At 34.7% G+C, this 57,671-nt stretch carries 65 protein-coding genes (2 of these 65 cut by a window edge); 12 read left to right on the top strand and 53 right to left on the bottom strand.

Going from position 1 to position 57,671, the window contains the following annotated elements; genetic code table 11:
• Positions 1-512: the 5' portion of a YitT family protein gene (locus tag MHB61_RS00655; protein ID WP_003130894.1), read on the bottom strand. 184 nt of this gene lie to the left of the window's left edge; the window shows 512 of its 696 coding nt (coding positions 1-512); it begins with the start codon at positions 510-512; its stop codon lies off the left edge, out of view.
• Between the two features lie 161 nt (positions 513-673).
• Between MHB61_RS00655 and MHB61_RS00650 the strand changes: the two genes are divergently transcribed.
• The 4 genes from MHB61_RS00650 to MHB61_RS00635 all read left to right on the top strand — a co-directional run bounded on the left by MHB61_RS00650 (position 674) and on the right by MHB61_RS00635 (position 4,393).
• On the top strand, positions 674-1,033 hold the full coding sequence (locus MHB61_RS00650) for a DUF956 family protein (protein WP_021722151.1): 360 nt from the start codon (positions 674-676) through the stop codon (positions 1,031-1,033).
• 383 nt (positions 1,034-1,416) lie between these two features.
• A complete protein-coding gene (gene serS / locus MHB61_RS00645) occupies positions 1,417-2,688 on the top strand; it encodes a serine--tRNA ligase (protein WP_003130891.1) in 1,272 nt (423 codons plus the stop codon).
• Positions 2,689-2,827: 139 nt separating this feature from the next.
• Complete coding sequence (locus tag MHB61_RS00640; RefSeq protein ID WP_003130890.1) at positions 2,828-3,802, top strand: S66 family peptidase; 975 nt, start codon at positions 2,828-2,830, stop codon at positions 3,800-3,802.
• Positions 3,803-3,925: 123 nt separating this feature from the next.
• Complete coding sequence (locus MHB61_RS00635; RefSeq protein WP_003130888.1) at positions 3,926-4,393, top strand: histidine phosphatase family protein; 468 nt, start codon at positions 3,926-3,928, stop codon at positions 4,391-4,393.
• A 94-nt stretch (positions 4,394-4,487) separates the two neighbouring features.
• Here MHB61_RS00635 and phoU read toward each other — a convergent pair whose 3' ends face one another.
• From phoU to MHB61_RS00550, 17 genes are all read right to left on the bottom strand, one after another.
• Positions 4,488-5,141 carry a phosphate signaling complex protein PhoU gene (gene phoU / locus MHB61_RS00630; protein ID WP_003130887.1) on the bottom strand — a complete coding sequence of 218 codons (654 nt, stop codon included), beginning with the start codon at positions 5,139-5,141 and terminating at the stop codon, positions 4,488-4,490.
• Between the two features lie 161 nt (positions 5,142-5,302).
• Entirely contained in the window at positions 5,303-6,064 is a 762-nt protein-coding gene (gene pstB, locus MHB61_RS00625) for a phosphate ABC transporter ATP-binding protein PstB (protein ID WP_003130886.1), read from the bottom strand.
• Between the two features lie 164 nt (positions 6,065-6,228).
• Positions 6,229-7,038: a phosphate ABC transporter ATP-binding protein PstB gene (gene pstB, locus MHB61_RS00620; RefSeq protein WP_003130885.1), complete on the bottom strand. Its 810-nt coding sequence runs from the start codon at positions 7,036-7,038 to the stop codon at positions 6,229-6,231.
• Between the two features lie 33 nt (positions 7,039-7,071).
• Positions 7,072-7,965: a phosphate ABC transporter permease PstA gene (gene pstA, locus MHB61_RS00615; RefSeq protein WP_003130884.1), complete on the bottom strand. Its 894-nt coding sequence runs from the start codon at positions 7,963-7,965 to the stop codon at positions 7,072-7,074.
• A complete protein-coding gene (gene pstC / locus MHB61_RS00610) occupies positions 7,965-8,888 on the bottom strand; it encodes a phosphate ABC transporter permease subunit PstC (RefSeq protein WP_003130883.1) in 924 nt (307 codons plus the stop codon). The genes pstA and pstC overlap by 1 nt, the downstream gene beginning before the upstream one ends.
• Positions 8,889-9,008: 120 nt before the next feature.
• Positions 9,009-9,860 (bottom strand): phosphate ABC transporter substrate-binding protein PstS family protein, encoded by an 852-nt coding sequence (locus MHB61_RS00605; protein WP_003130881.1) that lies wholly within the window; start codon positions 9,858-9,860, stop codon positions 9,009-9,011.
• A 346-nt stretch (positions 9,861-10,206) separates the two neighbouring features.
• Positions 10,207-11,103 carry a phosphate ABC transporter substrate-binding protein gene (locus MHB61_RS00600; RefSeq protein WP_003130880.1) on the bottom strand — a complete coding sequence of 299 codons (897 nt, stop codon included), beginning with the start codon at positions 11,101-11,103 and terminating at the stop codon, positions 10,207-10,209.
• A 277-nt stretch (positions 11,104-11,380) separates the two neighbouring features.
• Positions 11,381-11,848 (bottom strand): SsrA-binding protein SmpB, encoded by a 468-nt coding sequence (gene smpB / locus MHB61_RS00595; protein WP_003130878.1) that lies wholly within the window; start codon positions 11,846-11,848, stop codon positions 11,381-11,383.
• Positions 11,849-11,879: 31 nt separating this feature from the next.
• Positions 11,880-12,437 carry an SGNH/GDSL hydrolase family protein gene (locus MHB61_RS00590; RefSeq protein ID WP_031296345.1) on the bottom strand — a complete coding sequence of 186 codons (558 nt, stop codon included), beginning with the start codon at positions 12,435-12,437 and terminating at the stop codon, positions 11,880-11,882.
• A 104-nt stretch (positions 12,438-12,541) separates the two neighbouring features.
• On the bottom strand, positions 12,542-15,160 hold the full coding sequence (gene alaS, locus MHB61_RS00585; protein ID WP_137016659.1) for an alanine--tRNA ligase: 2,619 nt from the start codon (positions 15,158-15,160) through the stop codon (positions 12,542-12,544).
• A 265-nt stretch (positions 15,161-15,425) separates the two neighbouring features.
• Entirely contained in the window at positions 15,426-16,352 is a 927-nt protein-coding gene (locus MHB61_RS00580; protein ID WP_010906107.1) for a peptidyl-prolyl cis-trans isomerase, read from the bottom strand.
• A 153-nt stretch (positions 16,353-16,505) separates the two neighbouring features.
• Positions 16,506-17,189: an O-methyltransferase gene (locus MHB61_RS00575; RefSeq protein WP_010906108.1), complete on the bottom strand. Its 684-nt coding sequence runs from the start codon at positions 17,187-17,189 to the stop codon at positions 16,506-16,508.
• Between the two features lie 2 nt (positions 17,190-17,191).
• Positions 17,192-18,997: an oligoendopeptidase F gene (gene pepF, locus MHB61_RS00570; protein WP_032398794.1), complete on the bottom strand. Its 1,806-nt coding sequence runs from the start codon at positions 18,995-18,997 to the stop codon at positions 17,192-17,194.
• A gap of 62 nt (positions 18,998-19,059) precedes the next feature.
• Positions 19,060-20,049 (bottom strand): competence protein CoiA, encoded by a 990-nt coding sequence (locus MHB61_RS00565; RefSeq protein ID WP_014570680.1) that lies wholly within the window; start codon positions 20,047-20,049, stop codon positions 19,060-19,062.
• A gap of 73 nt (positions 20,050-20,122) precedes the next feature.
• Entirely contained in the window at positions 20,123-21,208 is a 1,086-nt protein-coding gene (locus MHB61_RS00560) for a YdcF family protein (RefSeq protein WP_003130405.1), read from the bottom strand.
• 161 nt (positions 21,209-21,369) lie between these two features.
• Positions 21,370-22,194, bottom strand: a complete 825-nt coding sequence (locus tag MHB61_RS00555; RefSeq protein ID WP_023164441.1) for an alpha/beta hydrolase — start codon at positions 22,192-22,194, stop codon at positions 21,370-21,372.
• A 214-nt stretch (positions 22,195-22,408) separates the two neighbouring features.
• Positions 22,409-23,830: an NCS2 family permease gene (locus MHB61_RS00550; RefSeq protein ID WP_003130403.1), complete on the bottom strand. Its 1,422-nt coding sequence runs from the start codon at positions 23,828-23,830 to the stop codon at positions 22,409-22,411.
• 306 nt (positions 23,831-24,136) lie between these two features.
• Between MHB61_RS00550 and MHB61_RS00545 the strand changes: the two genes are divergently transcribed.
• From MHB61_RS00545 to MHB61_RS00530, 4 genes are all read left to right on the top strand, one after another.
• Entirely contained in the window at positions 24,137-24,973 is an 837-nt protein-coding gene (locus MHB61_RS00545) for a Cof-type HAD-IIB family hydrolase (protein WP_003130402.1), read from the top strand.
• 180 nt (positions 24,974-25,153) lie between these two features.
• Positions 25,154-25,924 carry a (Fe-S)-binding protein gene (locus MHB61_RS00540; RefSeq protein ID WP_010906112.1) on the top strand — a complete coding sequence of 257 codons (771 nt, stop codon included), beginning with the start codon at positions 25,154-25,156 and terminating at the stop codon, positions 25,922-25,924.
• 9 nt (positions 25,925-25,933) lie between these two features.
• Complete coding sequence (locus MHB61_RS00535) at positions 25,934-27,406, top strand: LutB/LldF family L-lactate oxidation iron-sulfur protein (protein WP_003130400.1); 1,473 nt, start codon at positions 25,934-25,936, stop codon at positions 27,404-27,406.
• Between the two features lie 2 nt (positions 27,407-27,408).
• Positions 27,409-28,092 (top strand): LutC/YkgG family protein, encoded by a 684-nt coding sequence (locus MHB61_RS00530; RefSeq protein ID WP_003130398.1) that lies wholly within the window; start codon positions 27,409-27,411, stop codon positions 28,090-28,092.
• A gap of 74 nt (positions 28,093-28,166) precedes the next feature.
• Here the strand turns inward: MHB61_RS00530 and MHB61_RS00525 are convergent, their stop codons facing one another.
• The 6 genes from MHB61_RS00525 to MHB61_RS00500 form a co-directional block, all read right to left on the bottom strand.
• Positions 28,167-28,880: a Bax inhibitor-1/YccA family protein gene (locus MHB61_RS00525; RefSeq protein WP_003130397.1), complete on the bottom strand. Its 714-nt coding sequence runs from the start codon at positions 28,878-28,880 to the stop codon at positions 28,167-28,169.
• 701 nt (positions 28,881-29,581) lie between these two features.
• The gene (locus tag MHB61_RS00520; RefSeq protein ID WP_014570681.1) at positions 29,582-29,782 is read right to left on the bottom strand and encodes a cold-shock protein; all 201 of its coding nucleotides are present in this window, start codon (positions 29,780-29,782) and stop codon (positions 29,582-29,584) included.
• A 1,119-nt stretch (positions 29,783-30,901) separates the two neighbouring features.
• Positions 30,902-31,312 carry a protein-export chaperone SecB gene (locus MHB61_RS00515; RefSeq protein WP_003132877.1) on the bottom strand — a complete coding sequence of 137 codons (411 nt, stop codon included), beginning with the start codon at positions 31,310-31,312 and terminating at the stop codon, positions 30,902-30,904.
• A 26-nt stretch (positions 31,313-31,338) separates the two neighbouring features.
• Positions 31,339-31,605 (bottom strand): hypothetical protein, encoded by a 267-nt coding sequence (locus MHB61_RS00510; protein ID WP_014570682.1) that lies wholly within the window; start codon positions 31,603-31,605, stop codon positions 31,339-31,341.
• Positions 31,605-32,126, bottom strand: coding sequence for a hypothetical protein (locus MHB61_RS00505; protein ID WP_003132879.1), 522 nt, complete (start codon positions 32,124-32,126; stop codon positions 31,605-31,607). The genes MHB61_RS00510 and MHB61_RS00505 overlap by 1 nt, the downstream gene beginning before the upstream one ends.
• Positions 32,127-32,185: 59 nt before the next feature.
• Positions 32,186-32,365 carry a hypothetical protein gene (locus tag MHB61_RS00500; RefSeq protein ID WP_003132880.1) on the bottom strand — a complete coding sequence of 60 codons (180 nt, stop codon included), beginning with the start codon at positions 32,363-32,365 and terminating at the stop codon, positions 32,186-32,188.
• Between the two features lie 157 nt (positions 32,366-32,522).
• Here MHB61_RS00500 and MHB61_RS00495 point away from each other — a divergent pair, with 157 nt between their 5' ends.
• Positions 32,523-32,795, top strand: a complete 273-nt coding sequence (locus MHB61_RS00495; RefSeq protein ID WP_043991155.1) for a hypothetical protein — start codon at positions 32,523-32,525, stop codon at positions 32,793-32,795.
• A gap of 64 nt (positions 32,796-32,859) precedes the next feature.
• Here the strand turns inward: MHB61_RS00495 and MHB61_RS00490 are convergent, their stop codons facing one another.
• The 13 genes from MHB61_RS00490 to MHB61_RS00430 form a co-directional block, all read right to left on the bottom strand.
• Positions 32,860-33,366 carry a GNAT family N-acetyltransferase gene (locus MHB61_RS00490; RefSeq protein ID WP_010906208.1) on the bottom strand — a complete coding sequence of 169 codons (507 nt, stop codon included), beginning with the start codon at positions 33,364-33,366 and terminating at the stop codon, positions 32,860-32,862.
• 160 nt (positions 33,367-33,526) lie between these two features.
• On the bottom strand, positions 33,527-33,697 hold the full coding sequence (locus tag MHB61_RS00485; RefSeq protein WP_012898380.1) for a hypothetical protein: 171 nt from the start codon (positions 33,695-33,697) through the stop codon (positions 33,527-33,529).
• Between the two features lie 183 nt (positions 33,698-33,880).
• Positions 33,881-34,243 carry a hypothetical protein gene (locus MHB61_RS00480; RefSeq protein ID WP_003132811.1) on the bottom strand — a complete coding sequence of 121 codons (363 nt, stop codon included), beginning with the start codon at positions 34,241-34,243 and terminating at the stop codon, positions 33,881-33,883.
• A gap of 17 nt (positions 34,244-34,260) precedes the next feature.
• Positions 34,261-34,833, bottom strand: coding sequence for a hypothetical protein (locus MHB61_RS00475; RefSeq protein WP_003132810.1), 573 nt, complete (start codon positions 34,831-34,833; stop codon positions 34,261-34,263).
• A 100-nt stretch (positions 34,834-34,933) separates the two neighbouring features.
• Entirely contained in the window at positions 34,934-35,200 is a 267-nt protein-coding gene (locus MHB61_RS00470; RefSeq protein WP_249351721.1) for a hypothetical protein, read from the bottom strand.
• An 18-nt stretch (positions 35,201-35,218) separates the two neighbouring features.
• Positions 35,219-35,401 carry a hypothetical protein gene (locus tag MHB61_RS00465; protein WP_003132807.1) on the bottom strand — a complete coding sequence of 61 codons (183 nt, stop codon included), beginning with the start codon at positions 35,399-35,401 and terminating at the stop codon, positions 35,219-35,221.
• 369 nt (positions 35,402-35,770) lie between these two features.
• Positions 35,771-37,468, bottom strand: coding sequence for a hypothetical protein (locus tag MHB61_RS00460; RefSeq protein ID WP_170959142.1), 1,698 nt, complete (start codon positions 37,466-37,468; stop codon positions 35,771-35,773).
• A 9-nt stretch (positions 37,469-37,477) separates the two neighbouring features.
• A complete protein-coding gene (locus MHB61_RS00455; protein ID WP_003132804.1) occupies positions 37,478-37,747 on the bottom strand; it encodes a hypothetical protein in 270 nt (89 codons plus the stop codon).
• Positions 37,744-37,881: a hypothetical protein gene (locus MHB61_RS00450; RefSeq protein WP_162467663.1), complete on the bottom strand. Its 138-nt coding sequence runs from the start codon at positions 37,879-37,881 to the stop codon at positions 37,744-37,746. The genes MHB61_RS00455 and MHB61_RS00450 overlap by 4 nt, the downstream gene beginning before the upstream one ends.
• Before the next feature lie 25 nt (positions 37,882-37,906).
• Positions 37,907-38,074: a hypothetical protein gene (locus MHB61_RS00445; RefSeq protein ID WP_153951771.1), complete on the bottom strand. Its 168-nt coding sequence runs from the start codon at positions 38,072-38,074 to the stop codon at positions 37,907-37,909.
• 74 nt (positions 38,075-38,148) lie between these two features.
• Positions 38,149-38,841 (bottom strand): BRO-N domain-containing protein, encoded by a 693-nt coding sequence (locus tag MHB61_RS00440; protein ID WP_003132801.1) that lies wholly within the window; start codon positions 38,839-38,841, stop codon positions 38,149-38,151.
• Between the two features lie 2 nt (positions 38,842-38,843).
• Positions 38,844-39,068 carry a hypothetical protein gene (locus MHB61_RS00435; protein WP_003132799.1) on the bottom strand — a complete coding sequence of 75 codons (225 nt, stop codon included), beginning with the start codon at positions 39,066-39,068 and terminating at the stop codon, positions 38,844-38,846.
• Between the two features lie 216 nt (positions 39,069-39,284).
• Positions 39,285-39,515 (bottom strand): helix-turn-helix domain-containing protein, encoded by a 231-nt coding sequence (locus MHB61_RS00430; protein ID WP_014570685.1) that lies wholly within the window; start codon positions 39,513-39,515, stop codon positions 39,285-39,287.
• 157 nt (positions 39,516-39,672) lie between these two features.
• On the opposite strand from MHB61_RS00430, the gene MHB61_RS00425 reads away from it, so the two are divergent.
• Together MHB61_RS00425 and MHB61_RS00420 are read left to right on the top strand one after the other, a co-directional pair.
• Positions 39,673-40,350 carry a helix-turn-helix domain-containing protein gene (locus tag MHB61_RS00425; RefSeq protein WP_014570686.1) on the top strand — a complete coding sequence of 226 codons (678 nt, stop codon included), beginning with the start codon at positions 39,673-39,675 and terminating at the stop codon, positions 40,348-40,350.
• A 92-nt stretch (positions 40,351-40,442) separates the two neighbouring features.
• Entirely contained in the window at positions 40,443-41,654 is a 1,212-nt protein-coding gene (locus tag MHB61_RS00420) for a tyrosine-type recombinase/integrase (RefSeq protein ID WP_014570687.1), read from the top strand.
• 120 nt (positions 41,655-41,774) lie between these two features.
• Here MHB61_RS00420 and MHB61_RS00415 read toward each other — a convergent pair whose 3' ends face one another.
• Both MHB61_RS00415 and MHB61_RS00410 read right to left on the bottom strand, forming a co-directional pair.
• A complete protein-coding gene (locus MHB61_RS00415) occupies positions 41,775-42,689 on the bottom strand; it encodes a diacylglycerol/lipid kinase family protein (protein ID WP_003132796.1) in 915 nt (304 codons plus the stop codon).
• A gap of 156 nt (positions 42,690-42,845) precedes the next feature.
• On the bottom strand, positions 42,846-43,358 hold the full coding sequence (locus tag MHB61_RS00410) for an HD domain-containing protein (protein ID WP_003132795.1): 513 nt from the start codon (positions 43,356-43,358) through the stop codon (positions 42,846-42,848).
• A 332-nt stretch (positions 43,359-43,690) separates the two neighbouring features.
• Here MHB61_RS00410 and rpsT point away from each other — a divergent pair, with 332 nt between their 5' ends.
• A complete protein-coding gene (rpsT, locus tag MHB61_RS00405) occupies positions 43,691-43,924 on the top strand; it encodes a 30S ribosomal protein S20 (protein WP_010906113.1) in 234 nt (77 codons plus the stop codon).
• A gap of 93 nt (positions 43,925-44,017) precedes the next feature.
• Here rpsT and recD2 read toward each other — a convergent pair whose 3' ends face one another.
• The 14 genes from recD2 to aroC all read right to left on the bottom strand — a co-directional run.
• Complete coding sequence (gene recD2 / locus MHB61_RS00400) at positions 44,018-46,522, bottom strand: SF1B family DNA helicase RecD2 (protein ID WP_137016085.1); 2,505 nt, start codon at positions 46,520-46,522, stop codon at positions 44,018-44,020.
• Positions 46,519-47,112 carry a histidine phosphatase family protein gene (locus MHB61_RS00395; RefSeq protein ID WP_032398911.1) on the bottom strand — a complete coding sequence of 198 codons (594 nt, stop codon included), beginning with the start codon at positions 47,110-47,112 and terminating at the stop codon, positions 46,519-46,521. Before MHB61_RS00395 ends, recD2 begins: the two co-directional genes overlap by 4 nt.
• A 2-nt stretch (positions 47,113-47,114) precedes the next feature.
• The gene (gene pheA / locus MHB61_RS00390; RefSeq protein ID WP_014570689.1) at positions 47,115-47,954 is read right to left on the bottom strand and encodes a prephenate dehydratase; all 840 of its coding nucleotides are present in this window, start codon (positions 47,952-47,954) and stop codon (positions 47,115-47,117) included.
• Between the two features lies 1 nt (position 47,955).
• Positions 47,956-48,444 (bottom strand): shikimate kinase, encoded by a 489-nt coding sequence (locus tag MHB61_RS00385; protein ID WP_003132788.1) that lies wholly within the window; start codon positions 48,442-48,444, stop codon positions 47,956-47,958.
• A gap of 23 nt (positions 48,445-48,467) precedes the next feature.
• Positions 48,468-49,760 carry a 3-phosphoshikimate 1-carboxyvinyltransferase gene (gene aroA / locus MHB61_RS00380; RefSeq protein ID WP_137016083.1) on the bottom strand — a complete coding sequence of 431 codons (1,293 nt, stop codon included), beginning with the start codon at positions 49,758-49,760 and terminating at the stop codon, positions 48,468-48,470.
• A 120-nt stretch (positions 49,761-49,880) separates the two neighbouring features.
• A complete protein-coding gene (locus tag MHB61_RS00375; protein WP_003132785.1) occupies positions 49,881-50,945 on the bottom strand; it encodes a prephenate dehydrogenase in 1,065 nt (354 codons plus the stop codon).
• Positions 50,946-50,947: 2 nt separating this feature from the next.
• A complete protein-coding gene (locus tag MHB61_RS00370) occupies positions 50,948-51,823 on the bottom strand; it encodes a sensor histidine kinase (protein WP_003132784.1) in 876 nt (291 codons plus the stop codon).
• Positions 51,810-52,481: a response regulator transcription factor gene (locus MHB61_RS00365; protein WP_003132782.1), complete on the bottom strand. Its 672-nt coding sequence runs from the start codon at positions 52,479-52,481 to the stop codon at positions 51,810-51,812. Before MHB61_RS00365 ends, MHB61_RS00370 begins: the two co-directional genes overlap by 14 nt.
• A 2-nt stretch (positions 52,482-52,483) precedes the next feature.
• Positions 52,484-53,548, bottom strand: coding sequence for a VanZ family protein (locus MHB61_RS00360; protein WP_003132781.1), 1,065 nt, complete (start codon positions 53,546-53,548; stop codon positions 52,484-52,486).
• Positions 53,549-53,728: 180 nt separating this feature from the next.
• Positions 53,729-55,732, bottom strand: coding sequence for an ABC transporter permease (locus MHB61_RS00355; protein ID WP_003132779.1), 2,004 nt, complete (start codon positions 55,730-55,732; stop codon positions 53,729-53,731).
• Positions 55,725-56,504 (bottom strand): ABC transporter ATP-binding protein, encoded by a 780-nt coding sequence (locus tag MHB61_RS00350; RefSeq protein ID WP_003132777.1) that lies wholly within the window; start codon positions 56,502-56,504, stop codon positions 55,725-55,727. The genes MHB61_RS00355 and MHB61_RS00350 overlap by 8 nt, the downstream gene beginning before the upstream one ends.
• A gap of 14 nt (positions 56,505-56,518) precedes the next feature.
• Entirely contained in the window at positions 56,519-56,662 is a 144-nt protein-coding gene (locus tag MHB61_RS00345) for a hypothetical protein (RefSeq protein WP_014570691.1), read from the bottom strand.
• Between the two features lie 30 nt (positions 56,663-56,692).
• Positions 56,693-57,052, bottom strand: coding sequence for a YxeA family protein (locus tag MHB61_RS00340; RefSeq protein WP_010906119.1), 360 nt, complete (start codon positions 57,050-57,052; stop codon positions 56,693-56,695).
• 118 nt (positions 57,053-57,170) lie between these two features.
• A protein-coding gene (aroC, locus tag MHB61_RS00335; protein ID WP_003132775.1) for a chorismate synthase crosses the window boundary here: on the bottom strand, positions 57,171-57,671 show its end. 666 nt of this gene lie beyond the right edge of the window; only the last 501 of its 1,167 coding nucleotides appear in the window; the start codon falls outside the window, past its right edge; its stop codon occupies positions 57,171-57,173.

The raw sequence follows: 57,671 nt of genomic DNA, 5'->3' as shown, positions 1-57,671 counted from the left end.
GCTAATAGCATAACTATAATATCAATGCCAAAGAGCGTTTTATCTATTTGCACTTTCCACTTGTTTTCAAAAAGTCGCGCAAGTAGAATAGAGCCTCCAAATGTTCCTTGTGATAGAACAACTAAACCTGCACCAATTCCTGAGAGGATTCCGTCTATAATTCCCACAGTAATCAATGAGTCCATTTGAAAGCCAGTAATTCCTATGGCTTCATAAATCATCATCCATCCGCTCATGGCCAACGCTCCAGGAATGGTCAGTAACAATTCCCGCTGCTCAAGTAGTTTCCAACTCAAAAGAAAGAGTGGAATATTGACTGCAAAAAAAGTCAAAGCTGGATTTATTCCGAAAACAAAGTGAATAAATACTGAAAATCCTGCGATTCCATTGCTAGCCATCGCGTTAGGAACGACAAAAAGTTGAATAGAGAGAATATAAAGGCCTACACCAACTAATAGTATGAATAGATCTCTGAGAAATAGTCTATCAATTTTTACTCCGATTAAAGTCATTTTACCTCCTTTATTAGTTTTTTCTTATAATCTAATGATAACATTTTTATATTTATTCTTTAAACCATATCCCTCGTTGGGCCTATTTTTATTATCTTCTTTAGTTCTTGATATAATATAGATATGTTATAATACAGGTATAAACGGAAATGAGGACGATTTTGGCAACTAATAATTCTGAAATTTTTTATGAAACAAAAGGAACAGCCTATTTAGGTGTGGTTGAAAATGGAAAAATTATCTTGGGTGATGCTGGTTTTGAATTTGAATATAAAAATCCACGTCGAGGACAAAATATTTTCTTTACTTGGTCAAGTATTAAAAGCGCCGAAGTTGATGTTTCGATCAGTGGAAAACTTGGTCAGCAGTTTTCTTTGATTTTAGACACTCAAGCTAAGGTACGATTTTCTTCTAAGGATTCCGGATCTATTTTGAAAAAAGTTGCTGAATATGTGGGTAAAGAAAATATTGTCAGAGCACCTAGTTTGCTTGACCCTTTCCGTCGCGCTTTCAAAAAGTAATGATTGATTTTAAAATGATGATTTTAAAAATTTTTGACAAAGTAATTCACAAAATGGTAAAATAAATCTAGAAATGGGTCTTATTAAATTTTTTTAGAGAGCTTGTGGTGCTGAAAACAAGTAAAATGAAATAATGACTTTCTACTTCTGTTAATTTTCTCATGAAAATGAGAACGTCTGCTTACGTTACAAGTGACTTGAGTTCTATTTTTACTGACAGCTTGAATATCAGTTTTCGTCAGTAAATAAATAGATAATTTAGGTGGAACCGTGCGATTACCGCGCCCTAATTCTTTTTGAATTTGGGCGCTTTTTTTCTACTGACAGAACTTTTTCTAAAATATTCTTGTCAGTAAGTTTTATATAAAAATAAAGGAGAGCTTATGCTTGATATTAAAAAAATTCGTGCTGATTTTGACGGTGTTGCTGCAAAATTAGCCACTCGTGGTGTTGAAAAAGAGAAACTTGAAAAACTTCATGACTTAGACATTAAACGTCGTGAACTCATTGTAAAATCTGAGGCTTTGAAAGCTGAACGTAATAGTGTTTCTGATGAAATTTCTCAAGTAAAACGTGCAAAAGGCGATGCCAGCGCACAAATTGCTGCAATGCAAAAAGTTTCTGCTGAAATCAAAGCCATTGATGCTGAACTTGCTGAAATCGAAGAAAACTTGAATGAAATCATTATCATGTTGCCAAATCTTCCTCATGAAAGTACACCAATTGGTGCTGATGAAGATGATAATGTTGAGGTTCGTCGTGTTGGTCAAACTCCAACTTTCAATTTTGAACCTAAAGCTCACTGGGATTTGGGTGAAGATTTAGGAATTTTGGATTGGGAACGTGGTGGTAAAGTCACTGGTTCACGCTTCCTTTTTTACAAAGGTGCTGGCGCAAGACTTGAACGTGCACTTTATAACTTCATGCTTGATGAGCACGGTAAAGAAGGTTATACTGAAATGATTACTCCTTATATGGTTAATCAAGAGTCAATGTTTGGAACGGGTCAATATCCTAAATTTAAAGAAGATACTTTTGAATTGAAAGATGACCGTGGTTTTGTTTTAATTCCAACTGCTGAAGTTCCTTTGACTAACTACTATCGTGGGGAAATTTTGGATGGCGCAGAATTGCCAATCAAATTCACAGCAATGAGTCCTTCTTTCCGTTCTGAAGCTGGTTCTGCTGGTCGTGATACTCGTGGTTTGATTCGTTTGCACCAATTCCATAAAGTTGAAATGGTTAAATTTGCTAAACCCGACCAATCTTATGATGAACTTGAAAAAATGACAGCAAACGCTGAAAATATTCTGCAAAAATTGGGTCTTGCATACCGTGTCGTGGCTTTGTCAACTGGTGACATGGGATTCTCTGCTGCTAAAACTTATGATTTAGAAGTTTGGATTCCTGCACAAAATACTTACCGTGAAATTTCTTCATGTTCAAACTGTGAAGATTTCCAAGCCCGTCGTGCCCAAATTCGTTATCGTGACGAAGAGGGTAAAGTTCAACTCCTTCACACTTTGAATGGTTCTGGACTTGCTGTTGGACGTACTGTGGCTGCTATTCTTGAAAATTATCAAAATGAAGATGGCTCAATCACTGTTCCTGAAGTCCTTCGTCCTTATATGGGTGGACTTGAAGTAATTAAATAATTAAAAAATCTACTGACAGAAATTTCTGTCAGTAACTTTCAAAATATAATCCTAAATTAAAATCTTTAAATATTTTTGATGACAATGCTGTCAGTAAATGCTATAATTAATTCAATTTACTGACGGAGGGCTTTGATAAATGAATAAAATATTTCCTAAAAAATTACAAGAAGGGGATGAAATCCGTGTGATTTCACCTAGTTCTTCTTTGACTCGGACTGGAAAATTTGAAGATAAATTAAAAGCAAAAGCTCGTCTTGAAGCACTTGGTTATCAAGTTACTTTTGGTCAGCATATTTTAGAAAATGATTTGCTTGAATCAAGTTCGATTAATTCACGACTTTCAGATTTCCATGCAGCATTTTCAGACCCTAATGTTAAAGCTGTTTTATGTACCATTGGTGGCTTTAACTCTAATGAACTTCTTCCTTATATTGATTGGAACATTGTAAAAAATAATCCTAAAATTTTCTGTGGATTTTCTGATATCACTGTTCTTCACCAAGCGATTTTCGCTAAAACTGGCTTGATCACTTACTATGGTCCAGGTTATATTGCCTTTTTAATGGATGAATTACAAGACTTTCAAACTAATTCTTGGCAAAATGCAGTCGCTGGTCAGTCAACTTATTCTTTAAATGCCAGCGATTTTTACACGAGTGATGCTTGGTATGACCCCACTCAAGCTCGTCATCTTCTGCCTGCTGCTTGGAAAATATATAACCATGGCAAAGCGAAAGGGGAAATTATTGGCGGAAATCTAAATACCTTGATGCTTGTGACAGGAACCAGTGCTCAGGTCAAATCCAATCAGCCAATTGCTTTTTTAGAAAATGCGGAGCAGGAAGATTTCTATGATTGGGACCGAGAATTAGCTCATTTTTTACAAGTTTATCCTAACATTTCTGCTTTAGTCATTGGTCGTTTTCCTAAGGAAGAGGGGATGACTGAGGAAATTTTACACTTTATTTTAGATAAATATCCCCACTTAAAAACAATTCCAGTCGTCTATGATGTCGATTTTGGACATACTCAACCTATTTTTACTTTTCCTCTGGGAGGGCAAGCAGAAATTTCCACACAGCCTTTAAGAATTGAAATCTTAGAAGGCTAGAACATCAAAAAGGAGAGTCACATGACTGAAGTTTATTTTATTCGACATTCTCTTAGAGATAATGCAGCCTATGACGATATGGATGTTCCGCTGACTGCCGAGGGTTAAAAACGCGCACTTATCTTGGCTGATGCTTTTGCAAATGTATCAATCGAGCAAATTTTTTCCAGTCCATTTCAACGTTCTGTTCGTACCCTGAATCCTCTTGCTCACTCTAAAAATCTTGAAATTCAACTCATTTCTGATTTTAGAGAAAGAAATGTTGGCCATGAAATAGCTGATTTTTGGCCCTTTGCTAAGCAACAATGGAATGATTTTGATTATAAATTTGCTGACGGAGAATCCTTACGTGAAGTTCAAAATCGTAATATTTCAGCCCTTGAACAGATTTTAACAACTTCTAAAAATCAAAAAGTTGCAATCGGAACACATGGTACTTCTCTTTCTACCATTTTAAATTTTTATCAACCAGACTTTCAGTTTCAAGATTTTCAATCTTTAGCTGGAAAGATGCCCTATGTCATCAAAATGGACTTTGCTGAAAATAAATATCTGACCCACCAAGTCATTGAAATTGATTATGAGCAATAAAAAAAGTTACTGACAGAACTGCCAGGATATTCGTAATGTACTAAAGTACAAACGACTATCCTATGACAGCAATTCTTGTCAGTAACTTTTTATTTTATAGTTCAATAATGTTTCCAGAATTCAAGTAAACAATCCACTCACAGAGATTGACCGCATAACCGGTAATTCGTTCTAAGTAAACCAGTGTCAACAAGTATTCTTTACCTGTTGTTACTGTTTCAGAGTTTTCTTTCATTCCGTCAAGAATTTTTTCTTGAATTTCATGACTCATACTTTTGATGACATATTGTTGTTCAGCAATTTCATGAGCCCGTTTATCATTGCCTTGAATATAAGCATTGAGTGAAGCATCAACGATAGATTTAACTTTTTCACCGAGTAAGCTAATATCTTCTTCAACCACGTGAATTCTTTCTTCACCTTTAAGTGAAATGGTTGCCTTAGCAATAGATGCAACGTGGTCACCCATTCTCTCAAGGTCAGATGATGCTTTTAGAACGGTGATGATTGTTCTTAAATCGCTAGAAACCGGTTGTTGAAGTGCAATCATTTCTAATGATTGATTTTCAAGACTTTTTTCTTGGTCATTAATGGCATGGTCGCCTTCAATGACTTGTTCAGCCAAATCACGATCATGGCTAACAAAGGCACGAACGGCCTTATTCAATTGAGCAGAAACTTGCGTGCCCATTGAGTAAAATTGATTATGAAGTTTATTAAGATCTTCTTCAAATTGTGTACGCAACATAATTACCCCTCTTTGTTTTTATAGTAATGTTATTATGATACATTCATTTAAATCAACGCTATTTCGCTTTCTTTAATGAATGCTAATGAAATATCTCGCTTCGCCTTTGGCTAGACGGTCCATTCCATTTTAAAGTCAGCATCAAAGGCTGTCAGTAAAATTTATCCAAATTTACCAGAAATATAATCAGAAGTTTCTTGTTTTTCTGGATTTAAGAAAATACTTTTCGTATCATTATACTCAATCAGATTTCCGTCTAACATAAAGGCGGTACGGTCTGAAATTCGTGATGCTTGTTGCATACTATGTGTAACAATCGCGATTGTATAATCTTTTTTAAGTTCAAGCATGGTTTCTTCGACACGAGCCGCTGAAATTGGGTCAAGGGCTGATGTTGGTTCATCCATTAGGATAATTTCGGGATTGACAGCAAGGACACGTGCGATACAAACCCTTTGTTGTTGCCCACCTGAAAGTCCAAGTGCTGAACTGTGCAAAATATCCTTAACTTCATCCCAAATATTTGCTGCTTTGAGTGAATTTTCCACCACTTCATCAAGAAGTGCCTTATCTTTCACTCCTTTTAAACGCAATCCATAAACCACATTTTCATAAATTGAAAATGGAAAAGGATTGGGTTGTTGGAAAACCATGCCAATTTCTTTACGTAAATCAACAGTATCAACTTTAGGACTGTAAATATTTTTACCTTTATAATCAATGGCTCCAGTAATTGTTACTGTTGGAATCAAATCATTCATTCGATTGATTGAACGTAAAAGCGTTGATTTTCCACATCCTGAGGGACCAATGAGCGCTGTAATTTCATTCTTATAGAATGTCATGTTTATCGTATTCAACGCTTTTTTCTTGCTGTAATAAAGCGATAAGTCGCTGACGGTTAAAACTGCTTCTTTTTCCATATTTTACCTTTTTATAAGTTACTGATACAACTACTAGCACATTCGTAATGTACTAAAGTACAAACGACTGTCCTATGACGGACAAGTTTTTCGACAAATCAAGAATCCGTCAGTAGTTTTTTACTAACGAAAATTCCGTCAGTAATTTTAAACTTTATTTTCTCTTAACCAAAGTGACCAGAAACATAATCTTCTGTTGATTGCAAACTAGGTTGAGTAAAAATTGTGCTTGTTTTATCATACTCAATCAAATCTCCTGAATAGAAGAAAGCTGTATTGTCAGAGGCCCGAGAAGCCTGAGCCATATTGTGAGTCACAATGATAATCGTATAATTTTCTTTAAGTTCCATCATTGTTTCTTCAATTTGCATTGTTGAAATTGGGTCAAGAGCTGACGCTGGTTCATCCATCAAAATAATTTCTGGTTTTACTGACAATGCTCTTGCAATACATAAGCGCTGTGCTTGTCCACCGGACATGGCAAGTGCGGATTGATTAAGATTATCTTTTACTTGATCCCACAAAGCAGCTTGCTTTAATGAAGTTTCAACAATCTCATCCAGTTTTTTCCTGTCTCTCACGCCATCACGACGATGAATGAAGGCAATATTTTCATAAATTGATTTTGGAAATGGATTAGGTCTTTGGAAAACCATCCCAATTTGCTTACGAACTTCAAAAACATTCACTTTATTTTCGTTAATATTGACCCCTTCATAATTGATTTCGCCAGTCACCCGAGCGCCATCAATCGTGTCATTCATGCGATTCAAAGCACGTAAATAGGTTGATTTACCAGAACCTGAAGGACCAATAAGTGCTGTGATTTCATTTTTAGGAAAAGACATTGTCACGCCATGGATTGCTTCTTTTGTTCCGTTATAGAAAACACGCAAATCATTTGTTGATAATGCAATTTCTTCTTTCTCAGGCACCATAATTTTGCGCTGAGACCAGTCATATGTTGTTGCCATAATTATTCTTTCTCTATAAAATCTTTGATTTTCTTAGTTAGAAGATGTTAACTTCTTGTGAATTCTATTTCCAAGGAAACGTGCCCCCAAGTTAAAGAGGAGAACAAAGATAATCAATACTGCTGAAGCTCCTGCAGAAATTTGTTGTGCTGTTGAAATCGTTCCTTCGGTATTAAGTGCCCAGATATGAACAGCCAAAGTTTCAGCTGGTCTGAAAAGTGAGAGTGGCGAAGTCAAGCTCATCGGATTCCAGTTTGCCCAGTTAATTGGTAAGTTCGTTTGTCCAGCAGTGTAAATCAAAGCCGCAGCTTCACCAAAAACGCGTCCTGAAGATAAGATAACCCCAGTAATGATTCCGGGCACAGCAGCTGGTAAAATGACTTGTGTTGCCGTTTCCCAACGTGACATTCCGAGTGCCAAACCACCCTCACGTTGTGAAGTTGGAATTGCTCGAAGTGATTCTTCAACATTCCGAGTCATCAATGGTAAGTTGAACACAGTTAGTGCCAAGGCACCTGATAGAACTGAGAAACCAAGACCAAATTGTAATACGAAAATTAACATCCCGAAAAGTCCAACAACGATTGAAGGAAGTGAAGATAAAACTTCAATAGCTGAGCGAACAACACCAGTTAACCAATGTTTTTGATTCGCATACTCAGACAGATAAATTCCTGCGCCAAGTGATAAAGGAACAGAAATAATCAAAGTGACTATCAAAAGATAAACAGAGTTAAAAAGTTGGACTGCAATCCCACCACCTGTCAATGGATTTGACGCGGTGATGATAAATTTAGGATCTTTAAAGATAACTGGCAAACCTTTAATTAAAATATAAGCCAGTAAAAAAGCGAGGATAAGAACAATGATGCCAGAAAGGACGTAAAGGACACCAGTGGCAATCTTGTCAGAGCGTTTAGCGTTCATTATTTAAGACTTCCTTTCTTAGCAATAGCACGCATTGCGAGGTTGAAAAAGAGTGACATAATCAAAAGGAGTAAGGCAAGTGACCAAAGTGCATTCAATTGAATACCAGGTGTTGCATTTGGAATTCCTGATGTCAAGATTGAAGTCAAGGTTGAAGCTGGTGAAATCAAATCTTTTGGCATCATTACAGCATTACCTACCACCATTTGAATAGCAAGAGCTTCACCAAAAGCACGCGCCATTCCAAAGATAACAGCGGTCAAAATCCCTGGTGTTGCGGCTCTTAGAAGAACACGCCAAATTGTTTGCCAACGCGTTGCACCAAGTCCGAGTGACGCTTCTTTATAATAAGAAGGGACAGCTTTCATAGCATCCACAGTCATTGAGGTTACAGTTGGTAAAATCATGACAAAGAGTACAAACACACCTGACAAGAGACCCAAACCAGTTCCACCAAAAACATTACGAATGGCTGGAACAACAACAGTCAAACCAATGAAGCCATAAACAACTGAAGGAATACCAACAAGAAGTTCAATGACAGGTTGCAAAATTTTCTTACCATATTTTGGTGAAATTTCTGTCATATAAATTCCCGCACCAATCGCAAATGGAGTGGCAACAAGGGCTGAAAGTACAGTAACAATCAATGACCCCGTAAACATCGGCAATGCGCCAACTGCGGGTTTACCGTCAGGGCCAAGATTACCTGGTGACCAATTTGTTCCAAAAAGGAAACGGAAAGGATTAACACCATCTGAATAGAAAGTTGACAGACCTTTTTGAGCAACAAAGACAAGAATTGCACCTACAACGAAGACAATAAGGGCAATACATAAGAAAGTTAAACTCTTACCAAATTTTTCAAGTCTTGAATTTTTATTGCTTGAAAGCAATTTTTCTTTGATTTTTGAATTTTCCATAGGGACCTAACTATTTTTGTTAATTTGCATCTATCTGATTAATGCAAATGAAGTTATTGATTAAACTTATTTTGACTAATTTTTTTACTGACGGAGGATAAGTTTAATTTCCATCAGTAATTATTTAATTTTTTCAACATTTCCTTTAGCATCACGGTCAACCTTCATTTCAGAAACACGGATATAACCAAGCTGCTCTAGGGTTTTCTTATCATTTTGAACGTATTCGATAAATTTATTTTCGATTGTGTTCTTACGAGATTTGTTGGTGTACATATGCTCATATGACCAAATTTTCCATGCATTAGTTTTTACATTGTCATAAGTTGGCTCAACACCATCAACATTAACCGCCTTTACACCGGGTTTGTTGGTGTAACTGAAAGCAACATATGAAATAGCCCCTGGCGTTTGCCCAACTAATTGGACAACAGAACCTGAAGCATCTTGAGTTGGACCATTCACTTCTGTGGCACCATTCAAAGCATATTTATCAAAATTTACTCGCGTTCCTGAACCAGCAGTACGACCAATGACCGTAATTTTTTGGTCTTGACCTCCTACTTCTTTCCAGTTGGTAATTTTACCAGTGAAAATATCAATCAGTTCTTGTTGAGTCAAATTTGAAACTTTTAACTTTTTGTTGATAATTGGTGCAAAACCAATGACAGCAACTTTATGGTCAATAATTTTATCAACTGCTATTCCTGATTTTTCTTCAGCGAAAATATCAGAATTCCCAATCTGGAAAGAACCAGCCGCAACTTGAGCCAATCCGACACCAGAACCACCACCTTGAACCATAATAATTTCATCAGGATTTTGCTTCATATATGCCATAGAAGCATGTTCAACCATGGGTTGCAAGGCAGTTGAGCCACCTGCTGTGACCTGTTTATTTCCAGAACCACAAGCTGCCAATGCAAATAAACTCACACTGGCCATCAAAGCAATAAAAATTTTCTTCTTCATAGCTTAATTATACCATAATGGCCTATCAATGAGCGGTTGATGATAGCGTTCTTATGTAAATGTTTTGTAAATAATACGGGAAAATGCCCAACTCTGAAAAAGAGTGAGCAATTTCCTGTCTTTTAGGGAAAGAATTATGAAGAAAAATTTAAAGATAGTCTCTCATCAGTTCATCCTGTTTATGTTCACTGATAAAATTTTTATAAAAAAGGAGTCAAACTTTTAAATTTTAATTTATGAAGAAGAAAATTTTTATTGCTTTGAATCCTATGGTTATAAACTAATTTATTAATTGTTAAATTTACTGACAGACTTAAATTATTTTGAAATTGACTTACTGTCAGTATTATTTTTTAGTGATATTTCCGTCAGCGTCACGTTCAACTTTCATGTCACTGATTGGAATGTATCCCAATTTTTTGATGTCCTTGTTGTTTTCTGCCACATATTTAATGAAAGCTTTATCTGCTGCAGTTTCTTTCTTAGTATTGGTGTACATATGTTCGTAAGACCAAACTTTGTAGTCATTAGTTACAACATTTGCTTCTGTTGGCTCAACACCATCAATCGAAATATCTTTGATGTCTTTACTTGTATCAACATAAGAAAGTGCCACATATGAAATCGCTCCTGGTGTTTGACCTACCATTTGAACAACTGAACCTGAAGCATCTTGTGTTGGGCCTTTAACCTCTGTTGCTCCACCAAGTGCGAATTTATCAAAGTTTACGCGAGTTCCAGAACCCTCAGTCCGTCCGATAACCGTAATTTTTTGGTCTGAACCGCCCACATCTTTCCAGTTTGTCACCTTACCTGTGAAGACATCTTGCAATTGTTGAGAAGTTAAGTTTTTAACATCAATTTTTGCGTTAACAATCGGTGCAAAACCAACAACCGCTACTTTATGGTCAGTAATTGCAGAAGCATCAATTCCTGATTTTTCTTCAGCAAAAATATCAGAGTTCCCAATCTGGAAAGAACCAGCTGCAACTTGTGTCAAACCAACACCAGAACCACCACCTTGCACAGTCACTTGAACACCAGTATTTTTTGCCATAAATTCTGTTGACGATTGTTGTGCTAATGGTTGAAGAGCAGTTGAACCTCCAGCAATAATTTTTCCTGACAGAGCTTTGTCAGAAGAACTTGAGCTACTAGATGATGAGCCGTTTGATGAACCACAAGCTGCCAAAGTTAACAATGCACCAGCAGTAATAAGACCAACAAGAATTTTCTTTTTCATGAGAAGTTTCTCCAATTAATTTCTAAATAAGTTGTTAAGCGTTTTTGCTTACAAAACTATTCTATCATCGAAAGAAGGCACTGGGTGTAAACACTTAGTAAATACAAGGTAAATGGATTGTAAACGATATTTTTATCTTGAAAACTTTTTTACTGACGGTAAATCTGTCAATAAAATATGACAAAGAAGGCATATTTTCGCTGTAAATAAAAGAATTATCAGCAAGCTGACAATTCTGTCAGTAAAAAAATCACTGACAGATTTATCAGTGATTTCTTTAACGGTTATAAGCTTTAATTTGTCTTGCAATATCCCGATTTTGTTCTTTACGTTTGAGCGTTTCACGTTTATCGTAATCTTTCTTACCACGGGCAAGCCCCATCAAAACCTTAGCAAAGCCATTTTTCAAATAAACTTTTAAAGGAATAAAAGTAATTCCTGTCCCTGATAATTCCTTATCAATCTTAGCAATTTCTTTTTTATTTAGTAATAGTTTCCGCGTACGCAATTCTTCAACATTAAAAATATTGCCCTGCTCAAAAGGAGCAATATGAACATTTGATAACCAAACTTCTCCATTACGAACTCTGGCAAATCCATCTTTTAATTGAATTTTTGCCTGACGAACAGACTTAATCTCCGTTCCTGTCAGCACAATTCCTGCTTCAAAAGTTTCGTAAATTTCATAATCATGCCGAGCCTTTTTGTTCTGAGCTAAAGGCTTATCTTCTGTATTTTTTACCATGCCCTCATTTTACCACAAAATGAACATTTATTTAAGGATTTTTAATGACAGATAAAATCTCTCTGACCAACAACTCATAAGCCCTTGATGTAAAATGTAAACCATCAGCTCTCAACAAATTTTTAGGATTTTCAGAGCTCTTCATTATCTGAAAAATATCAATCACCTTAAGCGATTTTTCTTTGCCTAAATTTAATATGACTTCTCTAAAAAGTTCAACCTCGGAAAGCTTACTATAATGTGTCGGTTCATCATCATTATAAAAAGGAGGAGTAATTAGAACCGTTCTTTCTACACCCAACTGCGAAATCATTTTTAATAAATTTTCGCGAAATTCTGCCGGTCGAATCAAATGATAAGGCGAAGCATCATTTGCCCCAAAGAAAATAAAATTTAAGTCCGCTTCTTCCTCTAGAACGTATTTTAGACGTAGAAGTCCACCATAAGTATCATCTCCATTAATTCCATGAAGTACCACTTTCAGCTTGGGCTCATTTTTCTCAATTAATCTTGCAATAATATTTGACGAACCCCCTTCATCCATTCCAAAACCATTGGTAATTGAATCTCCAAAAATTGTAATCTTCATTTTAGGCATCTCTTTCAAGTATTTTCATCATTTTACCATAAAAATTTACTGACTCATATCCAGAAAATAAAAAATATCGTAGAAAATCTACGATATTTATCTTCTTAGGCTAATTTTTCAGCAACTGCGGCCAAAAGTTCAGGAATTCCTGCTGCTTTTGAACCACCAGCCATGGCCATATCTGGTTTTCCACCACCACGACCATCAACAAAAGGTGCTAATTCTTTAACTAAATTACCTGCTTTTACATCTGATGACTTAGAAGCCACTAAAAGACTTACTTTTTCACCAATTTTAGCAACTAAAACAAGAACATCTGAAAGCTCTTTTTGTTTCCAAATATCTGCCAAATTACGCAAACCATTAGCGTCAGGAACAGTTACTTCACTGGCGATAAAGTTGAGAGAACCAGCTGTTTGCACATTTTTAAAAATTTCATCTGATTGACTTGCTGCAAGTTTTCCAGCCAAAGCATCATTTTCTTTTTGAGCTGTTTTAAGCTCATCTTGTAAGCTAGTAACTTTTGCTAAAACTTGTGAAGTTTGCGGCGCTTTAACCATTGTTGCTACTTCATTCAAAGTATTTTCAGCATCTTTAAAGGCTTCATAAGCTTTTTGACCTGTTACAGCAATAATCCGGCGAACACCAGAACCAATTCCTTCTTCTTTAACAATCTTGAATAAACCAATTTCAGAAGTTGTTTGTGTATGTGTTCCACCACAAAGTTCGATAGAGTAGTCACCAATTTTTACAACGCGAACATTTTTCCCATATTTCTCACCAAAGAGGGCCATCGCTCCCATTTCTTTGGCTGTAGCAATATCAGTTTCAACTGTTTCAACTTTTAATGATTGCCAAATTACTTCATTAACTTGACGTTCAATCTCAGCCAATTCTTCTTTAGTCACTTGTGCAAAGTGCGTAAAGTCAAAACGTAAGAATTCAACCTCATTAAGTGAACCAGCTTGTAGCGCATGATTCCCAACAATATTATGCAAAGCAGCATGAAGTAAGTGAGTTGCTGTATGATTTTTCACAACAGCAGCTCGGCGTTCTTTGTCAATCTCTAAAGTATAGCTTTCACCAACTTTAAGTGGTGAAAGAGTTTCAACAGAATGAAGATTTTGGCCATGAGGCGCATGTTGTACATCTAATACATTAGCCACAACTTGACCCTCTGCATCTTTAATTACTCCATGGTCAGCCACTTGACCACCCATTTCAGCATAAAAAGGAGTCACATCAAAAACAAGTTGAGCTTTCCCAGAAACTTCATCAACAATTTCATCGTCTTGAATAGATACAAGTAATTTTCCTTGAGTAGTCTTATCTTCATAAAGGAATTCTGATTCTACTTCGATAGATGACAATGTTTCATTTTGAGCGCCCATTGAACCACCTTTGACAACAGCAGCACGTGCACGCTCTTGTTGAGCTTTCATGGCTACTTTGAATCCTTCGTGGTCAATTTTGAATCCTTCATCTTCTGCCAATTCTTCTGTCAATTCCACAGGGAAACCATAAGTATCGTAGAGGCGGAAAATATCTGCCCCTTCAAGTCTATCTTTTCCTTCAGATTTAAGATTTAGCAAAAGTTCATCAATCAATTTTTGACCGGCATCAATCGTGCGGTTGAAAGTTTCTTCTTCACGATCAATAATTTGCATGATGAAGTCTTCTTTTTCAAGCACTTCTGGATAATAGGATTGCATGATTTTCCCAACAGTCGGAACGAGTGAAGCCAAGAATTTCCCTTGAATTCCCAATTTTTTACCATGCATAACCGCGCGACGAAGTAAGCGACGTAAAACATAACCACGTCCTTCATTTCCTGGCAAAGCACCATCACCGATAGCAAATGAGAGTGAGCGAATATGATCAGCAATCACTTTAAAACTCATATTTTCGCTGTCTGGACTATATGTTTTTCCAGATAGTTTTTCAATTTCACGAATGATTGGTAAGAATAAGTCTGTATCAAAGTTTGTTTTTCCGCCTTGAATAATGCAAACCATTCGTTCAAGTCCCATTCCCGTATCAATATTTTTTTGTGGCAATTCAGGATATTCTGAACGAGGGATTGATGGATCGGCATTAAATTGTGAAAGAACAATGTTCCAGATTTCAATATAACGGTCATTTTCAATGTCTTCTGCCAACAATTTTAAGCCCACATGTTCTGGGTCATAAACTTCTCCACGGTCAAAGAAAATTTCTGTATCTGGACCAGAAGGACCAGCACCAATTTCCCAGAAGTTATCTTCAATTGGCACAAGATGTGTTGGGCCTACCCCAACCTCAACCCAACGATTATAAGTATCCTTATCAGCTGGGTAATAAGTGATGTAAAGTTTTTCTGCTGGGAATTCAAACCATTCAGAACTTGTCAATAATTCCCAAGCAAAAGCAATCGCTTCTTTACGGAAATAATCCCCAATTGAAAAGTTACCGAGCATTTCAAACATAGTATGGTGACGTGCTGTTTTACCAACATTCTCAATATCATTTGTCCGGATAGCCTTTTGAGCATTAGTCAATCTAGGATTTTCCGGCACTACTGAACCATCAAAATATTTTTTCAGCGTTGCTACTCCTGAATTTATCCAAAGCAAAGTTGGGTCATTTACAGGAACAAGACTTTGAGAAGGTTCCACAGTGTGACCTTTTGATTTGAAAAAGTCGAGGAACATTTGGCGAACTTCTGCGGAAGTCATGGTTTTCATTATTTTCTCCTTTTATATAAAGTTTAAAGTCTAACAATAAACTTATTTCATATACTTTGTTAAAATTTTCACAATAAAATAATAAAATTCTACCGTAAACAAAGGGGCGTATACAGTTATACCGCGGTACCACCCTTATTCACAATAGAATTTCTATCATCTTAGTTCGGTTGTTAAAGCAGTTATCGCTGCTATAAGCACTTTTTTTAACTTGCTCATTCTCACCATTTAGAGCTCTCTTTAAAGTTAATTTTTATTATCTAAATTATTTAGATGATGAAGAACTTGATGTTTGTGTAAATTGTGAGAAGAGTGATGCAAATGCAGATTCTTTCACAGTTACGTTATTCTTTTTGAGGTATTTAGCAATAACTCCACTTACAAATGTTGTATCTTGTTCTTTTTCAGTTTTAATGACATTTTGAAGTTCTTTTTTGTACTTGTTCATGTCAGTTCCTTTTTCAGATGTTTTTACCATTTCGACAATATAGTAAGAAGTAGCACCTGTTGATGAACTTGTTGATTCAATCACATCTGAAAACTCGCCATTTTTCAATTTGAAAGCAGCTGTTTGAACTTCTGTTGGAACACTTGTTGAAGTTGAATTAAATGTTACTTTGCTTTCAGCATTTGTTTTTTCAAAGCTTGCTTTACCAGCATCATCTTTTTTAGCGGCATCCAACGCTTTTGTTGCTGCATCTTTTGATGTTTCAGAAACAACATAAGCTGTTACATCTGGATGGTAAGATTCCCAAGCTTTTTTAAGATTAGCATCTGTATATTGAGTTTCTTTGATTTCATGGTCAATCGCTGCTTGTTCAAGCATTTGTGTACGCATGTATGGTGTGAAACTTGCTTCAGTCAAGCCTTGTTGTTGCAAAGCAGATGAAAATTGGCTACCATATTGGTCTTTAATTGACTTAACTTTTTTGCTGACATCTTTATCGGTTACTTCTTTTCCAAAGTCTTTAGTAAAAATTTTGTCAAAAGTTAAATTTTGAAGTAATGTATTTGTCGGTTGTGATGGAAATTGTTTGGCTTCCTTGTATAAATCAGAAACGCGAATGGTATCACCTTTCATTGTGATGATATCCTTGCTTGCTGAATCGCTACTTGAGCAACCAGATAAGGTTACCAATGCGGCTCCGGCAAAGACAGTAGTCATAACTAATCCGAGTTTTTTGAATTTCAAGATATTCTCCTTCGCATGATTCGATGTTTGTAGTTAATGTGTCCTAAAACATCCTTTTATTTTTAACTTGTTGCAATTATATCATAAAAAATTAAATAAAGCTTTAAATACACCAAAAAATGAATCAGCGAATTGACAACCTAAAAGTTTAATTTATGCTTTTTTTATCATCAACAAGCCATCTCCAAGTGGGAGAATACTTGTTAAATATTTCGGATTATCTAAGACCTCATCAAAAAGCTTGCGTAAGCCACGCTCTAGCGCCCGCTGATTTCTTTTGATTTCCATAATTGGGGTCAATATTTCTCCACCTTGAAAAATATCATCCATTAAAATCACTCCATTTTCAGATAGTAGATCTAGAGCAATTGGTAGGAATTCGATATATTTTGATTTAGCTGAGTCCATAAAGATTACATCAAATGAGCCCGATAACTCTTTCAAAATATCTGCAGCATCGCCCTCTTTAAGAATAATTTGGTTTCGATGGTCATACTTGCCCAGATTTTTTTTGGCTAACTCAATCATTTCAGGATTACGGTCAATTGTTACAATCTCCGCATTTGGAACCTCTTGAGCCATTATGAGAGCCGAAAAACCAATTGCTGTTCCGATTTCGAGAATTCTTTTTGGCTGCAACAAACTCAACAACATTTGAAAATAAATAACTGTCTCATGTGGGATAACTGGAATATTATTTTCTTTAGCAAATTTCAGTACTTCTGCAAGTTCTCCGGTTATTTGTGTTTGACTTGAACGCATCCATTCTACTAACTCTGCTTTGACAACTGGTCGATTCATCATGGGGTTACTTGTACGTTTATATGTTTCAACCATTTTTAAAGATGGACTCCTTTTTCAACTAATTTTTCTAATTCACTCAATCGATTTTCAAAAAGCTCAAAGGCAGCATCTAAATAATCGGTAGATTCCATATCAACTCCAGCTTTGGCAATTACTTCTAAAGGATAAGCTGAGGAACCTGCCTTCAAATATTCAAGATATTTTTGACGATCCTCAGTTGAACCATGAACAACTTTTTCAGCTAAGAAAGTTGCCGCAGCAAAACCTGTTGCGTATTGAAAAACATAGAAATTATAATAAAAATGCGGAATTCTAGCCCATTCATACTGAATTTCTGGATTTTCTTTGACTGCTAAATTATAGTATTTTTCATTTATTTCGCCATAAAGTGAGTTTAAGTATTCACTTGTTAAAACTTCACCGGCAGCATCTGCTTCATGAATTTTTTGTTCAAATTCGGCAAATTGACTCTGACGGAAAACAGTTCCACGGAAACTATCAAGCCAGTGGTTCAAAAGGGCGAAGCGCTCCTTATCATCTTTACTTTCCTTTAATAAAGTTTCAGTTAAAATATTTTCATTTGTAGTTGAGGCAATTTCAGCTAAAAAGATTGGATAATCCCCATAAACATATGGTTGGTTTTCACGCGTGAAAGCACTATGCATTGAGTGCCCCATTTCATGAACTAAAGTAAAAAGATCATCTAACGTTTCTTGCCAATTTAGAAGCATAAAAGCATTGGTATCATAAGATCCACCTGAATAAGCACCCGAACGTTTTCCGATATTTTCTTCGACATCAATCCATCTTTGTTCAAAAGCTGCTTTAACTTTTCCTTTATATTCTTTACCAAATATCGCTAAAACTTCTTCTGCTTTTTTCACTCCATCTTCATAGTTAAATTTATAATCTAAATTAGATAATGGAGTATAGATATCATACATCTTTAAATCAGTAATTCCTAAAATTTTCTTGCGTAGTTCAATATAACGATGTAAAAGTGGCAAATGTTGATGAATGGCCTCCATCAAAACATCGTAAACTTTTTCTGGAACAAAATTATTAGCCAGAGCAGCTTGACGGGCTGAATCATAAGAGCGGATTTGGGCTTTAAGATTATGGACTTTTACATTAGTCTGTAAGGTCTTTGCATAAGTATGCTGATATTGTTCATAATTACTATAAAGTGCTTTGTAGGCTGCTTTTCGTACTCCCCTATTCTTACTTTCCATTAAGGAAGAGTAATTTCCATGCGTGAGTTGAATCATCTCATCAGATTCATTTTTGACCATAGGTAACTTAATATCCGCATTATCAAAAATTTCAAAAGTTTCTGAAGGACTTTCAAAAATTTCACCAGCCGCAGCCAATAACTTTTCCTCTTTTTGACTAAGAATATGAGCTTTTTTTGCAAAAAGGCGCTCAAACATATGGTCATAGTTTTTTAATTTTTTAAGCTCCCCCAACCATTTGTTATAGACTTCTTTTGAAATTTTCAAAAACTCAGGTTCATAGAAGGCATAGACCTCTCCGAATTTCATATAGAGGGCTGTTGCTTTTGACTGATACTCCTGATACTTAGCCTCTCTGGTATCTTGGTCATTTTTCATTGAAGCATAAACATATAGTTTTTCAACTTGTTGAGAAATGGATAACATTTTTTCGGTAATTATCAGAAGACTTTCAGCTGAATCAAGTAAATGACCGGGGTCTGTCTCTTCAACGAGTGAAAGTTCGCTTTTTATTCTAGTTAGCTCTGCTTCCCATTCTTTATCTGTTTTATAAATTGTCGTCAAATCCCAAGTTAATTTTTCAGGAATTTCATTTCTGTTCTTAGCCATGAAGATCACTCCTTTTTACTCAAATTAATTTTTATTCACATTAAAAACTTATTAGCAGAATTTCATTCATTCATATCCTTCTTCTGCTTTTTCATTATAGCATAGAAACGGGGAGAATAGACTTCCTTAAAGCTATTTTGCTGAAAATTTATTAAAAAGTTTTCATAATAGAGATTAATATTATGCTTAATTTGAGTAAATTTATGTAAAGGAATTTTATCATCAAAAACTTCAAGTAAGTTCAATCCCAAAGGAGCAATAAATGAACGTTCAAAAGTCAAATTCAACAAATTTTCACCTCTTTGGTAATATTTTTCCTGAATTTTCAACCATTTTGGTGAACAATAATAAAGTTGCCGACGAATAAATTCTGCTAGTTTAAGATCAACAATAAGTGGTATTGTCAGTAACTTTTGTGATAAAAAAGGCAGTCGTAATTGCTCAATAAGTCGTCCTTCCCCAAAAGGAATTTCTTCTTGTAAATAAATAATTTTTCCACGCAAATCTTCATGAATCAGGGATTTTAATCTCATCTTCTGAGCTTTGAAATCTAACTCCCAATAATAGAAACCTCTATTTTCTGAAAAATAGACTAGATTTTTTTGAAGTTCTGTTATTTGGTCTTTTAACCATAAATCTTGCCCCATAAGCCAAAGTACCGTAAAACCGTGGACTTGATAATTCTCTGTCCTTTCTTTTAAACGTTTCATAGAAAGATGAGAACATTGAATTTCAATAGCTATTGTATCATTTACCAATAAATCTGGCCTCTGCTTAAATTCAGGAATATAAGCTTCAATTTCCACCTTATCAGTTTTTTTAAACCATTGATAGAGTGCTTTTTTTAATCCTAAATGTTGTTCAGATTCGTTTTCAAGCCATAAGTCGCAAGCTTTGAGAGATTTATGAGCAAAGTGAGGCATCTTTATTTCACCATTTTTTATAAATAACTCTGATTTACAAGAAGGACAAAAATATTTTCCTGTCAGTTCTTTTACTTCTATTTCTAATAAGTTTACTACTTGTCCATTTTCATCAATTGCTGTCAACATATCTTACTATACGAAAAAAGTATTTATTTGTAACCAAAAAAGTTACTGACAGAAAGTTGTCAGTAACTTTTTATTATCTTTGATTCCAAAAATAGCCAATTTGTGAAACAATAGCAATACTCAAAAAGATAGCCACAATGATTCCTACTCGTATCATATGTTTTTTCTTTTCATAATTTAAAACAGCAATAAATTCACGAATAAAAGCTGGAACACGATAATACATAGCTGTCTTTCCACCCTTCCCACCTTGAGCTTCAAGTTTTAACATTGCTGCAAAAAGAGCTGCTCGAAAAACATGGTAATCAGAAGTGAAGAATAGAAATTTTTCCCTAATCAATTGAGAAGAAAAAAACAGGTTTTCGTAAGTTGTTCTTGATTGATCTTCAAGCATTGTCCGCTCAATCGGAAAACCAAGAACTTCAACCGCATACCGTTGCATAGCTCTAGCTTCAGAAACTTTCTCATCAGGACCTTGTCCACCTGAAAAAACTAAAATTGTTTCATTATCGCGGACAGCTTTGACCGCTGCCAAAATTCGATTTCCTAACAATTTACCCACATGTTCTCCCTGAATTAACCCTGCGCCTAGGACAACATAGTAATTTGCTCTTTGTTTTCGAACACGCCGACCATAGACCCAACTTGATAAAAAGAAAATTCCAAATTGCCAAGCAAGATAAATTGAAAGAATGGGATAAACCATTCCTAATATTTTTAGCCAAATCCAACTATCCGGTAATCTGCCCATTGAAAGATGAATCCAGTCAACTACTAAAAAGGTCAACACAACAATAGCCAATAAAAGATTCCCTATCGATTTTGATTCTCTGCGCCACATCTTTATTGTTAACACAACGATACTTATAGGTACAATAATACCGATTATCATTGGTATGATTAAGAACATCACAACTGCTTCAGCAATAAGTAATAATAAAAGTACATTTTGATGCAATTCGGTTAATACTAATCCTGAACCAATAATTCCATTAATTGTAATCCACAAAAAGAGCAAAGCAAAAAATGATAAACGCCCCAATCGTAACGTTCTTAAATCCTTCAGTTTTCTAATTTTCCACCAAAAAATAAACGTCAATACTGCAAAAAGTATTGTTGGGATTACCCCAATAATAAATAAACCATTCTTTATATCCATGCTGTTATTATACCTTGACTTGAAGCAAACTGTCAATCAATTGCGCCAAGTCTTCTTTTGAATAAATTTTGTAAACTATATCTTGTATTTAGCCTAGATTTAATAATAAAAAATGACCTTTATGAAAAGTCATTTCAATTTAAAATTTTTTAACGTTCTTTTTACTCATAAAAGAACACTTTAATATAATTGATTGCTTGTTTATTATGAGGCATTTCAGCATGTGATGTATCTTTGCCTTTAATAAGATAATGAACTACAGAATTTCCATTTTTCATCAGTAAACGATAGATTGAAAAACTATCCGCCCAAGGAACTGTACCATCGGTTTGCTTTTCACTATCGTAATCTCCCGCAAGCAACACCGCTTGAATACTTTTATCAACTCGTTCATAATTTTGCAACCAATAATCATAATATTTCGTCTTAACTTTAGGACCATCCGTCAAAACTTGGGCTAGCGTTTGATCCGGTTGTGGAGTACTGGCATTAAATTGACCATCAAGAGAGACCCATTTTTTTATTGGAGGAAGGCTACGGTCATATCCATATTCAATTAAATAACGGTAAACACCTGAACCTCCTGCAGAATATCCTAAAACATTCGCATAAGGAATATTATAATGCTTACCAAGATAAGACATAATCGCTTTTAAAGAACCCTCGTACTTCAAAGAATTATTGGTCCCTTTGACCATTCCCACTTCTATCGTTGGATATGTATTATGCTTATCAATTTTACCAGTCACTTTAAGTGAATAATTATTATCTGTATCAACGACGATTGTCAGTCCCTTTCTAGCCCGAGTATCTCGATCAGAAGTTACATCATTAACCATAGTATTCATAGTTGATGCTTTGCCATCAGAACCTGTAATATAAATAGTAGGATATACCGGTCGATTATCATCCGCTAAAGGTGGGTGGGGAGCTAAAATAAACCGCCCAATAATAACACCAATTATAAATACACCAATAAAACTCACAATAAGAGAAATATTTTTTTCATGCTTTGCTTCTCACATATTTCTTTAGATTACTCACATTTTTTACATTCAATACTCTTTCATTTGATTTTAGCATAAATTAGCCAAAGCAGTAATTTTTTTATCTTTAGATATGCATTATATTTGTTTCATTGGCTTGCGACTAAAGCTGTGAGTAAAAAAGACCCGTCATTTACTGACGAATCTTAATTTTTTAAAGTACTGCCAAAACAGCGAAGTTAATCAAGAATAAAAGTGCAACAACCCAAATGACAGGTTTTACTTCTTTCACTTTTCCTGTGAACAGTTTGACCAGAATGTAAGTGATGAAACCAGCTGCAATCCCATAAGAGATTGAGTAAGCAAGTCCCATAAATACTGAGGCAAAGAAAGCAGGAATTGCTTCAGTCAAATCACCCCATTTAATTTCTTTAAATGAACCAAGCATCATCATCCCAACAATAATCAAGATTGGTGCAGTTGCTTGTGTTGGAACAATTGCAAGAAGTGGTAAGAATAAACTTGAGACAGCAAACATAATTGCCGTTACAACAGATGCAAGACCAGTACGTCCCCCTGCACCAATTCCGGCTGCAGATTCCACATAAACAGTTGTATTTGATGTTCCGAAAATTGCTCCGATTGGAGTGGCAATCATGTCAGCAAACAAAGCTTTATCCATTTTAGAAGAGAAACCATGACTTGTTTCCATATCTTTCAAATCTTCATCTGTAAAGATTCCTGTTGCGCGACCTGTTCCAATAAAGGTACCAATTGGGTCAAAGATAGATGTCAATGAGAAAGCAAGGACTGTCATCAAAACTTCAATATAACGTGATGAGTCTGAGAATAAAGAGCCAAAACCTTTTGGACCAAAAGCAGCACCAAAGGTTGTTCCCATTTGATTGATAGCTGTTCCTAAGTTGTTTTCAGCAAATAAAGTATTCACATCAACTTTAACTACACCAGTCAAAAGAGCTAGGATAGTTGTTACTAAGATTGAAAGTAAAATTCCTGCACGCCATTTACGAATAACAAAGAACATTGTCACTACAATCCCAACAAGTGCGACTAATACGCCTGGGTTATTAAAAGTTACAAGTTCTGGAACAATTGATGAATTTGCTGTAATAGTTCCATGGTTGTTCACATAAGTTCCTGGGTCAGCGATAAAACGCAAAATTCCTGCATTTTTAATCCCAATATAGGCAATGAAAATACCGATACCACCACCAATTGCGTGTTGTAAACTTTCAGGAATTCCAAGAATGATTGCTTTACGAATGGAAGTAAAAGTAATAATAATATTGATAATCCCACAAATGAAGACCATTGCCAAAGCTTCTTGCCAAGTATAACCAAGAGATAATACAACAGTGTAAGCAAAGAATGCATTTAGACCCATTCCGGGTGCCAAAGCGTAGGGAACATTAGCGATTAAGGCAATTGCAAGTGTCCCAACAATAGAGGCCAAAATAGTTGCTAAGAAAACTGCTTGGACAGGCATTCCTGTTGTACCCAAAACTTGTGGGTTAACAAAGAGGATATAACTCATAGCAAAGAATGTAGTCAAACCAGCCATTATTTCACGGCCAACTGTTGTGCCGTTTTCTTCAAGTTTAAAGAACTTGTTCACGAATAATTTCTCCTTTTAGGGTCTGTGATTAAAATTTCAACCCTTTGATAAAAAGTTGTCTTTGCTTTTTAAGCAAACACGTCATAAAATAAAAAACATTATATTATTATTCTAATCAGTTTTAGTTAAGGAAACAAGAAACTTAGCATAAAAACTACTCTAAATCCTTTAATTATTCGGTAATAACGAACAAGCTTTTTAAAAAGTGCTTTCTTGTTCGTAGAACATGGTAGAGTTCCGCTCCTGCTTCTAACTATGATATAATGAATGAATTGACAAATAAATTTTAGAATAAGGGGAGTTTGAATGGAGAACTACAAAGAACGTAAACTGATTGCAATTGATTTAGATGGTACTACTTTGCAGTCTGATGGACGTTCAATCAGCCGTTATACCAAATATATTTTTAAACAGGTAGAATCACTCGGACATATTATCTGTATCACAACCGGACGCCCTTTTAGAATGTCTTTAGATGTCTATCGCGAGCTTGAGTTGACAAGTCCAGTCATTAATTTTAATGGGGCTTTGATTTCAATGCCTAATGATAAAAACTGGGAACATACAAAATCTTATTATATTGATCGTTCCTTCATTTTTGACCTTTTGAGGCACCAACAAAATTTTAATCTCCATTTCTTTGCCGTTGAATATCGGCGAAAGTTCTTTCTAAACACTTTCCGTAATGTCGAGCCCAAGCTCTTTGGTGTAGAAAAATTTCAACCCTATAATCGACTTCGTGCAGACCGAGTTACTGAAAATCCTCATGCAGTACTCCTTTCCACTCGCCAAAAAGATAAATTAGCATTGGCAGAGGAAATGAAACGTCATTATAATGGCAAGATAGATGTCGGCGTTTGGGGTGGACCGAATGGCATATTAGAAGTTGTTCCTAAAGGAATTTCCAAAGCCTCTGGTCTTAATCATCTACTTAAAGTTCTTGATATTCCTTTAGAGAATCTTATTGCTTTTGGAGATGAACATAATGATATTGAAATGTTTAAATTAGCTCCCAATGCTTATGCTATGAAAAATGCCTCTGCTAGACTTACTCCTTATGCCAGTGAAATTCTTCCTTGGACAAATGATGAGGATGGTGTAGCTAGACAGCTTGAAAAACTTTTTTTAACCCCGAATAAATAAATACCAATCGATGATTGGTATTTTTATTTTTACAAAATAATTTTTAAATGACAGTCTGTCAAATTCTTTTGACAGCTCCTTTTTTTGAAAATGTAAATAAATCGGCTTATAATGAAAGAGCATACATCTCTAGGAGATGTCTAGTTTTTAACAAAGATTTCAAAATACTAAGGAGTGCTTATGAAAGTTTCAATATTCTCCACTTGTGTGATGGACCTGATGTTTCCACAAGTTGGAATTGCCATGGTTGAAGTCCTTGAACGTTTGGGGATTGAAACAGATTTGCCAGAAGAACAAATTTGTTGTGGACAACCTACTTATAATTCAGGGTTAGTTAAAGAATCCATGCCAACAATCAAAAATCAGATTGATGCTTTTGAATCTTCTGATTATGTCGTTGGGATTGCTGGTTCTTGCTCAGGGATGTTTACAGAATATCCCCATATGTTCGACGAAAATGACCCTTATAAGCAAAAAGCAATTGATTTAGCGAATAAATCCTATGAATTCACCCAATTTCTTTATCGGGTTTTAGGCCTTGAAGATCTTGGTGCCACATTTAATGGCGAAAAAGCAACTTATCACCGTTCTTGCCACATGACTAGAATTCTAGGTGAACGAGAAGCTCCATTCATTTTATTGGATAAAGTCAAAGGGCTTGAAGTTCTTTCTCTTCCTCATTTGGAAAATTGTTGTGGCTTTGGCGGAACTTTTTCAGTTAAATCTCCTGAGATTTCAGAGATGATGGTCACTGAAAAAACAAACGATATTCTATCAACTGGTGCTGAAATCTTAATTTCTGCTGACTTAGGCTGCTTGATGAATATTGGTGGAAAATTGAATCGCGAAGGTAAAAAAATAAGAGTGATGCATATTGCTGAAATTTTAAACACAAATGTCGATTTAGAAAGAATAGATGCTGTGAAAAACCCAGCATTTATCAAAGCATAGGGGGAGAAAATGGGACTTTCTACAAGTACAAAAACTTTCGCTGAACGTTTAGAAGAGAGTAAAAAAGACCAGTTTGCTAAAGCTGCGGTAGCCAAAGCGCAGGATGCCCAATGGGAGAAAAGAGAATCTGCGCGTGATGAGCTTGGAAATTGGCAAGAATGGCGTGATATTGCTGAATCCATTCGTCAACATACTTTAAAATATTTACCCCATTATCTGACAGAGTTTTCAGATAATGTTGCGGCTCGTGGCGGTCATGTTTTCTTTGCCGCTGATGCTAAAGAAGCCAATGATTATGTTAAACGGATTGTTCTTGAAAAAAACGCGAAAAAGATTGTCAAATCAAAATCAATGGTGACCACGGAAGTCGACATTGACCCAATGCTCGTTTCGCTTTCTGATGATATGGATATTTTGGAAACAGACTTGGCTGAATTTATTTTGCAAGTGGCTGATTGGGATGAGCCTTCACATATTGTTTTTCCAGCCTTGCACAAAAATCGTGATCAAATTCGTGAAATATTTGCTAAAAAATTAGGCTATGAGGGTGATAATAATCCAGTTAATTTGGCTCGCTGTGCTAGGGATACCATGCGTAAGCTTTTCTTAAAATCTGAAGTCGGAATTACCGGTTGTAACTTTGCCATTGCCAACACTGGTGACATTAATTTATCGACCAATGAAGGAAATGCTGATTTAACAATTTCAATTCCTAAGACACAAATTGTTCTGATGGGAATGGAACGGATTGTTCCATCAATCAAAGAAGCTGAAATTTTAGATAATATGCTTGCTCGTTCTGCCGTTGGTCAAAAACTGACAACTTATGTCACTTTTGCCGGTCAACAGGCCGACGACGAATCCGATGGTCCTGAGGATTTTCATGTTGTCATTGTTGATAATGGACGCTCAAATGCGATTGGAACTGCTTTTGAAGCTGTTTTACAATGTATTCGTTGTGGTGCTTGTCTGAATGTTTGCCCAGTTTATCGTCAAATTGGTGGACATGCTTATGGTTCGATTTATCCTGGACCAATCGGTTCAGTTCTCTCTCCCGTTTTAGGAGGTTATGAACAATATGGTGATTTACCTTATGCTTCAACCTTATGTGGGGCATGTACTGAAACTTGTCCGGTAAAAATCCCTTTGCATGAACTTTTAATTGAACATCGCAAAGTGATGGAAGATGATCTTTCAATGCATCATGATGGCTCTTTTGTCAATTTTGAAATGAATACGATTGGGAAAGGAACAAGTAGCCCAGCACTATTTGGGATGGCGATAAATATGGCTCACACTGGTCTTAATATGTTACCCAAAGCTAAGGAGGTCAGCGTTGAGGGTTCTTTATTTAACTATGGCGCCGTTAGAAAAGCTCCTGCTCTAGCTAAAGGTTGGACAGATGTCCGAGATTTGCCAATTGCTCCGCCACATAAAGAACAATTTCGTCAGTGGTATAAAAAACATAAGGCAGGTAAATAAATATGACAGGAACTATTGAAAATCGAAGTAAATTTTTAGAAACTTTATTTGAAAAACGTGGGGGTGTAGAACTTCCATTTGAACCTTATGTTCCAATTTCAGATTTGCCTGAGACACATTTGGCTCATTTAACTACTGAGGAATTATTGGATATTGCTAAGGAGCAAGCCAGCCGAGTTTCTGCTAATTTAATTGAAACCTCTTCTTTTGAAATGAATGAAGTGATTCGCCAATTAATTGAAAAATCTGGTGGCGGACAAGTCATGATTCCTTCAACAGATGAATTTGAAAAATTAGGAGTGAATGTTATTTCAGACCAATTGGTGAAGTGGAAAATTGGTAAAGAAAATCGTGATGAAAATATTAATGCTGCCCAAAATTCTAATGTCGTCGTGGCTGTTCCTAAATTTTTCCTCGCTGAATCAGCAACGATTGTAGTCGAATCAGAAGCTGGCCAAGGGCGTTCTTTACACTTCTTACCCACTCATTATATTTCTGTAATTCCACTAAGTCGTATGGTTCCTCGTTCTACCCAAGCTGCGGCTTGGTTTGATGAACATAAGAAGCCTGGGTCAACCCTTCATTTTATTTCTGGCCCCTCAAATTCTGGTGATATTGAGATGCAACTTGTGGTTGGACTTCATGGTCCTTTGGAAATTAATTATGTGATTGTCAAAGATTTATGAAAGGAAAAAACTCTGCTGACAGCAGAGTTTTTTATTATTATTTTACTGACAGATGTGTTGTCAGTAATTTTTGCTTAATCGCGATTTCCACCTGCGATACCGAAAAGACGGAGCAGGAAGAGAAACATGTTGATGAAGTCAAGATAGAGTGAAAGTGCCATTGAAATTGCCCAACCATCACTTACTTGTCCATTGTTTGCATTATAAACCTGTGTAATTTTTTGATTATCCCAAGCGATAAGCCCTGCGAAAATCACAACACCTACTAGGCTAATAAGGATTGTAAGTCCTGTACTTGCAAAGAAGAAATTAAGAAACATTGCAATAATCAAGCCCCAGACTGCAACACCAAATGCTTTACCCATTGCCGATAAATTACGTTTAGTAAATCGTCCATAAACAGATAAACCAAAGAACATTGCTGCTGCCGTAACAAAGGCTAAAGTAATATCAGTGGCGGTATACATCAAAAGTGTAAAACTAATCAAGAATCCCATAAATGCCGCATAACCGATAAAAATCGGTAGTGCCATTTTTGAGTTTTTCATTGCTAACCCTTGAAGTGATACTACCATCACTAAAGGAATAATCCAGAGTACAAGGAAGAATAAACTTCCACTTTGGAGAATTGCTGTCATGTTATCTAAGAAAAATGTAATCATTATCCAAGAAACGAGTGCAGAAACTAATACTCCTGCTCCCATCAACGCATAAATTTTACTGAAAAATGCATTCAATCCATCGCTTCTTTGGTCAAAGATAACATTATTATCATTCATATTTTTCATTATATTTGGCCTCCCTTTTTAATTTAAATCTAAAACTATTTTACCAAAATTTGGGCTTTTTGTCATCAGTCTTAGGTCCTATTTTTTAATAATATATGGTTATTTACTCTGATTTAATACAATTAAATACCTTGATATCAACATTTCTATTAATCTAACTATATTCTACCACATTTTGGAACGTAACATAAAACGTAACACTTAGAAAATGTTACGTTCGCTATAACTTGCACCGCCGTGCGTAAAATTGAGAACCATGAGTGAGCACTTATTGAGTGCTTTTTGTTATGATTTTTGCTGGACTCGAACCAGCGACCGAACGGTTAGCTACCAACTAAGCTAAAGAACCGATTGTGATAATCAAAAGCGCCTTTATTGGTTATTATAAGTGGCAGGCGTGGACTGCTATTGATTATCTACATACTTTAAGTGATTTTATTATTGTCCACTAAATTAATTATACAATATTCCATGAAAAATAAAAAATGCCAGCAGATTGCTGACACCCGTGTTTAAGACTTTCATTATATCATATTAATCCTAATTAAAAACCACTCTATAAAAGAGTGACCCTAATTTATGCAAAGGAAAGTGTGTGTTTCCTCTTGCTGGCTAAGTATAACATACTATCCTGGAATTACAACATCGTATTAAAAAAACTGAAGCTACTGCTCCAGTTTATGCACGATTTTCAAATATAATTATGCTTTTGTGATATTGACTGCTTGAAGTCCACGTTGACCTTCTTCAACATCAAATTCAACTTTTTGACCTTCGTCAAGTGATTTGAATCCATCAGATTGGATTGCTGAGAAGTGAGCGAACAAATCTTGTCCATCTTCAGAGCTAATAAAGCCAAATCCTTTAGTAGCGTTAAACCATTTTACTGTTCCATTTGCCATAATATTTATTTCCTTTCGACAAAATTGTAAATCTCATTTTGCGAAAAGTGAATCTATAAAACATTTTACTCATGACAAAATCTACTTTCTCATAATAACACTAATTATACTCAATGTCAAACTTCCTATTTATTAATAAAACCCACATCATTACGACATGGGTTTTATGAACTGTAAGGAAAGCAACTAATCTTTCCGTCCAACAAGTATAACACTAAGGTTAGTTAAAGTCAAACTCACTATTAATTGAAAAATAAAAAGCCGCTCACAATTGAGCAGCTAAAGATGACAGGCGGTGCTTTCGTTGTACCAACCTTACGCTAAGTATATCACTTTAATCAGGTATTGCAATGATAAACAAAAAGCCACCCCAAACGCAAGAGGGCAGCTCTGATATATAGTAAGGAGTCTACTAAGCTCCTACGCTAATCATAACACTTTAAAATTTAAAAACAATAGCAAAATAAAAAAGCCACTCCGAAGAGCAGCTTAACTCTAGAAATAGGATGAAATCTCACAAACATCCCGAATACATTATAACATAATATCATTGACAATTGTTCATAAAATTGTTAATATTATAATAGTTAGTGCAAGTTAATCTAGTTTTATACTATATTATTCATACCTTGCTCTAATCACGTTTCGGCACTGGCTTAATGCTAGTGCTTTTTTATATAAAAAAATGCCTCATAAGGGGGAGGAGGCATTTAAGAAAAATTTTATAACGAGCTTCTCATGGATGAAGAAAGCTCAAGGAAATAAAATATCATGATGATTTATTATAGCGCTATCATTATTTTTTTTCAAGAAAAAAGCGCCCCAGTTAGGAGAGGAACGCTAAAGAGTAAATTTATGAAAAATTATATATTTTTGGGTAAATATAGTATATATCTACTTCCTTAACTAGAACAAAAAGCCCTGTTTAAGGGCAGACGTCATCTTATATAGGTAAGATGAATTCATTCTACTACTTTTTGTATTCGTTTTCAAATAAAAAACACCGTCACTTAGTCAAAACGATGTTCTCGGAGTTATTTATAACCTTATGTAAAAGGATAAAATTATTATACAATTTACTGTTTCCGTTGTAAAGAAAAACGCCCCGGAGGGCGAATATTAATCATTTTTATTTTCTTCTTCGGAAAGCTTCATAAGCTCTGAAACATTTAAAGTCGGAAAAACAATTGCCTCATTTTTATCTAAAACTGTCACCATAGAAACTATAGCTCTCAGATAAGGTAATAAAATAGCAGTTCCGTTAACACCAAGATATTGATGTTTTTCTTTGTCAGATGTTAAATCTTCTCTGAAAGTAAAGTAACCGGATATAATAACATCTATTTTTCTTTTTTGTTCCTTTTGAGGAAGGCTTATATCCAATGTCACCACACCTACCTCTGAATCGTCTGATAAAGCTCCAGAAACTAAAAACTTCATTTTAGATTTAGTGCTTTCATCCTCATTAAGGATAATATAATTTATTTTTTCTACTTCATATCTTTTAAATTGAATAACTGGAGCGTCCATTTTTTCTCTCTATAATCTTTATAACATTACGCAGCCATCACTGTTTCACTTGAAATCAATACGTCATAAAAACCAAATGGCTTAGCATTTAAAAGCCCTGATTTATTTTTCACATCTTTATCATTAGAAGAATCATCTTCGATACTGTAAACAACTTCCAATAATTCTACTTTGTCAAATTCATATATATGTTTTTTTTCCAAAAATTCTTCAAAACCCTTAGAAAATTCACTAGCAAAGATTGGATCGTCCAACTGATTAGATAGTTTTTTTAATTTAGTTAACATGTCCATCACGAAAACACCTCCTTATGCTTTTTCTTGATTATATCATAATGAGTAGGCTTTATACAATAGATAACCTTATATTTATTTGTTACTTTACTTCTTTTCAATAGCTCAGTTTGAGGAGTATTAGGATAGTAGGTACTAAATCTGACTAATTTACAACCTAACACTTCACATAAATAGTCAACTTTTTCACCCAAAGATTTCCCTCTAAATTGTACAAGTTTGGACACCTTGGATAAAATATCTTGATACTCTTTTTCTTGAGCATAATCCATTAAATCTAACATATGATCAGAGGAGTATTCAGCAGATACAACCAAGAGACTTAAATCTTTCTTTTCTTTATATTTTAATTTTTGCCCTAACCAATAATCAGCATTGCCTCTATTATCCCAAAAATACATTCCTATACCTGAATATTTACTATCCGATTTATGCTCACTAATAATCAACTCATTATTTTTAATTAAATTATCAATCTTTTCGTTTGTATTAACATGATACAATGTTGTTTTCTCTTCCATACGAATGTTATTATATCATATAAATTAATAATAAAACAAAAAATCCCGCCGAAGCGGTGTTATACTTTAGTTTGTTTTTTAATAAAGTGTCTAATTAAAGTAGAAGCTTCAAATAGTATAGATAATATAAAAGAAATTCCCCCTATCAAAAGAATTTGATTAGACTGCTCAAATTCGCCGAAAGCTAAAACCTCAATACTTAGTATAATAACAACAAGCCAAGTTCCTTCAAATTTCATCTTACTACCACCACTTTTAGTTTTATTAAAAAGTATATCATATTCTGAAAAATAAAAAAAGTCCTGACTAAAATCAGAGTTTATTCCTATGATAACTAGTAACTTAACTTATGCTATACTTAAAATAACTAAATTAACTCTATAGGCGGAATTATATATGTTCATTTTTTATGTTATTGTTGCTGCTTTAATATGGGCTGGAGTATCATACTGGTTACATAAAAACAAGCCGCTAAAGAATGCTGGTGAAGTGCAGCAGGTATATTTGATTATAACAAGCATAAGTGTGATTATTATAGCGCTAATCATCCTCGTTTTTCTTATTTATATGATGGTATCCAGCAAATCATTAGATAACTTATCCTGGGCTATCATTTGTATATTAGTTATCGCTGTTGCCGCATTGTTCTTCAAAGAAAATAAAATTTAAAAAAGCCTGGCCAAAGCCAGGGTTTATTTTATAGTTTATTCAAATTTAATAGATATTGAAATATTTATTTTAAGAACAGAACCATTAAATCTTCATCAAAATATTTGTCTCCAGTTTTTAAGGCATTTATTTCAACCCCATATTTCTCAAAACCTAGATGCCCATAAAGTTTTACCGCTGAAATATTATTTGAAACAACTGATAACCTTATTTGTTCTAAATCAGGATATTCTTCTTTTACTTTATTAATTAAGGTAGATAATAATAGTTTGGCTAGACCTTTATTTTGGTAATCTCCATGAATGAACATTCCATATATATCACCCTTATGTCTGTCCTTTTCACCAATTTCTTTATGAAATGAAACCATTCCTATTAATTCTTTTCCGTCAAAAATTCCCATAAAGAATTTGCTGGAGTTTGGCGATATTCTTTCTATAATTTCTTGTTCTGAGAACTTCACTTCTCTCTCGTAAGTAGACCCAAAAGATTCAGAGGCTGCCTTTAAAGCATTCAATCTCAATTTTTGATATGAACTCCAATCACTTTTATCAATTAGCCTTATTTTCATAATCCACCCCCGTTGTTAAGTGTATTTTACCATAAAACAAAAAAGCCCGCTGAGAACGGGCTTTAAAAACTGATTTCTTAACTACTATTATATCATAGCCCTTTAGGGGACTTTTTATTTGTTTTATATTTTGTATTGCGATGAAACTAAACTTACAAGGCTATTTTTCACGATATCCTCGCATATAATTTTTCATATATTCAGGATTCTTTGTTTCCCATTTTTTACGAACTTTCTTACGAGCTTCTTTTCTACATTCTTCGCTACAATATCTTTCTTGCTTGGCGGTATTGAACAAATTTTTGCAAGTTTTGCACCGAATAACGCTCATTTTTCTTCCTCCTTTCTGCTTGTTAAACACATACTCAAGAAAAAATATGTACAGTGACGGCGTGAAGTACGGAGTAACCCAGAGGGAGGGGGCTATGCCCCCCCATAGTTTCTTTAAAAATATTTTCAGATTTAAAAAATAAAATTAATAAATAATAAATTAATATAAATATTTTTTTATTAATCATAAACCTTTTAGTAAGTTGCTCAATGCTTGCTTAGTTCGTTCCGTCTTGTCGGTATCGACTCCGTGCTTGCTTTCATATTCAGATTCAATCTGTTGCATAGCTTTTTGTTTAGCAGTTTCAATTTCTTTGTCACGCTTTAACTTATTATCATTGTAATTTCTTTCGGCAACTTGTTTCATCAATCCATTAATCTCATCACGTTCGGCGTTCGCCTTATCTCTCATCTTGTCAAAGGCTTCTTTGCTCCGCTGTCTGCTCGTCTCCTCTCGTTCTTTGCGTTCAATCTCTGCGCCTTTTCGGATGTCCTCAACCCAATTGCCTGTATGTTGTTGGCTGTTGTCTTTGATTGTTTCTGTCATGGTGTCCCCCCCTTTTATTATGCGTTCATATCATCAAGAAATGTGTTGCCAAGATATTTAAAGTTATAAACATTTCGGACTGAGTTGTTTCGTTTATACTCTACCGCTCGCGTTATTCTGGTACCGTTTGACGCTACTAAACAATCGGCGTCTTTGTAAACATCATACTGCGCAATACGTAACAACTCATCAGCTTTATGGTAGACCGCATTAGATTCATCAGCCAATGCCTTGAGTTCTGCCATTAGCTTAGCGCCCTTAATATTTAACTCATCTTGTAACGTATCGGCGGCCTTTTCAATATCTGAGACCAATTGATTATACTCCTCCTTAGACACTAATGGTGTATTTTGCAATTTGTCTAACTGCTTTTGATACAATTCAATAGCGTGTTGTGATGTCCATATATCCCCCTTGGCTTTATCATAAGCTACTAAGTCAGCGGTCTCCTCGGCTGTGATTAATTCCTCATTAGCGATTTTTAAGGCTCTTTCCGCTTTTTCTTTATTATTTTTAAACTTCTCAATTTCCAATAAATTACCGTCTTTTTGATTGATAAGTTCTGCTTCAATTTCTTCAAATGTTTTCATTATGGTTTCTCCTGTATTTATTTGTTAGTAAATATATATTATAATCGGAACTATTGATAGTTCCTGTAATTCCCTATGTTTATTAGGTTGATAGCTGTTTTTATAAATTAGTTAAAACAACTGATTTTGGTGGGTGTCTTACCCTCATTATTTCTCCTTTATTATTCTGGTACTGTACCAAGTGCCCACGTTTTGCGACTTTAATTGCCACAACATGACTCCCATTAAATACGGTAGTGCCTAGTCTAAATAACTGGTCAGGGTTATCTTGCCATTTGCCAATGACTTTCATATTATCCAGTGTCTTATTAAAGACAAACGCTGATGAATCATTTACTGTATAAACCATAATTACTTTATCGCTCATTATTTTTTCTCCCTATGTTTAAACTCGTTTTATTGAAACAATATTTTTTATGTTGAATAAGTAGCCACCTAGCCACTCCGCATTTTTATCAACTAAAAGTGCATGACTAAATTTCTCAAATTCCTCTTCATCATAAGGAATATTAAATGGCATTTTTTCATTGACTGTAAAGACTACTGTCTTTGTAAAATTAAAGCTCATTATCAAACCTCTTTTTCTAAATTGGTATAGCTTTTTCTATTTGATGACTATTAGTTTCTAAAATCACCACAATAGTTACACATTATTTAAGAAAATAGTTATGAATAATTACACTTTTAAAACCTCTCAAAACCTTGTTATAAAGCCATAGTTACGATAAATACATTAATTACACATTTTTCCTTTATATAATATAGAATATTAAAATCTAGTATCCATAATTGGTATAATTAACTCAAACTCTTTTATAATAAATTACTATTTTACTCAATATAAAAAGTGTATTTTGCGTATTTTCTGTAACTATCCTTTTATATAGCTGTTTATGAGTATCAAAAAAACATAACTATTTGTAACTAAATTACACTTTTATGGTGGTTCATACATTGTTTCAAGAAATGCTTCAACTGCTTTTGCAGTACGTTGAGGGTTACCAATTGCAATAACACGAAAAGATTTTCTTTTTCCTTCAAAAGTTGGAAATGTACGAACCGTTTCAAAATATCCAATAATATCAAGGGCTTCTTTTCTTCGCTTAGGACTTCCAGCACCATAATAGGTTTCTTTCAATAACTTCTGAACCTCATCCGTTTTGATTATTGTCTTGTTACCTTTGATATGCTCCTCAATAATATAAATTTGCACGTCATCAAAATCAAAGTGATCACTACTGAAGTTATCCATCTCCACTTGCTTAAAATTGAACTTAAATTTATTCTGTCTCCAATAAATAAATGAAGAGTATAAAGCAGCCACTCCTGCAAGCCCCGTTGCTTCTCTACTGGTCTCAGATACTCGCTGTTCAGTAAATGCTTCCCAGTAGGGCGAAAAGATTGATTCACGTTCGCTATCAGTTTCCCCTTTAGGACGATTCTTAAAAGCAATGTTCACAGCCCTGCTATTCATCTCAGAAGAAAACAGAACTTTTTCATTTGAATCAATAGACAGCACACCAGTAAGATTAATATCCGCATAGTTTTGACCGATACCTCGACCACGATATGTACTTTCAGTAGCCAGTATTTTCAAATAACGTTCTAAACTCTTTCCGTTTTCTCCTGATTCAGTCACCAGTAACATTTCTCCGCCATCAAATCCAGCCCAAGCCATTGCGGCCGTTGCCTTATTTGAGAGTTCGTCTAGGTTGACATGTTTCCTATCAAAAATTGATGAAATTACTTTATGACGTAATCCTTTACCAGTACGTGTACCAGATTTACTCACAAAGAACCTTGTCTTAGTAATCTCACGACATGCCACCAGCATTTGATAGATTGGCTGTAGTTGCGCATTATGCAAACTATCTGCATCATCTATCACCATTCCTAAGTAATTAGCGTTCAAGATTGACATCTCAATTACATCAGAGAGCTGACAATCAAACACTTTAAAGTAACATTCATTGTCTTTGATAGAACAATTTTTTAAAATTTTCTTTTGATGTAGATCCATTTGAAAGTCATGACAAGCAATAATGGATGCTTTAATTTCCTTAAGAGGTTTTAGCTTTATCTGTTCATCTATAAAAGATATAATTTCTACAACCTCACTAGCTGTGAAATCAGAACGCTTGCCTAATTTATATTCATGAGCAATATCCATCTCTGACAATCGTTTGAATTGTGAGGTTGAAATATCATATAAATATCCATTATGCAAAGCAAGCTTTCCAAATAGATAATCTAGGATCACATTGACAAAACGAGGTATACTTTTACTTGATTTTAATGTAACTACTTCTTTATCTTCTCCATCGTCAGTTTTTTCAGCTTTTTTATTAACTCCACCGTAGAAAATAGATACAGTATTTTGACCGTTGTTTAAATGCAAACTAGGTCTTTTAATTCTTTTATTTTCTCCTGTAGACTTTACTGACAGATAAGGATATTCATAAATATCACGATGCAAGATATGTACCAAATCAAGACTTTGAGGAATCTTAGCGCCATCAATGTTTCCAAATTTTTCCCATGGAAGATTAATCACACTTTTTAGATTATTTTCCAATTTTTCCCATACCTTGCGTTGTTTTTCCAAATCTCCGTAATCAGTTTTAACTTCTGTCACTTCTTCCCCCTATTCAGCCAATGAATCCATCAAGGATTCCAATTGACTTTTTTTATACCAAACAGTACGATCTCCATCTTCTAAAACCACTTGCTTTAATCCGTGTGCCCGAAGTTTAGCTAAATATGTGGTTGAAATGTTCAGTTCTTTCAATAATTCAGCTTGTTGCACGTAAGGGAACAAGCGACTTTGTTCAACTCTTGCCTCAACTAATTTATCAACATGGCTTAATACTGATTGTGTTAGCTCTTGTTCTGCTTCAAATGATAAGATACTCATGATTTTCCTCCTCGTTTAAGACGTAGATGCCACTTTGGCGCTTTAGATTCATTGACAATTAATATTTTTCTTACTTCAGCACGACTAGGTTTAACCAACCAAGTAGGTAGTATTTCTGTGCTTATAACGTCCATTTTTATAAATTTCATGCTTTACCCCTTACCCTTTCGTCATGTATCTAACGTATGAAGTTACGTTTCTAAACGTGCGTTCTAAGCCTCGTTTGTTCCAAACCGTCCAAGTATGAGTGCTTGGGTCAAACTGTACTTGTGCGCCTGATTGTGTGCCGTGAGTGGGGTAGATTACTTCGATTATTGGTTTATTCATGTTGAAAATTCCTCTCATTATGGTAAAATAAGAGCATGAAATCACGTTAGTGCGTGACTCATGCTAATTTTGTATTAATCCTTTTCGTTTGGTCGCGGTAGGGATTTTTCTTTTGTCAAAAATGCTTTGATTTGTTGTCGGTCAAAACCTAAATCTAGTAAATTAGTAATACTCGATTCGTAAGTTTGCAGTAATTGCAGTTCTTCAGGACTGTCAAGCATTTGTTTAAGTTTTGCGTTAGGACGTCCTAGCGCTTTTCTCATGCCTCTAACGCTCTTATATTTACCGTTGGTAACAAGAGCTGTAAGCATATCAGCAAAGATAACATGATAGTTTTTCTCAAAGTGAGGACTTTCACTGATGGCAGTCGATAATTCTCGCCGTGTGATAGTGGCTTTTGCCATTTCTTTGGCTTTGACTAATTCGCCTTTGAAATAAGCATTCAATACGCTACGTGTCCATTCACGGAATTTTCGGGCCGTTTCACTCTTTGGTGCAAGGAAAAGAATTTCTTTGATTCCCTCAAAAGTAAATACTCGAGTATCATATTGTTTTCCGTCACCGTGTGCCAATTTGGCACTAACTGAAAATTCTCTGTTTTTGAGATACTTATTTTTCTGTACTAGTTTTGTAATACCATATCTAGTTTGATATCCAATACACTGAGCAAGTTGTTCAGTTGTCATGAAAATTTCATGATTATCATTACGCCAAACGTCACAGGTAATACCATTGAATAACTCTTGATTGACTAATTGTAAGTTCATAACTATACACCTCCTAATTCGATATAAAGATAGTCTTCTTCAAATTCTTCAGGAGTCTTACCAGTATATTTCATAAGCTCTTCAAGGTTGTCAAAAGCGTCTGTCCATGATAAAGTTTCTTTGGTCACTGCAATGACTTTGACATCGATTAAACCTTCTTCGCCTGCTAAAATCTCCATATCGTCAGGTAAATCCTTGATGGCTTCCTTAAGTTCTTTTATTTTCATTAATCCTCATTTCTACGTAGTTTATCGACAATCGCGGTCTTTTTCTTGGTTCTCTATTACAGCGCACGGCAAATGCTATTTTTATGTTAGGACATGCAGTTTATAGCCATTGCTTAGGCTGTGGAATCATCTACCAATACTTGCAACGGCTGGATAGTTGCGTAAGCACATTACGGAAAGCTGTGCAAACCGTGCTGTTTATTCTTGGGTTGATGATTACTTGTTATTGATTAATTGTTCTTCTGGGAAATATTCAATAAGCTCAGATAATGTGCAATTAAGATGATTACATATTTTAATTAGAGTTGATAGTTTTATATCTTTGCCATTTTCAACTATATTGACAAGCGATGAAAGTGTGCTTTCTGCAATACCTGTGTAAGCAGAAAAACTTTTTGCTTTAAAATTATTCTTAAGCAATAGTATCGAAAAATTATTCGCAATCATAAAATTCCCCTTTTTGTTTTTTGTTTGCGGATGTGAATATTTTTTTATCGCAATCAAATAATATCAAAATATAAAATATAAGTCAAGATAAAAATTTAATTTTCGTTAAATTGTTTTTTATTCGCGCATATGCTAATATTAAATAAAGGAGAAAAAAATGATTATAAATAGATTATCTGTTTTACTTGCTGAAAGAAACGTAAGAGCGAATAGGTTAGCCGTTGAAACGGGCATTGCACCATCTACTCTAACAAGGATTAATAATAATAGGTCCTCCCAAATCGATTATGAAACTTTGAATAGTATCTGCAATTTTTTTAAAATAACTCCAAACGATTTTTTTGATTATTCCCCTTTTGATTTTGAAGTAGTATTATCTACAGAAGAAGAAATAAAAGCATCCGGTGAACTAACTATCTTTATTCAAGTTCAAAAGTTCAATTCTTACATTGGTACTTTTGAATTTACTGGAAAATATAAAAATAGTGAAGATTACGTTCCGACTGAATTTGCTTCTGATGGTACTCCTGAGAATTTTATGGAAGTAGAAATTTTGGAGGTAGTGTTTCCTGATGAACTAACTAGCTTTGTTAAATTTATAAACAATCAACCACTTTTAGAAGATGCTTCTTTATCTTTGAAGATGAATACGGAAATATATAAAAAAGTTGAAGAAGCTTTAAAAGAGTTTACAAAAGATTATTACAATGATGAGTTTAATGACTTTTTGACAAACTACGTTAGCATTCTTGAACCAAACCAAGTTGATAAAGAGATAAAATCAAAAGTTTCCGAAATTGAATCTCGATTACGTACCAATCTCATGCCGTTTTAAAAAGTTCAAAGCTTGTCACGAACTCCTTGACCCCAATACAATATCCATGATTTTCCATTATGCGCACGGCAAATGCAAAGAGGAGAATCAACATGAACAAATTAAATATAAAAGAATACAAAACAAAAAGCGGAGAAGTACGCTATATTCTCCGTGGTGCTTATATCGGTACTGATGTGCTGACAGGTAAGCAAGTGCGGACTTCCATTACTGGGCGTACAAAAAAAGACATAAAAGTTAAACTTTCACGTCTTCAAAATGAGTTCATAAAAAATGGTTGTACTAAAAAAATTAAAGTCTTAAAAACTTTTGATGAAGTTGTAGCAGCATGGTTTGATTTTTATAAAATAAATAGAAAATCAGCAACTGTCAAGCAAACAGAAAAAAATTTAAGATTATATCTTATCCCAGCATTTGGGAAGTATAAGATAGATAAACTCACAACTGCCATTTTACAGCATCAAATTAATATATGGGCAACTATCGCTAGTAAACCTTTAAACGGGCGTCAGGCACGAAAAAAAGGCGAAATGAGCGATTATAAGAGATTATATACTATAATCAATAGAATTATGAAGTATGCTATTTCAAATGGTCTTATTTCATCGAATCCATGTTTAACTGTTCTAATGCCTAATGTCAAAGTAGAATCTACAAAAAAAGAGATCAAGTTTTTTACTAAATCTCAACTTCAAAGTTTATTTGATTATTTAGATAATCAGGCTTCCCCTCAATGGAAAATGCGGCTATTAAGAAATCTTTTACCTTTTCTAGCTTCAACCGGTCTCAGAATTGGCGAAGCAGTTGCATTGAGCTGGTCTGATATTGATTTCAAACAGGGAACTGTTACGGTATCAAAAACGGTAAATGACAGCAATCAAATTCAATTGTCTCCCAAAACTGAAACAAGTAACCGAACAATAGATATAGATAAATCTACACTAAATCTTTTATCTAAATGGCAGCTTGAAATAAAAAAAGAGTTCCTCAAATATGGAAATCCTAATCAGCCTTTGCTTTTTCCAAATATCAATGGCTCTGTGCTTAATAGTCGACTACTTAGAAATACTTTACTTGATTGTTTTGAGAATGTGGGCCTACCAAATATCGGCTTTCACGGCTTTAGACATACTCATGCTACGCTCTGTTTAAGCGCAGGAATGAGTTATAAAGCTATCCAAACTAGGCTAGGTCATTCAACATTACAAATGACTATGGATATCTACGCTCATCTTGAACCTGAAACAGCTAAAAATGAACTCAGCTTATTTGAGAAATACCTTAATTATTCAAACCAAGCGTAACAAAAAACGTAACATTATTTCCCAAGAAACTCTTAAACCCTTTTATAATCAGGCTCACACAGACTTTATATCATAAGTCTTAGGTCTGATTTTTTATTTCTATTATTTACTGACAGCCTTTTATTCACTTTTAGGAACAAGGGTTGTCAGTGCTTTTCGATAAACCTTGATATCTAATGGAAGCGGATCACTTTTATCCCCATCAATTCTTGAATATGGATTATCTTTCTTTTTCTTTGAATGTGTGAGAATCTCTAAATGGTCAGTATCAAAATGAGTCATTTCAAGAAAATCATCAAATTTTCCTCGACGAAGTTTGTTCAAATGAAAAAGGATATTAAATAAATTGATTTCTTTTAATGAATAAACACGGATAAGTCCGTCATCAACTTTAGCTTTGGGGGCCAAAGCTTGCATTCCACCAATTGTATCTGTCATTGTAATCAATAATAGTTTTGTTCTTAATGACTTGGTTTTTCCATTATATTTTACTTTAATTCGATAGGTTTTATTATAGCGGATAACTTTATAAGCATCTTTTAGATAAGCTAAAGGTCCAAATTTTTTCTTCTCAGAGCCGCTGACATTTTGGGCAATATCTGCTAAAATCCCTAATGTTAAACTTGATGTCATATAATCATTATTGACTTTGGCAATATCAAATTTTTGAATTTCGCCTTGACTTAAATTATTAAGTGCTTCTTCTAATTTTTGCGGAATATGAAGTGATTTTGATAAATTATTAACCGTACCATTAGGAACAATGCCTAGAATCGGTTTTGCTCCTCCTTCAAATACTCCTCCACAAATTTTATTGATGGTTCCATCGCCAGCTAAAGCAACCACAAGGTCTGTTTGGTCTTGACTGGCTTTTTTAGCAAGACGGATTGCATCCTCTGGGCTTTCTGGATTGATAAATTCAAGTTTAGAGGCTGAATTTTCTGGTCTTGCAAAAAAGTCCTTAATTGTTTTCAAAACTTTGTCTTCATCATTATTACCAGATTTTTCATTATAAAATACTTTTACATTTTTCATAAAATACCTCCTTATTTTAGTGCAATGGAATTTATTGCTTACATACTAATTTTATCATATTATGAAAAATCTCTGACAAGACTTGCTTTATTTTACTGACAGACTTATTTCTAAATAAAAAAACCTATCAATGGATAGGTTTTATTTTTTACTTTTTTAATCAATACTGAAATAAGGTAAACGTTTAAAATGCTTACGCCGATTCCATTTGTACTTGAGGTTAACTGACCCTTCAAGGGTAGCTACATATTTATCAACAGCAGTAACAATCCAACTTTCTTTATAGCGTGGCGGATTGATTGTCGCACCGAACATATGTTTGATGATTATGTCTTTTTCAAGAGCTGACAAGGTTGTCAGTTTGCGCGCATTACGGTAGGCGATATGAGGATGCACATAGGCATGGCTCTTAGCAAATTTTGTATTGCGCCAATCATAATAGAAAAGGTCATGCAAAAGTCCAGCTCTAGCTGTAGCTTTAGCATTGAGGCCACGTTTTTTCGCAATGAGATAGCTTACATAACTTACTCTTAAGCAATGTTGCAAGCGTGTTGAAGTATAGTGATGTGTAATCCCATCAAGCTTTTTAAGCTCATCCATTTCTAATAGATGACCGACATAACTCATATATTCTGCGTCGTTAAACCACGGCTTTTCTTCTAAATTCATGACTTGATTATAACACGATAATTCTCTTTGTCAATATGATTTACTCAGTTTTTAGATTAAATTTTTCTTTTTAAATGCTTAGAAATTTATTTTTAATGCTTGTAAAATTTTGAAAATTTGCTATTTTACTTGATTTCCATTTTTATTTATTTATTATTTTAGTAAAAAATATTTTTTCTATTTTTTCTAAAAAAGTAAGGCCGATAGTTTACAAAAACTCAAATTTCCTGTATAATTGATAGGTATTAGAAAAATCTTGGAGGGTGTAGTGTGCCCACCTGGGACATCACATCAACCGCTTTTCTATGAAAAGTAATAAAAGGAGACAAAAAATGGCAAACATTAAATCTGCAATCAAACGTGCTGAATTGAATAAAGTAGCAAACGAACGCAACGCACAACAAAAATCTGCAATGCGTACTCTTATCAAAAAATTTGAAGCTGCACCTACTGAAGAACTTTACAGAGCTGCTTCTTCATCAATTGATAAAGCTGCTTCAAAAGGCCTTATCCATGCTAACAAAGCATCACGTGATAAAGCACGTCTTGCTGCTAAACTTGGCTAATTAAAAATGTCTGTCTCTTTGGCAGATTTTTTTATATCAAAAAGTACTGATAGAAACAAAAAAATACTGACAGCAATTTCTGTCAGTATTTTTTTATTTATTAAAGATTGCAAAGTCTTGTTGAGTTAAACCAATTAAAGGGTCAAAATTTCCTGACAAAATAAGTGCTTCTGTCAAGCTTCCCTTATCCAGTGTTTCAATTTCTTCATCTTCAAATAAAGAAATTTCTTCTACTTGTGCTGGCATTTTTTTACTGACAGAACGAATTTGCCCTTGTAATTCTACTGGCGCTGCAGGCTTCTTCTCTTTGTCAGATCTTTCTTTTTTGTCAGTAACTTTTTCACTCACAATTTCTACTGACAGATTTTTAGCCGCTGGATTTTCTCCCATAAATCGCTCAATCAGATAGGTCTTTCGATTCGCTCCTTCACGCGCCACCGCTTGTGCAAAAGCTCGTTCTTCACCAAGTAAAATCAGACTTTGTTTAGCCCTTGTAATTGCCGTATAAAGCAAATTTCGCTCTAACATGCGTGAATACGAAGAAACCATCGGCACAATAACTGTGGAAAACTCCGAACCTTGAGATTTATGAATGGACATCGCATAAGCCAGAGTAATTTTATACCACTCCGCTCTTGGATAAGTCAATTCTTGACCATCAAAATCCATCACCAACTCATCTTGTTTACTATCAGTATATTTTGCTGCAATCAATTCTACGATTTGTCCCAAATCTCCGTTAAATACATTGGCCTCAGCATCATTTACTAAATGAAGAACTTTATCTCCTTCACGAAATTTCATATCACCCAAAGCAAATTCAAGTCGGTCATTAAGCGGATTAAAGAGATTTTGCAAAAGAACATTCATTGCATTAATTCCGGCCATTCCTTTATACATAGGCGCTAAGATTTGTAATTCAAAAGGATTATTCCCTCTTTTTTGCCATGCACTTGCGATTTGTTCAACCATCTGAGGAACAAAATTTGCACTGACCTCAAAATAAGAACGGTCAGGTTTTTTCGCCGTGAAATCACTTGGCAATTGCCCATCTTTGATGTGGTGAGCTAAATCAGTAATGGTAGAATCATCCCCTTGACGAAAAATCTTATCCAATTTTACTGACGGAATTTCTGGAATTTTTAGTAAATCCGCAAAAATTTGTCCTGGCCCCACAGAAGGAAGCTGGTCAGCATCTCCAACAAGGAGAACTTTCATTGAACCAGGAATCGCTTGAAAAAGTTTATTAGCTAACCAAGTATCAACCATAGAAAATTCGTCAACAATCAAAAGAGCACCAGACAATTCATTTCCAAGAGCATCTTCTGCTTCATCTTGTCCCAAACCCAAATGGCGGTGAATCGTCGCTGCTGGAAGACCAGTCAACTCATTCATCCGTCTTGAAGCTCGACCAGTCGGTGCTGCCAGTAATATAGGAAAGACGTCATCATTATAATGGTCTGGGTCCAAATCTAGCTGATGAAGACGGGCATAAGTTTCAATAAAACCATTAATAATTGTTGTTTTACCAGTTCCTGGTCCACCAGTCAAAATGAAAAATTGCTGATTCATTGCACCAATAATGGCTTGCTTTTGCAAATCATCATAAGTAATTTCTAAATCTCTTTCAACTTCAGCCAATACTGTCAGTAACTTTTCATCAGCAAAATCTTTACCCGAACGATTAGTTAATGCTGTCAGTGATTTCCGAATCCCGTCCTCAGCGAAGTACAAGGAATTCTCAAATATTTTTGTTCCTTCTTGTTGCACTTTTCCATCAACTATTAAACCATTAATTTCCTCCGCAACAGCAGACGGGTTGACCTCGACATTACGAGCTTCTTCAAGTAAGTCTATCGTCATCTCAAGTAAATTTTTGGCTTCAATGTAAGTATCGCCTGTTGATTGCGAATGTGTATTGACCTCATGCATCAATGCCGCTCGAAATCGATTAGGGCTATCCGCTTCAATTCCTAAACTACTTGCAATCTTATCAGCTGTTTTAAAACCAACTCCCTTAACATCTTCCACAAGCTGATAAGGATTTCCCTCAATTTTTTCAATCGTTTCTTCTTTATAAAGTTCATAAATTTGAAAAGTGATTTTGCTTGGTAAGCCATATTCTGCAAGCTTGGTCAGCACTTTTTCCATTCCATGATTCTCACGTAATCGTTTGATAAATGAATTTTTTCTGGCTAGGGTCAATAGACCATCCAATTTCTCCGGCGCTTCTAAAATTGAATCTACCGTATTTTCAGGAAAAGTTTCAACAATTTTTTCTGCCGTTTTCTTACCAATTCCAGGAAATTTATCTGAAGAAAAATATTTAACTAAACCAGCACCAGAAGTCGGCACTGCTTTTTCATATTGACTGACCTGTAATTGTTCCCCATATTTAGGATGCTGCGTCAATTGACCATAAAATGTATAAGAATCTCCTTCAACCACATCCCCAATTGTCCCGTTAACCACAATTTCAAAATCATCATATTCAGCATTAGTTTCATCAATTTCAATGAGTAGAACTTTATAAAAATTACTGGGATTGGAGAAAAATATTGCCTCAATCGAACCAGTAAAATAAGTTTTTTCAATCATAGCTGTTTATCCCAAATTTTTAAGTCAAAATGGCCAGCATTTGATTCTAAAACAGTGACCGTATTATTGGCTAAACCACCAACTGAACGTAATTCAGCAATTGGAAAGCCAGCTAAATGGCGCATTCCAGCCGTTCCAGAAGCCCCGTGACCAACTAAAAGTACATTGTCCATTTTAGAATTCAACAAATCCTGAGCCAAAGAATCAAAGCGATTCAAGACAGAACTCACAGATTCAGCTCCAAAAACACTTCCATCAAATTGATCCAACTCAAAAAGTGAATCATGCATTTCTTTAGGATATTTAGCAATTGCATCGCTAATGAACCAACCCTCTAATTCCCCGAAATTCCACTCCGACAATCGTTTGTCAGTACTCACACTTTGATTTGTCAGTAAATCTGCCGTAATCAAAGCTCTTTTTTGTGGACTCGACAAAACTTTGTCAAATTCAATTGGTTCTAAAAACTTATGAACTCGTTCAATCGCTTCATAAGATTCTGGCAATAAAGGTGAATCTCCTTTTTGTCCTTGCAAACGTCGCGCCAAGTTCCACTCCGTCTTACCATGTCGTACAAAATAAATTCTCACCTTTACACCTCTCCCAATGAATAGACTGCATAATTTCCTAATAAACGAACCTTTACTCCCAAACCTGATAGTTCTTCAAGAGCATAAGGAATTTTTAAATTATTTTTTTCATTATTTACTAAATCAATATTAAAAAAGTACTGACCTAGCCTTGTTCTTAAAGGACGTGATTCAATTTTTGTCATATCAATATCACGCCAAGCAAAAACAGAAATCGCTTTATGAAGCGCTCCTGGCAGGTTATCAGGTAGAGTCAAAGCCAAACTCACCTTCTCACCTGTTTTTAGTAAATCAAATGATTTTTTCTCTTTTCCCAATAACCAAAACCGAGTAGAATTTCCTGCTAAATCCTGAATATTTTTGGCAACAATCTCTAAATCATACATTTTAGCCGCGTAAGAATTAGCAACAGCTGCAATTGGCAAATCTGGATGATTTTTCACAAATTCAGCTGCTGCTGAAGTAGAATCAGTAATTTCAACCTTTGCCTGTGGATAATGCTCTCGTAAATAATTTCGTGTTTGTGCAAGCGCTTGAGGGTGGGAATAAATATGTTCAATTTTCCCCTCTTTTGAAAGAGCCAGCAAATTTTGTGAAATTGGCAAAACAAATTCAGCCACAACTGTCGCCTTAGAATCATGAAAAATTTTATCAATACTCATATTCACAGTTCCTTCAGTCGAATTTTCAATAGGAACAAGAGCAAAATCACATTTTCCTTCATCATAAGCTTCAATAACATCCAGAATACTATCATAAGCAAATAATTCTTCTGATACAAATGCTGTCTCAGCCACCACCGAACAAAAAGAGCCACGAGGTCCTAAATACGCAATTTTCATCTTAATTTATCCCCCATTTTTCACGAATCTCTTCTACAATTTGCTCAGGACTCTTATCAGTAACATCAATCGTTAAATCGGCCACTTTTGCATAGTCATTTTTTCTTTTTTCAAATAAAAGTTGAGCGGCCTTTTTATCCTGCGCTAGAGGACGAACATTCTGCAAATCCATCGAAATTCGTTCCCAAAGCGTTTCAAAATCAGCGGTCAAAAAGACAACTCCAGCTTCTCTATCAAGAGCCTCTAAATTCTTTGGATTTTCAATTATTCCACCACCCGTTGCAATAATTATATTCTTTTGCAGCGCAAGTTCAAAAACCTCATTTTCAATTTTACGAAAATCAGCTTCCCCAAATAATTCAAAAAATTCAGCAATTGTCATCTCAATTTCTTCTTCAATTAATTGATCCAAATCAGTAAAATTTTCTGTTAAAAGTTTTGCTACTGTGGACTTTCCCGCACCCATAAATCCAATTAAAATGATACTCATTTTTTACTTCCAATCACTTAAGTTCAAATATTTTCCGACAATTGTTCTAAATCGTCAAAGAAACTTGGATAACTTGTTTGAATTGCTTCGGCACGTTCAAGCTCAATTTCCCCATTTTTAACCAAAAGTGCTGCAATTGCAGCCATCATTCCAATTCTATGGTCACCTAAAGTATTAATTGAATTTGCTGGAGCATGGAGTTTCGTTCCACCTTGAATAATCATTCCATCATCTGTTGGTTGAATTTTGGCCCCCATACTATTAAGAGCATTCGCGACAACAGCAATTCGGTCAGTTTCTTTTACTTTAAGCTCAGCCGCATCTCGAATAATTGTTTGGCCTTGAGCTTGCGTTGCTAAGAGAGCAATGATTGGCAATTCATCAATTAATCTAGGAATTAAATCACCTGAAATTTCAGTTCCTTTCAATTGACTAGCTTTTACTTTTAGAGTTGCAGCCTTTGCCACATTATCTTGCTCTAAAATTTCCAACTGTCCACCCATTGCTTGAATGACTTCGATAATTCCAGTTCTTGTTTCATTAACTCCAACGTTTTCTAAAATAAGTTCTGAATTTTCAACAACCAAGGCCGCAACCAACCAAAAAGCTGCCGAACTAATATCTCCAGGAACTACTACTTTTTGACCCACAAGTTTTTGTCCACCAGGTACAAGAATTGTTTTATCAGAAACCTTTAGTTCTCCACCAAATTGAACTAACATTTCTTCGGTATGTGAGCGTGTTTTTTCCTTTTCAACAACTTTCGTCAGCCCTTCTGCCTGTAAAGCAGCAAAAATTACAGCTGATTTTACCTGAGCCGAAGCCACCGGAAGAACATAGTCAATTGCCTTCAAATGCGTGCTTCCTTTAATTGTCATCGGTAATTTAACCTTATCGGTTTGACCAGTAATTTCTGCCCCCATCAATTGTAAAGGAGTTGCTACACGATCCATTGGTCTTTTTGATAAACTGTCATCACCAAACAAAGTAGTTTCAAAAGGAAGGCCTGCTAAAATTCCCGATAAAAGACGAGTTGAAGTTCCGGAATTTCCCATATCCAGTGCTTTTTCAGGAGCCTTAAGTTCTGAAATTCCTTTACCGTGGACAGTAATCACCTCACCCTTATCTTCAATTTCAACTCCCATCGCACGGAAAGCTTCAATAGTAGATAAGACATCTTCTCCACGTAAAATATCATAAATAACAGTTTTTCCTTTAGCAATAGAGCCAAACATAATACTACGATGTGAGATTGATTTATCTCCTGGAACTTTTAAACGTCCTTTTAAGCCTTGCGAATTTATCTTTAATTTCATTATATTATCCTAAACATTTTTTAGTATTTATTATAGCATAAAAGGGCGCTCAGAGCCCTTTTATTTTCAACAATTTTTCCTAAGATTTTAAGACTAAGAAAGTCCTATCTTTAATCTATATCAAACAACTGTAAAATCAGTTGCTTTTTCAATAATTTCTCGTGCTTCTTTTAAATCTTCCGCTCTCTTAAACGAAATTTGAAGTTGACCATGAATATCTTCGCGATTTTCTTCATTAATTTTTACATTTGTTATTGAGAAATCTTCTAGTAAGCCTAAAACCTTTAAAACAACTCCTTTTTCATCGGGAACCGAAATAAATAAATCATAAAAGTTTGGCAGAGCCCCTTTATGAATTTCCATAGCTTGACGGATTTTTTTACCTTGTTCAAAAAAGTGTTCTATAGCTGCAGAATCTTTATTAGCAATTTTTAAAGCAATTTCATCTAATTGTTTTTTGAAATTTTCTATTCTATCAATCGTAATTTCTGGATTTGATAATAAGACACTTGTCCACATCAAACTGTCAGCCTCTGCAATTCTAGTTAAATCTCTAAAACCACCAGCCGCTAAATGTTTCACTAAAGGATGTTCTTTTGAAAAATCATCTGACTGCCAAACAAGGGCCGAAGCCAAAATATGCGGGAAATGAGAAACCTGCCCAGTGACTCGGTCGTGCTCTTTTGCATCTAAAATAATAAATTTGGCATGAAGTCCTTTAAGTAAATCACGTAATTCTTGGTTTTCTTGGGTCAAAACATAATAAGCATTTTCAAATAAATTAATATCTGCCGCCATTACTCCTGATTTATGAGAGCCAGCCATCGGATGTCCACCGATAAATCGTACTTTGTCTTCATCAAAAAGTTGATTTGCCAGTTCAACAATTTCACTCTTGGTTGAACCTGTATCTGTAATTAAAAGACCTTTTTTCAAATTCAAAGTTGCTAGCTTTTTCAAAAGCTCCAAAGTGGTTATAATTGGAACAGCCAAAATAATAATATCTGCTTTTTGAGCTCCTTCAACTAAGCTAACTTTAGAATCAATAATTCCACGCTTTTGAGCAATTTCTTGAATGTTCTCACGATCAGAGCCAAGAATTTCAAAATCAGGATTAGCTCTTTTTATCCCTAAGGCAATTGAACTTCCAATGAGACCAAGTCCAATGATTAATATTTTTTTCATTTTTATTCTTTCGTTATTGTCACAGACGTCCCATTTCCAATTTCAGAGTTAATTGAAATTTCAAATTCTAATTTATCTAAAATTAATTTAGATAAATAAAGTCCAAGACCTGTTGACTTTTGTTGAATCCGACCATTATATCCAGTAAATCCGTGTTCAAAAAGGCGAGGAAGGTCTTCTTTTAATATCCCAATCCCACTATCTTGAATGATTAATTCACCAGTTTTAATTTTAATTAGAATCCCACCTTCTTTGGTATACTTTACAGCATTATTCAGTAATTGCTCAACAGCCAGACTCAACCACCTTTGGTCACTATTGACTAACCACTCTCCTTCAATTTGGATTGAAAGGTTTTTCTGAATAAAAAAGCTACTATATTTTTTGACTAATTCTTTCACAAGTGAAGCCATACTCACTTTTTCAAATCTGAAATCAGTAGCTAAATTATTAATTCTTTGATATTCCAGAAGAATTTTTAGATAATTTTCTAAAGAAAAAACCTGATTCTTCAGCTCCTCACTATTAACTTGAGTTTGAGTCATTAAATCAATAGCTGCCAAAGGGACCTTCATCTGGTGCGACCAGACCCTGATAATATCTTCCATTTCACGCTCAGCAAGATTTTGTTGTTCTAACTTTTTTTGCAACTCTTCGTTGTCTTTCACTACTCTCTCAATAGCTTCACAGTTTGCTTTCCATCGAAAATAGGATGAGATAAGGTAAATAATAAAAATAATGACAGCAAATAAAGTACTGTTAACAAATGCCATCATTGGTAGATGCCAAAGCCAAAATGTCACAATATAAATAGCTGACATAAGCAAAAAGACACCAATTTGTGGAATTTTAGACTTAAAAAATTTAAACCAGAGCATAACCACTTCCTCTTTTTGTCATAATATGCTTATCAAAGCCAATTTCACCAAGTTTTTTGCGTAAACGAGTCATTTTTACATTTAAAGTATTTGCATCAATAAATTCATCTGTTTGCCACAACTCTTGTAGAATTTTTTCCTTGGTCACCACTTCACCATTTCCACGAAAAAGAAGAGTTAAAATTTTATTTTCAGAACTTGTAAGCTCAATTTCTTCGCGTTCACCTTCTTGAGTTGAAATCAAAGTATTTTCAGATAAAACATAACCAGCAAATTCTAACTTTTCAATCCCTGAAAAAGAATAACTTCTGCGCAGTAAAGCTTTTATTTTTGCATTTAAAATTTCTAATGAAAACGGCTTGGTTACAAAATCATCAGCTCCTTGATTCATAGCGGTTACTTGATTCATGTCATCCGATGCCGAAGAAATAAAGATAATAGGAATTTGGGAAAGCTTTCTTAATTCATTTGTCCAATAAAAACCACTATAAAATGGTAGCCCAATATCCATTAATACTAAATCTGCTTCAAATTCCATAATTTCTTGTTTTACTGCTCGAAAATTGGAAACACTTCTGACTTGAAATTCTTTTTCTAAGGCAATCTTAATTGCTTTCACAATAATTTCATCATCTTCTACAATAAATATTTTAGTCATATTCACTCCTCATTTGTTTTCAATTTTGCTATCATTTCTGTATCACTCACTCTTTCATACCAAAGTTTTCTTGTTTTCGAGAGAAAAGCAATTAAAACATCTAGTAGAGGTAAAAGACTCAATCCTAAAAAGAGTAAAATAAGTAAAAAGTTTTGTCCCAATTGATCCTGAGGTATTGTACCTGAACGTTGAAGAAAATATTCTGCTGAGATAATCAAAGCAAAGTTTCCAAAAGATAAAAATTGGCGCAAAGCAATTCTAAAACGATTTTTAGCTTTTATTTGAATTCTCAATAATAATTGACCTGGTGTTGCTTTGAGAACTAGCGGGACAAGTCCTAAAATTATTAATTCTGAATAATAGCCTATTGGTAGAAAAAGACTTCCAATGATAAAAATAAGAACCAAATCAACTAAAAAGGCAATGAAACGTCTTGAAAGACTAACTCTTGAACTTTCAGCCTTAGTTGCATCCAAATCTGGTAAAAATCGACTAAAAGTAACCGCAATTCCAAATCCAATTAAACTTCCAAGCGTATTAATCATTAAATCATCAACATCAAACAAACGATAAGGTCGAGGATATAGTCCAAAAAGAGCTGACCTTTGGATAAGTTCAAATGATAAAGTTAGCAAAAAGCTTAAAACAAAAGTTTGTTTAAATGAGCGTTTAAATAAATATCTTAAATAAAGGCCAAAAGGCAAGGTTAAAAGTAGATTAAAAAATGGTTGGATAAATGTTGAATCTTTTAGAGCTGCAAGCCAAGTTGAAGGTTCATTTATATTAAAAGGACTATATAAAATAAATTGACGAACAAACTCAAATGGAACTAAGTTTTGCTTTGGACCTGTCATTTTTGCTACTTCACTCACAGGAGGAAGCGGGAAAATTGTCATGGCATAAGCGCAAATGAGATAAAGAATAAATGAAAAATTGACAAAAAAGCGCCAAAAATTAATCCGACCATACCGACGATATTGTACAATCAAATATGGAATTAATGATATAAATAAAAATATAAAAAAGAGAAGAACTCCAATTTGAATTGAATGAAGATAGATCGTCATATTTTCCTTTCCCTAAAGGTAACTATTTTTCTCTAACAAAAGATACATTTAGTGCCGAGAAAACCATTGTTTTTGTTCCTTTTATTATATCAAAAGTAGCTCTCTTTTGTAGCTTTTTCCTTCCCTTGTTTCTTCTATATGGATTTAAACAAAAAAAGAGGCATATTTATGCCTTCTTTTTTATCTTTCAACAATTTTGTAGTAAACACGACTCGTTGCCTTATAGATGAGGTAGTAAATAATTGCAAGGATTGCAATTGTTGCTAAGGAAATAGTAAAAATAACTGAGCGGTCATTAATGTCAAACAACATTATTATTTTTTCAATCATTAAATATGCACCAGCAAAATGGGCGATAGTGATAACTAATGGTAGGAAGAATATCAAACGAACTTGTGATTTGATTGTTTTTTGAACTTCTTCTTTTGAAAGTCCCACTTCCTGTAAAATTTTGAATGAGCGTTTATCTTGTGCCCCTTCTGAGAGTTGCTTGTAGTAGATAATTAATGCAGCTCCAAGAATGAAACTAATTCCTAAAACAAAACCAACAAAGACAAATCCTCCAATTTGAGCGCGCTGATCTTGCAAAGCTTCACTTCTATATGAAATCGATAAATCTTTATTATCTTTAAACTCTTCCTTGAAAGCTTTAGTAAATCTTTTTTCATCAACAGGTTTGATATCAAAGATGATTGATGTTGATGCAAGATTTGAAAATCCTTGATCATCACTAATTGTTTTATTGTAATTAGCGAGTCCTTTATCAAAAGCTTGATTATTAGCAAAGACAATCATCATAGCCTTAGAAGAAACCGTTACAACACTGCTTGATGGAAAATCTTTAACAGAATTAAGCGTGTCAGCAACTTGATAAGTCTCTCCATACCATTGAATTGATTTGATCTTACTATCAAATGACGTTTTATTTTTCGATATGTCCACAAGTAAGACTTGATTGTCTTTTAAAGAAGGAATATCTTTATTTCCTAAAAATTTAAGTGTTTGAGCAGTTGTTAAGGTCGCAAAATATGAATTTTTATCAAACATCACTCCTTGCTTATTTGAAGTAATAAATTGATCTTTAGACGACTTGACTCTATCGGCTTGTAAATCTTGAGCATAGTACATATCAGATAGATTTTTGATTTCTATATTTTTGCTAGCTGCGGCACTTTTAATTCGTTCAATGTCTTGTTTTACATCCGTATTATTTGCAACCGAATAAGTCTTTGCTTCTCGGGTATAGTAGGTTTTTACTGAGTTCTCAGTTCCAAGAAAAACACCTAAACTGACAACTACGGTCACGATTGTCATAGATAACAAAATAGTGATATTCCCTAGACCAACAGCATTTGCTTTCATTCGATAAAGCATAGAACTTGTTGTAATGAAATTATTTGGTTTATAGTAACTTGGACGTTTCTTTTTCAATTTAAGGTACCAAACGGTAAAACTAATATAGAAAAGATAAGTACCAAAGATAACAAGTAAAACGGCAATAAAGAATTTCATTATTGCTGCCATTGGGTCTTCAACCGTTAAAGCGATATAGTAACCAGCTCCTAAAAGAATGACTGCGGCAATGGCGAAAAATAAATTTGATTTTGGTTCTTTTTCACCTTTTGACTCTTCTCTTAGAAGATCAAGACTTGAAGAACGCCAGATAATCCAAACTCCGATCATCATTAAAACTAAAAAGAAAACAAAGAAGAGAATGGCAAGTAATAAAATTGCTGTGGGACTAATGACTAGATTAAAATAATTTCCTCCAATCATATTTACAAACACTAAGAAGAGAAATTTTGAAAAAGCAATCCCACAAATCGTTCCAACAATAACCGTAATGATATAGCTTAAGAGTAATTCTAAAAATGCGACTCCTACAATTCTTGTTTTACCAAAGCCAAGAATATCATAAAGTCCAAATTCTTTAGAGCGCTGAGTTTGTAAAAAGCGATAACTATAAACTAAGATAAGAACTGCAAAAATAGATAAAACAATCAATGCAAATCCCATCACTTGTGAAAGAGAACTCCCTCCTTTTAATTTACTAATAGAGGGAGATAAAGCGATTGATGCTGTGACGAAAATCATTACGAACATCGTAACTGAGGCCATTAAAAAAGGTGCAAAACTTTTAAATCCCTTTTTGATGTTATTGGCCGCAAGTTTTAAACTAAGCATTTAAGGACACCTCCTCATCCTCTGATGCTCCCAAGAAAGCAATCATTGAAAGAGTAATTTCTTTTGCAAATTCAGTTGAGCTTTTTTCACCACGATAAAGTTGATGGTAAAGAACACCGTCTTTTATAAAAAGAACACGTTTCGCATGGCTTGCAGCTAAACTTGAGTGAGTAACCATAATAATGGTTTGACCACTATCATTAATTTCTTCAAAAAGGTTGAGTAAGTCTTCTGAGTTTTTAAAGTCCAAAGCAGCTGTGGGTTCATCGGCAAGAACTAAATCAGGTTGGCTAATCAAGGCACGTGCTACAGCAACCCGCTGTTTTTGTCCTCCTGAAAGTTCAAAAGGTTGTTTTTCTAAGAGATTTTCAATGTTTAGTTTAGGTGCGAGAATTTTTAGTCTACTCTTCATTAATTCTACGCTTGATTTTGATAAAACGAGTGGAAGGTAAATATTGTCTCTGACGTTAAGGGTATCAAGTAAATTGAAATCTTGAAAGACAAAACCGAGATGATCACGTCTAAATGCAGAAATTTCTTTATCTTTAATAGCCGTAATGTCTTCTTTATTTAAGAGTACTTGTCCAGAAGTTGGTTTTTCAAGAGTTGATAGGATATTCAACAAGGTTGTTTTTCCTGAACCAGATTCCCCCATAATGGCAATATATTCGCCTTCTTCTACACCAAAATCAATGTCAACTAGGGCTGTGGTTTCTTCTTTTGAAAATCTTGTTTTAAAAATTTTCTTGAGATGTTTTACTTCGAGTAACATATTTTTCTCCTATCTTATCTTTCGATTTCGTTCTTTTTATTTATTTTAGCTAAACGTGTTCGCATTGCCTTCATGGAATAAAGGAGGCAAGCGCCCATTAGTGAAGACAAAATAACTGTAATGGTCATTAGCATAATATTAATTTGCAAAAATGTCATGTTCTTTCCTCTTTCTTTCTGAGACTATTTTTATGAGTTATTATTTAATTTCTTAAGGGCTTCTTTAGGAACCTCTGACTTTTTAACTTCTTCCCAAGAGGTTACTCCTTTAACGGAATTAACTGTTAACTTCAGGTAAGCTTCTTTACGGAGATTGTGGTCTGCCATAAATGTAACTCTCTTTTCTTTTCCATCTTTTTGATAGGATTTTATATCATAATCATATTCTTTAAATTTTTTTCCTGAATTATCACTGACTTCTTTTTCTTTTCCGTCTTTTGTGATTTGAACGTAGTAGGTTCCTCCACCATAACTTACTTTGTACCATGCAAAACCCGCTCCACCGACGAGGATGATAAGTGCTATTATTCCAAAAAGTATTTTTTTCATTTTGTTCTCCTTATGTTTTCTTGATAAATTCATTGTAACAAGAAATGTACACCTGAAAACTTACAAATTCGTAAGTTATTTATTTTATAAAAAAAGCCCAAGATAGGCTTTGTTTTTTTTAATATTCTGACAAGCGCTTTTTGTAACTGGCTACAGCGTCTCTTAGTTCATTCATTGTATCTGAATCAAATTTATCACAGATTTCTTGAGCGACTACCGTTGCTACTACATTTTCCATCACAATTCCTGCTGCTGGAAGAGCGGTTGGGTCAGAACGTTCTACACTTGCTTTGTAGGGTTCATGGCTTTCGGTATCAATAGACATCAAGGGTTTATACAATGTTGGAATAGGTTTCATGACTCCACGGACGATGACTTGTTCACCATTTGTCATTCCTCCCTCAAAACCGCCTAACTGATTACTTGAACGAGTGTAGCCTTTATCCTCAGACCAGATGATTTCATCCATCACTTGACTTCCTGGTCGTTTTCCTGCTTCAAATCCAAGTCCAAATTCAACTCCTTTAAAGGCATTGATAGAAACAACCGCAGCAGCAATTTTTGCATCCAACTTTCTGTCATATTGGACGTAGGAACCAAGACCAGCCGGAACTCCTTC

It is taken from the genome of Lactococcus sp. FSL K6-0773 (genome assembly GCF_038006485.1).
Lineage (GTDB): Bacteria > Bacillota > Bacilli > Lactobacillales > Streptococcaceae > Lactococcus > Lactococcus lactis.
Note: the sequence above shows the minus strand (reverse complement) of the source record. Positions and strands in the feature narration are given on the sequence as shown.

Bases quoted from the DNA above. Each gene is read 5' to 3' on its own strand.
- pstC (WP_003130883.1), bottom strand. From the start codon at position 8,888: ATGGAAAATTCAAAAATCAAAGAAAAATTGCTTTCAAGCAATAAAAAT.
- smpB (WP_003130878.1), bottom strand. From the start codon at position 11,848: ATGGTAAAAAATACAGAAGATAAGCCTTTAGCTCAGAACAAAAAGGCT.
- MHB61_RS00470 (WP_249351721.1), bottom strand. From the start codon at position 35,200: ATGAGCGATAAAGTAATTATGGTTTATACAGTAAATGATTCATCAGCG.
- MHB61_RS00415 (WP_003132796.1), bottom strand. From the start codon at position 42,689: ATGAAAAATGTAAAAGTATTTTATAATGAAAAATCTGGTAATAATGAT.
- MHB61_RS00475 (WP_003132810.1), bottom strand. From the start codon at position 34,833: ATGAAAACATTTGAAGAAATTGAAGCAGAACTTATCAATCAAAAAGAC.
- MHB61_RS00345 (WP_014570691.1), bottom strand. From the start codon at position 56,662: ATGACATTTTTGCAAATTAATATTATGCTAATGACCATTACAGTTATT.
- MHB61_RS00370 (WP_003132784.1), bottom strand. From the start codon at position 51,823: ATGCTCTGGTTTAAATTTTTTAAGTCTAAAATTCCACAAATTGGTGTC.
- MHB61_RS00440 (WP_003132801.1), bottom strand. From the start codon at position 38,841: ATGAACTTACAATTAGTCAATCAAGAGTTATTCAATGGTATTACCTGT.
- MHB61_RS00410 (WP_003132795.1), bottom strand. From the start codon at position 43,358: ATGAATTTAGAAGAAAAGCCGTGGTTTAACGACGCAGAATATATGAGT.
- alaS (WP_137016659.1), bottom strand. From the start codon at position 15,160: ATGAAAACCATGACTTCCGCAGAAGTTCGCCAAATGTTCCTCGACTTT.
- aroA (WP_137016083.1), bottom strand. From the start codon at position 49,760: ATGAAATTAAAGATAAATTCGCAAGGCTTAAAAGGACGTTTAAAAGTT.
- MHB61_RS00420 (WP_014570687.1), top strand. From the start codon at position 40,443: ATGAACAAATTAAATATAAAAGAATACAAAACAAAAAGCGGAGAAGTA.
- MHB61_RS00355 (WP_003132779.1), bottom strand. From the start codon at position 55,732: ATGCTTAGTTTAAAACTTGCGGCCAATAACATCAAAAAGGGATTTAAA.
- MHB61_RS00565 (WP_014570680.1), bottom strand. From the start codon at position 20,049: ATGTTGACAGCAATTGATGAAAATGGACAAGTAGTAAACTTATTAGAA.
- MHB61_RS00425 (WP_014570686.1), top strand. From the start codon at position 39,673: ATGATTATAAATAGATTATCTGTTTTACTTGCTGAAAGAAACGTAAGA.
- MHB61_RS00495 (WP_043991155.1), top strand. From the start codon at position 32,523: ATGTTCATTTTTTATGTTATTGTTGCTGCTTTAATATGGGCTGGAGTA.
- MHB61_RS00505 (WP_003132879.1), bottom strand. From the start codon at position 32,126: ATGGAAGAGAAAACAACATTGTATCATGTTAATACAAACGAAAAGATT.
- MHB61_RS00535 (WP_003130400.1), top strand. From the start codon at position 25,934: ATGGGACTTTCTACAAGTACAAAAACTTTCGCTGAACGTTTAGAAGAG.
- recD2 (WP_137016085.1), bottom strand. From the start codon at position 46,522: ATGATTGAAAAAACTTATTTTACTGGTTCGATTGAGGCAATATTTTTC.
- MHB61_RS00540 (WP_010906112.1), top strand. From the start codon at position 25,154: ATGAAAGTTTCAATATTCTCCACTTGTGTGATGGACCTGATGTTTCCA.
- phoU (WP_003130887.1), bottom strand. From the start codon at position 5,141: ATGTTGCGTACACAATTTGAAGAAGATCTTAATAAACTTCATAATCAA.
- MHB61_RS00575 (WP_010906108.1), bottom strand. From the start codon at position 17,189: ATGGTTGAAACATATAAACGTACAAGTAACCCCATGATGAATCGACCA.
- MHB61_RS00340 (WP_010906119.1), bottom strand. From the start codon at position 57,052: ATGAAAAAAATACTTTTTGGAATAATAGCACTTATCATCCTCGTCGGT.
- MHB61_RS00365 (WP_003132782.1), bottom strand. From the start codon at position 52,481: ATGACTAAAATATTTATTGTAGAAGATGATGAAATTATTGTGAAAGCA.
- MHB61_RS00455 (WP_003132804.1), bottom strand. From the start codon at position 37,747: ATGAGTATCTTATCATTTGAAGCAGAACAAGAGCTAACACAATCAGTA.
- MHB61_RS00480 (WP_003132811.1), bottom strand. From the start codon at position 34,243: ATGACAGAAACAATCAAAGACAACAGCCAACAACATACAGGCAATTGG.
- MHB61_RS00560 (WP_003130405.1), bottom strand. From the start codon at position 21,208: ATGGATATAAAGAATGGTTTATTTATTATTGGGGTAATCCCAACAATA.
- MHB61_RS00640 (WP_003130890.1), top strand. From the start codon at position 2,828: ATGAATAAAATATTTCCTAAAAAATTACAAGAAGGGGATGAAATCCGT.
- MHB61_RS00605 (WP_003130881.1), bottom strand. From the start codon at position 9,860: ATGAAGAAGAAAATTTTTATTGCTTTGATGGCCAGTGTGAGTTTATTT.
- MHB61_RS00450 (WP_162467663.1), bottom strand. From the start codon at position 37,881: ATGGACGTTATAAGCACAGAAATACTACCTACTTGGTTGGTTAAACCT.
- MHB61_RS00385 (WP_003132788.1), bottom strand. From the start codon at position 48,444: ATGAGTATCATTTTAATTGGATTTATGGGTGCGGGAAAGTCCACAGTA.
- MHB61_RS00600 (WP_003130880.1), bottom strand. From the start codon at position 11,103: ATGAAAAAGAAAATTCTTGTTGGTCTTATTACTGCTGGTGCATTGTTA.
- MHB61_RS00520 (WP_014570681.1), bottom strand. From the start codon at position 29,782: ATGGCAAATGGAACAGTAAAATGGTTTAACGCTACTAAAGGATTTGGC.
- MHB61_RS00500 (WP_003132880.1), bottom strand. From the start codon at position 32,365: ATGAAATTTGAAGGAACTTGGCTTGTTGTTATTATACTAAGTATTGAG.
- pstB (WP_003130885.1), bottom strand. From the start codon at position 7,038: ATGGCAACAACATATGACTGGTCTCAGCGCAAAATTATGGTGCCTGAG.
- MHB61_RS00525 (WP_003130397.1), bottom strand. From the start codon at position 28,880: ATGAAAAATATGAATGATAATAATGTTATCTTTGACCAAAGAAGCGAT.
- MHB61_RS00545 (WP_003130402.1), top strand. From the start codon at position 24,137: ATGGAGAACTACAAAGAACGTAAACTGATTGCAATTGATTTAGATGGT.
- pepF (WP_032398794.1), bottom strand. From the start codon at position 18,997: ATGGCTAAGAACAGAAATGAAATTCCTGAAAAATTAACTTGGGATTTG.
- MHB61_RS00375 (WP_003132785.1), bottom strand. From the start codon at position 50,945: ATGAAAAAAATATTAATCATTGGACTTGGTCTCATTGGAAGTTCAATT.
- MHB61_RS00530 (WP_003130398.1), top strand. From the start codon at position 27,409: ATGACAGGAACTATTGAAAATCGAAGTAAATTTTTAGAAACTTTATTT.
- MHB61_RS00485 (WP_012898380.1), bottom strand. From the start codon at position 33,697: ATGAGCGTTATTCGGTGCAAAACTTGCAAAAATTTGTTCAATACCGCC.
- pstB (WP_003130886.1), bottom strand. From the start codon at position 6,064: ATGGAAAAAGAAGCAGTTTTAACCGTCAGCGACTTATCGCTTTATTAC.
- MHB61_RS00360 (WP_003132781.1), bottom strand. From the start codon at position 53,548: ATGACGATCTATCTTCATTCAATTCAAATTGGAGTTCTTCTCTTTTTT.
- MHB61_RS00350 (WP_003132777.1), bottom strand. From the start codon at position 56,504: ATGTTACTCGAAGTAAAACATCTCAAGAAAATTTTTAAAACAAGATTT.
- MHB61_RS00510 (WP_014570682.1), bottom strand. From the start codon at position 31,605: ATGGACATGTTAACTAAATTAAAAAAACTATCTAATCAGTTGGACGAT.
- MHB61_RS00515 (WP_003132877.1), bottom strand. From the start codon at position 31,312: ATGGACGCTCCAGTTATTCAATTTAAAAGATATGAAGTAGAAAAAATA.
- serS (WP_003130891.1), top strand. From the start codon at position 1,417: ATGCTTGATATTAAAAAAATTCGTGCTGATTTTGACGGTGTTGCTGCA.
- MHB61_RS00430 (WP_014570685.1), bottom strand. From the start codon at position 39,515: ATGATTGCGAATAATTTTTCGATACTATTGCTTAAGAATAATTTTAAA.
- pheA (WP_014570689.1), bottom strand. From the start codon at position 47,954: ATGAAAATTGCGTATTTAGGACCTCGTGGCTCTTTTTGTTCGGTGGTG.
- MHB61_RS00465 (WP_003132807.1), bottom strand. From the start codon at position 35,401: ATGAGCTTTAATTTTACAAAGACAGTAGTCTTTACAGTCAATGAAAAA.
- pstA (WP_003130884.1), bottom strand. From the start codon at position 7,965: ATGAACGCTAAACGCTCTGACAAGATTGCCACTGGTGTCCTTTACGTC.
- rpsT (WP_010906113.1), top strand. From the start codon at position 43,691: ATGGCAAACATTAAATCTGCAATCAAACGTGCTGAATTGAATAAAGTA.
- MHB61_RS00490 (WP_010906208.1), bottom strand. From the start codon at position 33,366: ATGAAAATAAGGCTAATTGATAAAAGTGATTGGAGTTCATATCAAAAA.
- MHB61_RS00435 (WP_003132799.1), bottom strand. From the start codon at position 39,068: ATGAAAATAAAAGAACTTAAGGAAGCCATCAAGGATTTACCTGACGAT.
- MHB61_RS00590 (WP_031296345.1), bottom strand. From the start codon at position 12,437: ATGAAGATTACAATTTTTGGAGATTCAATTACCAATGGTTTTGGAATG.
- MHB61_RS00445 (WP_153951771.1), bottom strand. From the start codon at position 38,074: ATGAATAAACCAATAATCGAAGTAATCTACCCCACTCACGGCACACAA.